This window comes from Listeria goaensis (assembly GCF_900186125.1).
Taxonomy (GTDB): Bacteria; Bacillota; Bacilli; order Lactobacillales; family Listeriaceae; genus Listeria; species Listeria goaensis.
Genome location: NZ_FYBQ01000017.1, coordinates 1 through 45,069, shown reverse-complemented (window position 1 = coordinate 45,069; position 45,069 = coordinate 1). Strand labels below are relative to the sequence as shown.

The 45,069-nt window shown below is 36.7% G+C and carries 45 protein-coding genes; 38 read left to right on the top strand and 7 right to left on the bottom strand.

The features are described from left to right. The 15 genes from CFT42_RS14060 to CFT42_RS13990 form a co-directional block, all read left to right on the top strand. Window positions 1-1,937: hypothetical protein (locus CFT42_RS14060; protein WP_208611163.1), on the top strand; the 1,937-nt coding region annotated here is incomplete at its 5' end. Beyond that, window positions 1,937-4,528 (top strand): type IV secretory system conjugative DNA transfer family protein, encoded by a 2,592-nt coding sequence (locus tag CFT42_RS14055; protein WP_088816464.1) that lies wholly within the window; start codon window positions 1,937-1,939, stop codon window positions 4,526-4,528. The genes CFT42_RS14060 and CFT42_RS14055, both read left to right, overlap by 1 nt. A 1-nt stretch (window position 4,529) precedes the next feature. Then, window positions 4,530-6,431, top strand: a complete 1,902-nt coding sequence (locus CFT42_RS14050) for a pLS20_p028 family conjugation system transmembrane protein (RefSeq protein WP_088816463.1) — start codon at window positions 4,530-4,532, stop codon at window positions 6,429-6,431. Between the two features lie 15 nt (window positions 6,432-6,446). Continuing rightward, complete coding sequence (locus CFT42_RS14045) at window positions 6,447-6,764, top strand: DUF5592 family protein (protein WP_088816462.1); 318 nt, start codon at window positions 6,447-6,449, stop codon at window positions 6,762-6,764. Further along, the gene (locus CFT42_RS14040; RefSeq protein WP_088816461.1) at window positions 6,761-9,322 is read left to right on the top strand and encodes a VirB4 family type IV secretion system protein; all 2,562 of its coding nucleotides are present in this window, start codon (window positions 6,761-6,763) and stop codon (window positions 9,320-9,322) included. Before CFT42_RS14045 ends, CFT42_RS14040 begins: the two co-directional genes overlap by 4 nt. Before the next feature lies 1 nt (window position 9,323). Then, on the top strand, window positions 9,324-10,346 hold the full coding sequence (locus CFT42_RS14035; RefSeq protein WP_244169981.1) for a peptidoglycan DD-metalloendopeptidase family protein: 1,023 nt from the start codon (window positions 9,324-9,326) through the stop codon (window positions 10,344-10,346). A gap of 14 nt (window positions 10,347-10,360) precedes the next feature. Beyond that, the gene (locus CFT42_RS14030; protein WP_088816460.1) at window positions 10,361-10,948 is read left to right on the top strand and encodes a hypothetical protein; all 588 of its coding nucleotides are present in this window, start codon (window positions 10,361-10,363) and stop codon (window positions 10,946-10,948) included. Then, window positions 10,949-12,085: a DUF3991 domain-containing protein gene (locus CFT42_RS14025; protein ID WP_088816459.1), complete on the top strand. Its 1,137-nt coding sequence runs from the start codon at window positions 10,949-10,951 to the stop codon at window positions 12,083-12,085. 5 nt (window positions 12,086-12,090) lie between these two features. Continuing rightward, on the top strand, window positions 12,091-13,053 hold the full coding sequence (locus CFT42_RS14020; RefSeq protein WP_088816458.1) for a hypothetical protein: 963 nt from the start codon (window positions 12,091-12,093) through the stop codon (window positions 13,051-13,053). Window positions 13,054-13,446: 393 nt separating this feature from the next. Then, complete coding sequence (locus CFT42_RS14015; RefSeq protein WP_088816457.1) at window positions 13,447-13,737, top strand: hypothetical protein; 291 nt, start codon at window positions 13,447-13,449, stop codon at window positions 13,735-13,737. Continuing rightward, entirely contained in the window at window positions 13,730-14,050 is a 321-nt protein-coding gene (locus CFT42_RS14010) for a hypothetical protein (protein ID WP_088816456.1), read from the top strand. Before CFT42_RS14015 ends, CFT42_RS14010 begins: the two co-directional genes overlap by 8 nt. Next, complete coding sequence (locus tag CFT42_RS14005; protein ID WP_088816455.1) at window positions 14,047-14,397, top strand: hypothetical protein; 351 nt, start codon at window positions 14,047-14,049, stop codon at window positions 14,395-14,397. The genes CFT42_RS14010 and CFT42_RS14005 overlap by 4 nt, the downstream gene beginning before the upstream one ends. A gap of 13 nt (window positions 14,398-14,410) precedes the next feature. After that, window positions 14,411-16,105, top strand: a complete 1,695-nt coding sequence (gene mobP2, locus CFT42_RS14000; protein ID WP_088816454.1) for a MobP2 family relaxase — start codon at window positions 14,411-14,413, stop codon at window positions 16,103-16,105. A gap of 18 nt (window positions 16,106-16,123) precedes the next feature. Next, the gene (locus CFT42_RS13995; RefSeq protein WP_088816453.1) at window positions 16,124-16,342 is read left to right on the top strand and encodes a hypothetical protein; all 219 of its coding nucleotides are present in this window, start codon (window positions 16,124-16,126) and stop codon (window positions 16,340-16,342) included. Further along, the gene (locus CFT42_RS13990; protein ID WP_088816452.1) at window positions 16,323-17,180 is read left to right on the top strand and encodes a hypothetical protein; all 858 of its coding nucleotides are present in this window, start codon (window positions 16,323-16,325) and stop codon (window positions 17,178-17,180) included. The genes CFT42_RS13995 and CFT42_RS13990 overlap by 20 nt, the downstream gene beginning before the upstream one ends. A 334-nt stretch (window positions 17,181-17,514) precedes the next feature. On the opposite strand, the gene CFT42_RS13980 is transcribed toward CFT42_RS13990, so the two are convergent. After that, window positions 17,515-17,793, bottom strand: coding sequence for a MerR family transcriptional regulator (locus tag CFT42_RS13980; RefSeq protein WP_088816450.1), 279 nt, complete (start codon window positions 17,791-17,793; stop codon window positions 17,515-17,517). 90 nt (window positions 17,794-17,883) lie between these two features. Here CFT42_RS13980 and ssb point away from each other — a divergent pair, with 90 nt between their 5' ends. The 3 genes from ssb (at window position 17,884) to CFT42_RS13965 (ending at window position 19,635) form a co-directional block, all read left to right on the top strand. After that, a complete protein-coding gene (ssb, locus tag CFT42_RS13975) occupies window positions 17,884-18,333 on the top strand; it encodes a single-stranded DNA-binding protein (RefSeq protein WP_088816449.1) in 450 nt (149 codons plus the stop codon). A gap of 95 nt (window positions 18,334-18,428) precedes the next feature. Then, entirely contained in the window at window positions 18,429-18,650 is a 222-nt protein-coding gene (locus CFT42_RS13970) for a hypothetical protein (protein ID WP_088816448.1), read from the top strand. Beyond that, window positions 18,640-19,635, top strand: coding sequence for an ArdC-like ssDNA-binding domain-containing protein (locus tag CFT42_RS13965; RefSeq protein ID WP_088816447.1), 996 nt, complete (start codon window positions 18,640-18,642; stop codon window positions 19,633-19,635). The genes CFT42_RS13970 and CFT42_RS13965 overlap by 11 nt, the downstream gene beginning before the upstream one ends. A gap of 202 nt (window positions 19,636-19,837) precedes the next feature. On the opposite strand, the gene CFT42_RS13960 is transcribed toward CFT42_RS13965, so the two are convergent. After that, window positions 19,838-20,077 (bottom strand): hypothetical protein, encoded by a 240-nt coding sequence (locus CFT42_RS13960; protein WP_244169980.1) that lies wholly within the window; start codon window positions 20,075-20,077, stop codon window positions 19,838-19,840. Window positions 20,078-20,523: 446 nt separating this feature from the next. Here CFT42_RS13960 and CFT42_RS13950 point away from each other — a divergent pair, with 446 nt between their 5' ends. From CFT42_RS13950 to CFT42_RS13940, 3 genes are read left to right on the top strand one after another with little or no spacing between them, the layout of a single operon-like run. Beyond that, window positions 20,524-20,817, top strand: coding sequence for a hypothetical protein (locus CFT42_RS13950; protein WP_088816445.1), 294 nt, complete (start codon window positions 20,524-20,526; stop codon window positions 20,815-20,817). Next, window positions 20,818-21,288: a hypothetical protein gene (locus tag CFT42_RS13945; RefSeq protein ID WP_088816444.1), complete on the top strand. Its 471-nt coding sequence runs from the start codon at window positions 20,818-20,820 to the stop codon at window positions 21,286-21,288. 44 nt (window positions 21,289-21,332) lie between these two features. After that, a complete protein-coding gene (locus tag CFT42_RS13940; protein WP_088816443.1) occupies window positions 21,333-21,611 on the top strand; it encodes a hypothetical protein in 279 nt (92 codons plus the stop codon). Between the two features lie 430 nt (window positions 21,612-22,041). Here the strand turns inward: CFT42_RS13940 and CFT42_RS15135 are convergent, their stop codons facing one another. Beyond that, on the bottom strand, window positions 22,042-22,101 hold the full coding sequence (locus CFT42_RS15135) for a hypothetical protein (RefSeq protein ID WP_425268599.1): 60 nt from the start codon (window positions 22,099-22,101) through the stop codon (window positions 22,042-22,044). Window positions 22,102-22,439: 338 nt separating this feature from the next. On the opposite strand from CFT42_RS15135, the gene CFT42_RS13935 reads away from it, so the two are divergent. Next, window positions 22,440-24,137 carry an AAA family ATPase gene (locus tag CFT42_RS13935; RefSeq protein WP_088816442.1) on the top strand — a complete coding sequence of 566 codons (1,698 nt, stop codon included), beginning with the start codon at window positions 22,440-22,442 and terminating at the stop codon, window positions 24,135-24,137. A 23-nt stretch (window positions 24,138-24,160) separates the two neighbouring features. Continuing rightward, window positions 24,161-25,033 (top strand): DNA adenine methylase, encoded by an 873-nt coding sequence (locus CFT42_RS13930; RefSeq protein ID WP_088816441.1) that lies wholly within the window; start codon window positions 24,161-24,163, stop codon window positions 25,031-25,033. 340 nt (window positions 25,034-25,373) lie between these two features. Here CFT42_RS13930 and CFT42_RS13925 read toward each other — a convergent pair whose 3' ends face one another. Beyond that, a complete protein-coding gene (locus tag CFT42_RS13925; RefSeq protein WP_088816440.1) occupies window positions 25,374-25,823 on the bottom strand; it encodes a DUF1433 domain-containing protein in 450 nt (149 codons plus the stop codon). A 57-nt stretch (window positions 25,824-25,880) separates the two neighbouring features. Between CFT42_RS13925 and CFT42_RS13920 the strand changes: the two genes are divergently transcribed. Beyond that, window positions 25,881-27,305 carry a hypothetical protein gene (locus CFT42_RS13920; protein WP_088816439.1) on the top strand — a complete coding sequence of 475 codons (1,425 nt, stop codon included), beginning with the start codon at window positions 25,881-25,883 and terminating at the stop codon, window positions 27,303-27,305. 6 nt (window positions 27,306-27,311) lie between these two features. Then, the gene (locus tag CFT42_RS13915; RefSeq protein WP_088816438.1) at window positions 27,312-27,749 is read left to right on the top strand and encodes a hypothetical protein; all 438 of its coding nucleotides are present in this window, start codon (window positions 27,312-27,314) and stop codon (window positions 27,747-27,749) included. A 261-nt stretch (window positions 27,750-28,010) separates the two neighbouring features. On the opposite strand, the gene CFT42_RS13910 is transcribed toward CFT42_RS13915, so the two are convergent. Then, on the bottom strand, window positions 28,011-28,352 hold the full coding sequence (locus tag CFT42_RS13910; protein ID WP_088816437.1) for a hypothetical protein: 342 nt from the start codon (window positions 28,350-28,352) through the stop codon (window positions 28,011-28,013). Between the two features lie 20 nt (window positions 28,353-28,372). Beyond that, on the bottom strand, window positions 28,373-29,239 hold the full coding sequence (locus CFT42_RS13905; RefSeq protein WP_088816436.1) for a ParA family protein: 867 nt from the start codon (window positions 29,237-29,239) through the stop codon (window positions 28,373-28,375). Window positions 29,240-29,902: 663 nt separating this feature from the next. On the opposite strand from CFT42_RS13905, the gene CFT42_RS13900 reads away from it, so the two are divergent. Further along, window positions 29,903-31,552 carry a primase C-terminal domain-containing protein gene (locus tag CFT42_RS13900; RefSeq protein WP_088816435.1) on the top strand — a complete coding sequence of 550 codons (1,650 nt, stop codon included), beginning with the start codon at window positions 29,903-29,905 and terminating at the stop codon, window positions 31,550-31,552. 285 nt (window positions 31,553-31,837) lie between these two features. Next, complete coding sequence (locus CFT42_RS13895) at window positions 31,838-32,785, top strand: hypothetical protein (RefSeq protein ID WP_088816434.1); 948 nt, start codon at window positions 31,838-31,840, stop codon at window positions 32,783-32,785. Window positions 32,786-33,151: 366 nt separating this feature from the next. Here CFT42_RS13895 and CFT42_RS13890 read toward each other — a convergent pair whose 3' ends face one another. Then, window positions 33,152-34,063: a helix-turn-helix domain-containing protein gene (locus CFT42_RS13890; RefSeq protein WP_159458182.1), complete on the bottom strand. Its 912-nt coding sequence runs from the start codon at window positions 34,061-34,063 to the stop codon at window positions 33,152-33,154. Window positions 34,064-34,813: 750 nt separating this feature from the next. Here CFT42_RS13890 and CFT42_RS13885 point away from each other — a divergent pair. From CFT42_RS13885 to CFT42_RS13835, 11 genes are all read left to right on the top strand, one after another. Next, on the top strand, window positions 34,814-35,215 hold the full coding sequence (locus tag CFT42_RS13885; protein ID WP_088816432.1) for a hypothetical protein: 402 nt from the start codon (window positions 34,814-34,816) through the stop codon (window positions 35,213-35,215). 559 nt (window positions 35,216-35,774) lie between these two features. Beyond that, window positions 35,775-35,990: a hypothetical protein gene (locus CFT42_RS13880; RefSeq protein WP_088816431.1), complete on the top strand. Its 216-nt coding sequence runs from the start codon at window positions 35,775-35,777 to the stop codon at window positions 35,988-35,990. Window positions 35,991-35,992: 2 nt separating this feature from the next. Beyond that, window positions 35,993-37,060, top strand: a complete 1,068-nt coding sequence (locus tag CFT42_RS13875) for a hypothetical protein (protein ID WP_088816430.1) — start codon at window positions 35,993-35,995, stop codon at window positions 37,058-37,060. Between the two features lie 149 nt (window positions 37,061-37,209). Further along, window positions 37,210-39,651 carry a VaFE repeat-containing surface-anchored protein gene (locus CFT42_RS13870; protein ID WP_088816429.1) on the top strand — a complete coding sequence of 814 codons (2,442 nt, stop codon included), beginning with the start codon at window positions 37,210-37,212 and terminating at the stop codon, window positions 39,649-39,651. A 68-nt stretch (window positions 39,652-39,719) separates the two neighbouring features. Then, window positions 39,720-40,058, top strand: a complete 339-nt coding sequence (locus CFT42_RS13865) for a hypothetical protein (RefSeq protein WP_088816428.1) — start codon at window positions 39,720-39,722, stop codon at window positions 40,056-40,058. A gap of 22 nt (window positions 40,059-40,080) precedes the next feature. Next, window positions 40,081-40,887, top strand: a complete 807-nt coding sequence (locus CFT42_RS13860) for a hypothetical protein (RefSeq protein ID WP_088816427.1) — start codon at window positions 40,081-40,083, stop codon at window positions 40,885-40,887. Between the two features lie 154 nt (window positions 40,888-41,041). Continuing rightward, a complete protein-coding gene (locus tag CFT42_RS13855; RefSeq protein WP_088816426.1) occupies window positions 41,042-41,515 on the top strand; it encodes a hypothetical protein in 474 nt (157 codons plus the stop codon). Window positions 41,516-41,605: 90 nt separating this feature from the next. Further along, the gene (locus CFT42_RS13850; protein WP_088816425.1) at window positions 41,606-41,842 is read left to right on the top strand and encodes a hypothetical protein; all 237 of its coding nucleotides are present in this window, start codon (window positions 41,606-41,608) and stop codon (window positions 41,840-41,842) included. After that, on the top strand, window positions 41,817-42,188 hold the full coding sequence (locus tag CFT42_RS13845) for a TrbC/VirB2 family protein (protein ID WP_088816424.1): 372 nt from the start codon (window positions 41,817-41,819) through the stop codon (window positions 42,186-42,188). The genes CFT42_RS13850 and CFT42_RS13845 overlap by 26 nt, the downstream gene beginning before the upstream one ends. A 1-nt stretch (window position 42,189) precedes the next feature. Further along, window positions 42,190-43,491 (top strand): hypothetical protein, encoded by a 1,302-nt coding sequence (locus tag CFT42_RS13840; RefSeq protein ID WP_159458181.1) that lies wholly within the window; start codon window positions 42,190-42,192, stop codon window positions 43,489-43,491. Between the two features lie 179 nt (window positions 43,492-43,670). Further along, window positions 43,671-44,921 carry an immunoglobulin-like domain-containing protein gene (locus tag CFT42_RS13835; protein WP_159458180.1) on the top strand — a complete coding sequence of 417 codons (1,251 nt, stop codon included), beginning with the start codon at window positions 43,671-43,673 and terminating at the stop codon, window positions 44,919-44,921. Window positions 44,922-45,069: the final 148 nt, after the last annotated feature.

Genomic DNA, 45,069 nt, shown 5'->3' with positions numbered 1-45,069 from the left:
TAAGGGTCTTTTTCTTATCCTCAAAAGGAGGAAATACAATGAGTGTTCCAATATCCGCTATAGAGGCGGTAAGTTCAGAGACTAATCAATTTAAACAATTATTGACGCAAGAAGTCGAAGAGCAAGGTGGCAACAAGCAAGTCGAGCAAGATGAAATTCTGCAACTTATTCATCAAGAATTAAAGGATATGCATGAAACAGTCAAGAAGTTTGTTGCCGATTACGGGCAACATTCTACTTTGGAAAAGCCACCAGTTGCAACTTTATCCAGTCAATTTAAAGAAATGCTAGATGCCTTCAAAGAAAAATTGTTAAATTTCTTTCATAAAATGGACCAAAAATTTGCTTTTGAAAAACCGATTCAGGCTAGTCAAGGGGCTCAAGAAGCCATAGAGACATTTCAGCAGGCGCACGAATCAGATATGAAAAAAATTGCAACAGAGTTGGAAAAACCCTATGTTCGTCAAGAACTTGCACAACAACAAAACGAGATACAAAAACAAGTTCATTCAAGTTTGCAAGAAGGTCATATTGAAGAACAAAAGTTAAAAGTGCTTCTTGATCAACACTTTGAAAAAACGGAGCAAGTTCTTTTGGACTATTTAGAACGATTAAGTGCTGCCACGCAAGGAGGAAAACTCCCTACAAATGAAATCGTTCAGCAACAGCGAATGAATTTGAAAGAAAAAACTAATAACATCCTACAAAAATTTAAAAAAAACCTAACACAATCTGTCCAGCGAACTGTACAGCCTATACAGGAAAAAGTAACGGAAGTGAAGGAAATGATACAAAGCAAAGGGAGTCAGTCTTTGATTTCACTCGGAAATAAGCTTACAGGTTATGGATTACAGCTTGAACCTGTTAAGGAAAAGGTACAGGCCATGCCTTCCCAATCAATTTACGACGAGCCAATACTGAATAACGATAAAGAATCTTCTATCCCGGTATTTTTCAGTGCCTATCCAGAGTCACTAATTAACAATCAACCACTTTCAGAAGCCATTCAAACATATGATGCAACTCATACAGCGTATGCTTCTCTTGAGGCAAGATTAGAAGCTTGCAAAGAGTGGGTGAATACACAATCAGGCCATTCCTTTGAGCAAGATCAAACACTTATTTTGCAAATTGGTTTTCTTGTGGAAGCGATGAATCAACCAGAAAAACAGCAGCAATCCTTTTTGGAAGAGGAGAGAAAACAACTGGAAGCGGTTAAAACTACTCCTATTGAAGAGAGGAACATCAATCAAGGAAAGGAAGAGAATATGATGGAAAGAGAACTCACAGAGACGGAACGCCAAACTTTTAAAAAGGAATATTTATCTTATTTAAATGGCCATCCTCTTTCAGAAGAGATTAAAACGTTTGATCGCAAATTTGGGATCAATCAGGGTTTACAAGTCAGGATGGATACGATAGAAGAAGCGAGGCTTTTTGGTGGTGCAAACCAAGAGATACTAGATGAAAAGAGTCAAGCTTTTGCACACGCATTTCGGCATCTGAAAGAAGAAGAAAAAGAGAGTTTATTGACACAAGAATATTTTCATAAAATATCTGAACCAGAAAAGGAGTTAGAAAAGGCTATAGAAGAAGAAAAAGAAGCCGTGAAGAGAGCCTATCAGTCTTTTGTAGTCAATCAGTATAATGGGGAACACGGAGATGTGCCTCATTCGATTCAAAACTACGAAGAAAAAAGGGGACTAGATGCGGCTATGGATATTCGTCAGGAAGCGTTACGTGATTTGATGAGAGAGGATACACATCATGTAAACGTTTTAGAATATGCAGAAGAAGTATCCCGTCATATTCAAGATGTTCAACATGCTGGGCGAGAAGCTATTCAATCTTTTAAAGAACGCGAACAGGATGGACAGATGGAAAGGGGAACAGAAAGAGAAATGGAGACACATGAACGGATGAAAGGAATACAATAATGGGCATCCGAAAAAAAAGATTTAAGGATTCTCGAAAACATACACCTGATGAATGGCGCGATAATCGAAACGCAGCCTATCGTAGTAAATTAACTCTTTTAGCCAAACCAAAAGGTTTGGCTCTCTTTGGAGTTATCATCTATCTGCTCCAAATCTATGCATTGAATGTCATAATCGGTATTGTTTTGCTTTTTAAAGAGCAACTTCAGGTATTTTTGCATAGTGGTGAATCAGCGAATCAAGCTTCCTTCCTTCAAACGCTGATTCAACCCATTATTTTGACTTTTCCAACCCTTTTTCTTTTTTGCTTAGTCTTTTTTCTTTTCACGACAGCGTATTTGTGTTTAAAAGTTCACCGGTCTTTTCGAGCGCTAGAAGATATACAAAATACGAACGCAAATAAATGGCAAGATACAGAAGGGTTGTTACAACAATACCGAATTATGTGGGCAGACCCTGATATTCCTTTTGATGGTATCGGAGGGATTCCCATTGCTCATATTCGTCCATCTGTGCTTGAAAAATTTGGCCTATCAAGACCGAATTACTTAGATGATGCAAATCTTCAGTTAAACAATCAAGAGTCATTAGATGAACAACTTGCCCTCACAGAGTTAGAGGTGAAAGAAATTCAGCAACAGTCTAAATTTTTACGTCATGAACTACCAGAGAATGAAAAGGAATATGCCATTCTCTTAGCAGATGAAAATACAAATGCCATTAACTTAGGGATTACGCGAGCTGGTAAAGGCGTTTTCTTTGTAAATCCGACTATAGATGCCTTTAGTCGCTCGCGAGTTGTCAAGAATAAAGCAAGTTTTTTCATTGCAGATACCAAAGGAATTGCGTTGCGCGAGAATTTTTCTATGCTGAAAGAAAGAGGCTATGATGTCCTGGTTATGAATGTTGCGAATCCATTTTACTCGAACTCTTTTAGTCCTTTATTTACAGCAGTCCGTTATTATGAAGAATATTTATTTAAAAGTGAATCTTTATCTGATGCGCATCGACTTCGGAAATTGGATTTTGCCACTCAAGATATTGCATCATTGGCCAGTATACTTTATATTCGTCCACGGGCAGGAGACAAATTCTTTGTGGATAATGCACGTGCCTTGTTTAGAGCTTGTACAATCGCCCTAATGGATCATTGTTTACGAACAGAACAAAAAGAAAAAATCTGCCTCTATGCGATTTCAAAAACCATGTCTCATCTAATGGGGATTACCATAAACCGGAAAATGCATCCTTATCTGATGCAGTATGTGACAAGTCAGAGACCTGTGGACGATTTATATGCGGACTATAAAGGGAAAAGCGCCCTAGATGTATACTTTGGAGAAATGGACCAAGACCATCCAGCATCGGATGCCTATGGGGCCATTCGTTTAGTAGGAGATGCCAAACAAACAATAGCTGGGATTGCGTCTGAGCTGATTATTGCGCTAGATCCGTTTGTTCGAAGTGGAAATGCACGCTTGACAGCAGATAACGCTTTTGATTTTAAAAAAATGGGATTTGGTGAAAAACCACAAGCGATATTTCTTGTTTTTCCAGATTCTGACTCCAGTAATGAAGAACTGGCTTCGTTATTTTTGGAAACAGCTTATCGAGAGTTAGTAAGAGAAGCCGATGCATCAGCAAATGGTGCTTGTGATCGTCTGGTCATTTTTTTGTTGGATGAATTTGGCAACTTGATGAAGATTCCTGGTATGAGTCAAAAAATGAGTGCGGTTCTCTCGCGTAATATTCGTTTTTTCCTCATACTTCAAAATTTAGGGCAACTTGATATTTATGAAAAGCATGAAAAATCAACAATGTTAAGTAATGCTGGAATCACCTTTTATATTAAGAGTAATGATAAAGAAACGAATGAAGAAATTGTGGATCGTTTGAAAAAACGTACCGTAGCTAGTTTTAGTCGTAACGGAGAAGAACTTAGTCTCAAAAAAACAGTCAGTGAATCTGCCAAAGATGTAGATATGATGAGTCGTAACTCATTAGAACAGCTTCAATTTGGTGAAAATGTAATTTTACGTGTTTCTCGAACCACTGATTTAGAAGAGAGAGCGATTACACAGTATCCTATATTAAATCAAGGTCCAGACAGAATGGTTCCAAGTTTTTGGTATCTTCCACATCAAGTTGTTCCGTGGGAAGAAATTCCAATTGATAATCATCATGTAGAACTAACCTTGAAAGGATACGCCATTGAATTGGGGCCTTTGCAAATGTATGACACAGAAGAAGAGAAAAGTAATCAAGCTGAAATAGACCAGAACAAACAGGAAGAAACTATCAAATTTAACTTTAAGAAAGCCGTTCAAAAAACGTATAAAGCGAATCAAAATTATTATCGAAATTGTGTGGAAGTATGGAAAGAAACCACATATGTAGAACAAATACAACAGACCTTGTTTACGAAGGAAAAAATGGCGTTGGATCCAGATAATTTAGCTGATGGAGAGAATCGATTACTGCGAGGAACAGTATCAGAATTTACACAATGGTTAGAGATGGAAGATCAGCTTCGTTCTGTTCAAGAAGTTGGCCGCATATTGGAGTTAGAAGGATGGAAGGAGGTAACATAAAATGAAATGGTTTTCTCGGAAACATAAGCTCATCTTTTTTGGAGGTCTTTTCTTGTTAGGATTAAGTCTATTTCTCATTTATGGGCAAGAGATGCAAGCTTCAGCTGCCAATTATGGCTTATTTGAAGATACAAATGATGACGTAAAAAAAATCTTACTTTTATATGATGATTATCTAACACAAGGAAATATCATGCTATTCGTTTTGAGATGGTTGGGCTGGATGCTGATTCTATTGCTTGAAAGGGGCGTGACACTCTTCAGCCAAGCAACCTTAGACATCCTGAATATCGGGAATTTTGCTGAATCAGATGCTTTCCAAGGCATTATGACCAAACTTCATAGTCTTGAGAATTTCTTGTTACTACTGGCTTTACTTAGCTTGTTCTTTTTAATGATGGTCGGAAAAAAGGTAGAACTAACACAAGCAGCAACGAATCTGATGTTAAGTATGTTGATTGTTATAGCCTTGCCAGTTTTCGTAACTACAATGTTAGGTGTGGCGCAAGATATCTCGAAGGGGCTAAGTCGTGGGGACCAAGGGCTTAATATAGGTCAGAAAACAGTGATTGATAATACGGCTGATTTGACAGTTTTTGCGGAAAACAACTGGATTGACCCAGATAAGATTAAAAAGAAAACAGATTTAACCAATATTAAATACGTGCGAATTACCCAACAAATTACTAAGCCAGAAGAATTTGGTGGAGAGGGTGTACTTGGGTACAACTTAGATTATGTGGATGGGAAAGAAGTAGCCGCCAAATTTGACCCAGATGTTGGATTTGGTAAGCGTTGGGCACAGGATTTAATAGGAGAAGGTTACTATAGATGGCACGTTAATTTTGTGACGGTTATCGTCACGTTGTTAGCCCTAAATTTTGCCTTTCTTTTATCGGGTATTCGTATGGGACGGATGATGATAGAACTTGCTTTTAATCAAGGATTTGCTAACTATTTAGCCTTTGCGGATTTTCGAACCATGTCTCGTTTGAAACAAGTTTTGTTTAATATTGTCGGTATTTTATGTACAATCGTCGCCATGTTTTCTGCTTTTAGTATTTTCTCTGCGTTTACCAATTTCATTGTCGAAGAACAATTGACTGGAACGTCCTATTTGTTAGCCTTAATTGGAGCGATATGGTTTGTCATCGATGGCCCTATTATGGTTCAAAAAGTTCTCGGTGTCGATGCAGGAATACAATCAGCGTGGGGGATTGTTGGTGGAGCAATGGGAGTCAAAGCTGCCGCAGGCGTTGCAAAAAGCGCTGGTGGTGTTGCAGCATCAGCTGTGGATCTTGGTGCGCGTGCTGCGGGATATTCAGGAGGAGCTTTAGCTGGATTAATGGCGAATACAGGCGAACAGTTAGCGGCGGGAATTAACCAAGGAAATGATTCAAAAGAGTCTAAAAATCCAACAGGGTCTGACGCAACAGGGATTAACGAAGGTCAAAAAGATACAAATCATCAAGGTGAAGAGAATTCAGATGGGTTAAGCGAAGGTTCAACATCATCAGAAAGTAATACTCCAGGAAACAATGTTAGTGAAAAAGAAAATCCTAACGAGACAGAAGGTTTGAATCAATCGAATAAGACCCAAGGATCTACCAATGAGAATTCATCACCAGAAACTTCATTATCTGAAAAAGGTATAAATGAAGGGTCGGATACTGCTAATCAGGTTTCAAGTTCTGAAAAAGCAACAGGTATTAATGACACACAACCAAGCAGTCAGGAATCATCAGAAAATGTATCCCATGTTACTCCTTCAGAATCAGTATCGCCGCGGCCATCTAACCAAAGGCCAACTTTAAGTGGAAAAATCGGACATAAAGTCAAAGAATCCAAAGTGGGCCAGGCTACACAGAATGGCTACAATCGGACAAGGCGGCCTAAAAAGTAAAGGAGGAAAGTAAGTATGAATGAAAGTTTTGATATTCAAAAGTCGATTAGTACAAAAACGAAATGGAAAGGGATGATAGACTTTTCAGATTTACTACTCATCTTTTTCTATTTTATGATTTTATCTCGTATGCGATACGTTTTTCCTGAAGGATGGAGTATCTTTGTGATTATAGTGAATGTAGGCATTATGGTGTTTTGGATTTGGCGATCTAAAAGTAATGATAAGTTAAAACAAGCCCAAACGATGTTTCGAGTGATATTTAAACGTGGTGTAACGTACCATGCGATTGATGTAGAAGGAAATGCAGTGGGAGAAAGGAGACTACCATGACCGATTCACTTGTATTTGATGACCGTCATCTTCAATTAGAAAAACAAGAAAAAGAATTAGAACGTAAATTAAAAATAACGAGAAAGCAGCGTAAGGCAGAAAAAAAACAAAAGAAAAAGCTACCTAAAACCATTGTGGATGTCATGCCCCTTCGTTATTTGAAGTCGGAAAATTGTATTGTATTGCGTGATGGAGTGACTGATTATTTGCAGATAACGGGTATTAAAATCGATGATTTAACCCCAAATGATCAAGTCTATGCTATCCAACAATTTCATCATTTTCTCAAACAGTATGATGATTCGTTTAAACTCATTTATCAGACCTTTCCAGCTGAAACAGACCAACCTCTTCGTTTTCTAAATAGTCGTATTCGGAAAAATACAACGGCTTCTTTTCAGCCTTTTTTAGAACATAGACGTTGGGAATTAGAAGAAGCGGCGCGCTCGATTTTACATCAGGAATTCTACTTTCAACTATTTGCAGAAGATGAGGAAGAGTTACTAAAATTGCGCAATCGATTGCTAAATGTGCGAGAGTCTTATTTTAAAATTACAGCTATTCCATTTGAGAAAAAAATGAAAATCCTATTTAAGTTGAATAATTTGAACACAGCTGTATTAACTGAAGTGCCACCAATGACATTTTATCCTAATGAACCCCCTAAAAAGGGTTATGACTCATCGTTTTTACATTATATCCAGCCACGAGGGGGATTTCACCCAGAACATCGTTATGCAATTAAAGGTGATGGATATGATACATGTGTTCACATCGTGGAGTACAAAAGAGATGCTCGTCCTTTTTGGGGTAAAAATCTATTTACTCGTCCAAATGTGATCACCACGCAGGATACGCGAACATTACCCAGAGATAAAGTGTTAACTTTTATTAACGATAGCTCAGCAGAACAAGAAAATCGCTATGAACACGCTAAAAATAAAACGGATCAAAAGATGGCAGCGAAAGAATATTGGTCTTTAGATCACTTGGCAGATGAAGTTGTAGATACGCAGGAAACGGTAAAGGAGCTGCATACACGTCTTTATGTCTATGCTCCTACAAAGGTGCAACTAGAAGAAGAGGTAGCCTTAGTTCTTGGAGAGCTAACGACACATGGTTTTAGAGGCATGATTCAACTGAGTGAAATGGAAGAAGATTATATAGCACTTTTTACCAACTTTAAAACGCAGTATCAACAAATTCCGCGTCATGGACAAGAAATAAAGAGTAGAAGTTTAGCTGGTAGTTATGCATTCGATTTTTCATTTTTAATTGACCACGATGGCCTTTATTGTGGAAATACAACTAGTGGGGGAGCGATGATTTTTAGTCACACGTATAAAGATCAGGATCGGTTATCAAATAACATGATTATTTGTGGCATGTCTGGTTCAGGGAAATCAACCTCACTTAAAAAATTAGCATTGTCCAGAGTCATCTTAGGAGATCAAGTCTTTATCTTTCCGGTTTCCACTGAATTTAATCGATTGTGCGAAGCGCTAGGTGGAGTATCTGCTAATATCGCAAAGCATGCGACCAATATTCTTCAGGTGTTTGCGACTTGTGTAGATGAGGAGACATTAGAAACGCAGTTTGAAGAATCTTTTGATGCACACATGAGTAAAGTAACGCTTATCTATCGTTTCTTAATGGATGAAAAAATTCCACATTTGGAACGAGAGTTGAATACTCAATTACGTCATTTTTATCACTATTGGTGTAATCAAATGAATGTTCCATTTAAGGAATTAACACAACTTCCTTCATCTTCCTATCCTATATTAGAAGATTTTGTCCACTATTTGGAGGGTGTTTTATATGAAGATACTGCTAAAAAAGAAGTTCGGCAACAGTATGATGATGAGGAAGCTTCTACACTAAAAACATTGTTGAAGAATGTCAGGGCCATTATTCAAAATGATCCTTTATTTAATCAACACACGCAAACCAATGATTTTGAAAATGCGCCTATTGTTGTCTTTAATATTGAAACTATGTTGAAAAATAGTGCTGGAAAGCTGAATGCACAGCTCTTCAACTGTTTAAATGTATTTTGGGATATTATGATTCGGAAAGGACAAGAAGAAAAGGCACGACACGACAAAGGGGAGGCCAAAGAAGGCGATTATATTTTCCGTCATTTGATATTAGATGAATTCCATAACTGGATTCGTTCAGCGTATCCTGAGCAACTAGATTTGTTAGATCGATTTAGTCGAGAAGATAGGAAATATTTTGGGGCTCTGATTTTAGCGTCTCAACATTTTCATGATATGTTGCCCAAGGCAAGCGGAAAAGCAGCGCAAGAGCGTGTGGATACAGCAATGAACAATATTTTTGAATCAGCGACTTATAAATTGTTCATGAGACAAAGCGCTACATCCGTTCAAGAAATTCGAAAATGGTACGGGGATGAATTCAGTGAAAGTGAGCTGTTACAAATTCCACATTTGAAGAAAGGGCATACCATTATGAATATTACAGGAAAGCAAAACATACATTTCAAATGGGATTTACCACAAAGTGAAGAAATCCTTTTCAGTGGTGGTCGGTAAGATGAAAAAATGGCTTTATGTGAGTATAGCTGTTGTTGGCATTAGCTTGTTTTTATTTATGATTGTAGCATCAATTTTTTCTGGTATTATCGGGGCAAAAAGTGCTAGTGATCAACAAACAAATTATGCAGGATGTTCAGTTGTTGAAACAGGAAAATTGACGGAACAATCTTTAAATCAATTCTTAAAGAAGCGAGGCGTTTTTCATGGCACCGCTTCTTTCTTTTTGAAGTATGGCGAACAATATAATGTAGATCCTGCTTTAGCTGTGGCGATTGCGATGCATGAAACAGGTAATGGTTCCTCCAGAATGGTGCGGGAAATGAATAATCCCGGAGGACTGATGGGAGATAGTAACGGTTTTCAGTTTTCCACGCTAGAAAAGGGCATTGAAGCCATGATTCGTAATCTCTCGGAAAACTATACAAGTCAAGGGTTAACGACACCAGAAACGATTCAACCTAAATATGCTCCAATTGGTGCCGCCAATGACGGAACAGGATTAAACAAAGCTTGGTTAAATGGAGTGAATGGTTTTTTAAAACAATTAGGTGGTCAAAGTAGCTGTTCAAAAGAGACTGTTGTGGGGACAGGAACTTATATTGTGCCTGTGAAAAATCCTCATATATCGAGTGGTTATGTGGATCGAATTAATCCTGTTACCGGAGCACCAGAGCATCATAAAGGTCTTGACTTTGCACAACCAATTGGCGATGACATTTTTGCGGCGGCTGATGGAAAGGTAGTGGTTGCGATGCAACCAGCAAAATCTGGTTCTGGTTTTGGGGGTTATGGATTTGTCACAGTAATAGAGCATGCCAAGAGCCGTGAATGGACATTGTATGGTCATCAGTCACAAATTTTTGTTCAAGTGGGCCAAGAAGTTAAACAAGGCCAAGTGATTGGGAAAGTGGGCAGCACTGGTCAATCAACAGGTCCACATCTCCACTTTGAAGTTAGAAAAGAAATGATGGGAGGACAACTAGATCCTGCTAAAGTGTTAGGTTTACAAACCAATTCGTAAAGGAGAGGAAAGCATTGAAAGGACATAAAAAACTCATTGTGATCATATTGATTGGAACTGTGTTGTGCCTAGGATATGGTATTTTTCATATCTATTATGACAGGCAAGTTTCACCTAAAACGATGGAAAAGAAATCTAAAGAAAAAACAACTTCCTCAAAAGCAAAGAATGAACCCATAACTTCAGACGAACCAGATAATTATTCTATTGATAAGTTACAAAATCAACTTCAAACTTTTGTGCAGCTCTATTATAATCCTGCTTATGCCAAACATAGTCCTAAAAATATAGAGGATTATGTAACACCAAGATTATTAAATACTATTCAAAGCAATCGAAAAGAAAAAGACAAGGGAGAAACATATGAAGACCCAGATTATGCGATTCACTTATCAGAGTTAACCTTTTATGTTCCTTTAGAAAAAATAACGGAAACAACCGATACCCTACGTGTTTTGACATCATTTGAGTCCTCGATACGGAGTAACGGATCTCCAGAAGTGAATCGACCTATTCTTGTAGAATTAACGGCTATTTACACAGATTGTTGGCGTGTGGATCATGTAGAAGATAAAAGTCAATTAACGGATGGAGGTAATTAAATGACAGCGATTCAATCGAAACCAAGGAAACGATTTTTTAATCAGGCGGACAAAGATTATGCTAGATCTGTGAATATATTGAGTTACTTGGAAGCATGCGGCGAATCATTTGAAGAAATTTCGAATAGTACTTACCAGCACTCAGAGCATGGTAGTTTAAGATATAACGCTCGGAAAAATGTACTTAAGTGGTTTAGTCGAAATGAAGAAAAAGCAGCATGGAATTGTATAGATGCTGCTATGATGCTTTATCAGTATTCATTTTCGCAAGCAGTTCATGATATTTTACAAAAATCACAATACATTCCTGAAAATGGGATTCAAAGACGGTTACAGGATAAACCTAGAGACTTTGATTATCAGCGAGATGTGAAAGAAACCAAAGATGCTAAATCGGCATTTAAGTATTTAACTGAAGAACGAAAGCTTCATCCCAATTTAATTCAATACTGCATCAAAGAAGGACTCATTGCAGGAGATAGTCGCCGAAATATAGTATTTAAATGGAGGGATATGAATCAGATAAGGCACCAAGGAAAGATAGTTGGTGCTAGTTTACGTGGTACAAGGATTATCCCTGAGGAAAAGCGAAAACGACCAGAAGATACTTTTTTTAAAGGGAAGTTATCAGGTTGTGAGGCGAATGCTGGATTCTTTATGGACATCGGGATTCCCAAGAGATTAGTCGTGGGCGAAGCAGCGATTGACGTGCTAAGTTATATTTCTAGGAAAATGCATGATGGCCAAAAAAATGAACTACTTCATACACGTTTTGCAAGTATGGAGGGTCTAAGTCGAGATACAATTATGAGGCAGTATGCAGCTGTCCATCACATTCAAAAAAAATGTGGGCAAGATATTATCCCAACCATTAAACTCATTGTTGATAATGATCAACCTGGCCAAGATTTTGTTCATGATTTTATGAATTACGCGGAGTGCCTCACCGTCAAGGAGACCGAACGACTGTCAGATCTTGTAAGTATCGATGAAATTCCCCGAATAGAACTGAGTGGGGGAAAGATAGTGAAGGATCAAAACGATTATCTAATCTATCAACTCCAAACCCAGAAAGAAAAAGAGAAGGGGCATCACGCTTCTGTAGAAGCTTCCCAAGTAGCACAAAGGGGTAGGTGAGTAAGATGTATAAGTTAAGGTTTTGGCAACGAGAAGATGGTTTATCAGAAAAAGAGCGAAAGGAACGTAAGAAATATAATAAGAAAGGCGAACGAAAGTTTAAATTCTTACAGGCGAAAATTGTTCGTTTTTATTATATTGCCTTTGCTTTGACGGTTATAATCTTGGTATCAACGGTAAGTATGATTCTAGTGAATGCTGGAAAACTCGATATAGAAGATAGTGGAAGTGGGTCAGAGAATCAACAAAAAATGGCAGGAACTACTTTGTTTTTGGCAGATAGAACGTATCATCCGAATACACACCAAGCAGAATTTTTATTTCAAGTAACGAGAGAACCCTTATATCAAAAGCAACCTATTGAACTCCTAGTAACTGAAAAAAAGACCAAAAAAGAACTGCCTAGTGAATGGCTCGAACTGAATGAAGAATATATGTTGGTCGTTGTATCTGATATACCAGATAACTGGAAAGAATTAGTGTTTGATATGGGAGAACATGAGCTTTATGTGGATGAGCGAGCTGAAGTTAAAACAGATTATCTATTAACAGAAAGGAGCCAAGATATTATCCAAAAAGGAGAGTTTATGCAAATTACTTTTGCATTTTCTCAAGATAAAACACGCCAAACAAGTGGCAAGCCTAACCAATCAGAGGAAGATTATTTGCGTTATTATGCGACACGACAGATGACTTCAGCTGATGATTACATGTACCATTACCGTCAAGAGATTAAGAAGATGAAACAGGATATTGCTCATATGGATACGCAAATAAAGGAATTAAAAGAAGATCAAAAATATCAGACCGAGAAGCAACAAGAACAATCGAATCAAGACATTACAAGTATTCAACATGAACAGGATAGGCTACAAGAAAAAGTGTCTGACACAAAACTTGGCATCCAACAATTAGAGCGACGAAAAGAGAAATTGCAAAATTGGTTAACGGATCACCCAGCGGAATAATAGCTATTTGGTATGGCGAATGACTGGCACAGGGAAGGCAAATGAACGGCTTTTCTTGTAGATGGTCGGCAAAAAGCTGGCAAAATGATGTGTTGAATAATAAATCGTTCTTATCCGTTGTTATTTGAAAGTAAAGTTTGTGAAAAAAGTTAAATTTTTTCTAAAAAAGAACTGGCAAATGGCTGGCAATCGCTACTTTTTTGGCTTCGTCTTGAAGCTAGGCACTGCCTAGCTTCCCAACGGTTTTGACTTCATTTTCCCTTAACCTGCTGAGGAATGGGATGGTTTCACACATCCCTTCCGAAGCTGTTAGGAGACGGTTCAATACCGGCACCTAACAGAGAAGCACAAGTCTCTGTTACATTCTATTAGAAGGAAAGGAGTATATCATGTATGAAAGACGTTCAAGCAACACAATCGATTACAATTAGAGGCATGAGTTCATCAAGTGTTCACTTTCTTAATCAACAAGCAAAACGATTAGGGATGAGTCGTAACCAATTTCTACGGAAGCAGTTAGAACAAATGGCTTTGCATCCCAATCAAGAAGTCACGAACCGAATCGAGATGCTCGTCAGAGAGGCACAGAAGAAATTCACTTTTAATACAAAGGTCCGAGAATGCGTCTATGACTATTTTCCAGAATTACAGATCGTGCATGGAAGGAGGGAGAGAGGTGACTAAGCAACTTAAGATTAATCAAGTGCCGAAGCCCTTCCTTCAGTTAATAGATTTACATGTAGCCAAGGTAAACAAACAAGACGAGGCCCAAGGAACACTAACCAGAGAAGCATATATCCGAGAGTACTTAGAAAATCTTGCTCAGGTTCCAGCCGTCACACAGAAAGAACTGGAGGCGGAAGTGGTTATTCGCCGTCTACTTGATTTCATCGATAGGAATAATCATGAATGGTTAGAATTACTATCTTTATTAGACGAAGATTGGGAGCAAACCCTAAAAGATAAATGGAGTAAGAGGGAGGCAACGGAGGAATGAACAAACAAAAGATAACGGTTCGTATTCATCCTGAAACGTACGCGATCATTCAAGAAGATGCACAAACAAATGGTGCTTGCATTGATCAAGCATTTCAGGATATGCAAACATGGAAAAAAAGAGAAGTAGATTTAGTCGAACAAGTGAAAGCTCTACAAAAAGAAAAAAAACTTTTATTCGAACTAGTAAATAAAATGAATATCTTATTAGACATTCAAAATACATTAGTGGCCAATTTAGATGTTACTGATTTTATCGCGCATGATGTATCTCCTACTGAGGTCGTGGAAGCAGCTCGACTGAAACAAGAGGGGCGTATCTCGGCTCTCCGGAATTATACATCCTAAGTGAGGTGATAAGATGGTTGTCGATTTAGGGGTCTTACACGATACAGATTTTGTTATCGGAAAAGAGGTGGCAAGTTTTATACGATATATGGACGATGAAGTGAAAACCAAAGCAAATAGTGATACTCCTTTGTTTGGAGGTTATATGGATTATATGGATAATCCATTAAAATCAAGTGGTTTATTCGACTCTCGATGTCGGTATCTAACTGTACAGGAGCGCAGGGACGTGGTGAACCATTTCCAAACAGCGCATACCCAACAATCAATCATGTGGAGAGATTTATTTTCCTTTCGAAATGAATGGCTAGAAGAGATTGGACTTCTACATGAAAAGACAGGTGAGATAGATGAACTCCGACTGATGCATGCAGTAAAAGCCGCAATGGATACGTTGGTACGAGCAGAAAAGTTGCAGAATTACAAATGGGTAGGCGCGATGCATCATAACACGGAACACCTTCATTTCCATGTTGCTGGAGTAGAGCTAACACCTTCACGCGAGTGGAAATGGCATCAGGTTTATCAGAAAGACGACAAGGGACGTTATTTATATGATGAACAGCATCGAAAAATTCCCACGGGAGAGAAGGTTTATCAACCTACAGGAGTAAGGCAGAAATCATCTTTAATCGAGATGAAGCGTACGTTTGTTCATCAACTCGTCCAGTCAGCGGAACAATTAAAAGTCATTGATCGCTTAGCACGTGAGGAAATTGCAAAAGCGTTGCGTTCAGAGAAGGCTTTAACACACGCGAACTTGGCGGAACGCACGTTACTTCGTGATTTATATCTGAAATTACCTAAAGATAAGCGGTTGTGGAATATGAAGAATGCCCGAAAACATTTCTTTGGTCATGAAGTCCGTGCCTATATTCATGCTAAACTAGACGATTCTTTACAAGTGCCTTTTCAAGACTGGAAAGGACGCGTCAAGCATCTTGGTGATTTGTACGAACGAACATATAATAAAGTGGAAATCGAGGGAGCGGGGGCTTATGATCCAGAACAAACCAAGTATTTCCAGAATTCCCTGGAAGATTTATATCAACGAGCTGGCAATGCTGTGTTGAGTCAATTGCGAGAAGTTGATAAAGAAAGAGCGCAAGAAGGAATTAATCGCAAAGCATTTGTCGAACGGTATATGACAGATAAAGATGAAGCTCCAGTAGAAATACCATTATGGACTGAGAAGGAGGAAATAGAGGATATCGATTGGTTTCAATTGGGGCTACATTCAGATGCGGACCTTTCTCAAAAAGGCCCCTCAGATAATCCTTATACACAAGAAGATGTGGATAGGGTTTTATCAGGTTTGATCTATACGCCCATTAAAGAAAGTGGTGATACCAAACCTATGGCCATCGCCGACCTTTCTCAAAAAGACCACTCCAATTCCTTTAAAGTGGTTAACGTTTATTGGGAAAATAAAAAAATAAGGGTGATGGCAGCAAGTGAACTTGAACGCAAAGTGGTTCAACAGAAATTTGAAAAAGAGGTACTACGTGGAAATTATAACCTGGCAACGCCAAAAAGCTATACGAGTCAAGCTAAATTCATAGCTGAGCGCCAGAGAGCATATCGGATACGTCAAACTTTACGTGGGATTGATCGCCAATTGAGACACGCATCAGACAGATGGCAAAGAGAATTTGACTATGATCGGTTCGAACAACAATTGATACAAGAAAGCTTGCGTAAACAATAAGAGGAGGTTCTTATCACAATGGAAAAAGTGAAATTAGACTATGTTTTAGAAAGTGGATTACCGGTATATTCACAAAAACCTGAAGATTATTTTTCGAAAGATGAGCTAGGAGACAAATTCTTTGCAGCTCAATTAAAAGGGTTTCTCATTCTACAGACGGAAGATAACCTAGAACAATTTTATCAAGGACTTTATGTCACAGAAAAGAGGGCTAAACATGGGGAAATTAACAGGTAATGCATCCAATATTGAAATGCACCAATTACTGACTGCTATATTAGAGAATGCTTTTCCTGGACAGACACATCCGATTGAGAAGCTTTGCCAATTTTATGTTGAATTTCATCGGAAGGAAGGTACAAAGGATGGCGACTATCAAGCTGATTATAAAAAAATACGCATCAATAATTTATCTCGTGAAGCCAATCAAATTTTGATAACAGCCTTGCATGATTTAGCACATCATATTGAAATGACCTTCTTCGGCGAAACGGCACATAAGGAGAGATTTTATAGTTACTACCATAATTTACTCGTAACAGCTATGGGTATGAAACTTTTAAATCTCTTTGACATTCGGAACATGGAAGAGAAACAATTGGAAAAGCTTCAGAAGAATCATGGCTTGTTGGGCTATTGGAAAATACCTCAGTTTACTTATAAAAAGGGGCAATTTTATATTGATGTAAGCCGTGGGTGGTCCAATCGAGAAACGTTAAAATGCTGGGGATATCGTTATTTGCCACTAGAAGAAATATGGCGAGCTGAATTTCATGAAAGCGTGGTATGGCATGAAAAAGCGGAATTAGTTGAAAGCGGGGTTCTGGAAAAAAATATCATGGTATACCCAGCGAATCAATTTGAATTTAGTGCCATGTATTATCTCGTCATTCGTAATGCTTTTGACCATAGACAAGTACTCACTCAATTAGGATATCGTTACGGCCGATGGAACGTTGGGAAACGGAATTGGATTAAGAAGATTCCAGCTCATCAGTTAGAGTGTGAGTTGGAAAAGGTAGCCGGACTTATGGGCGTGAAGGTAAATGTGTTAAAAGAAATGCCATCTAGTTAATAACTTATATAATTTGCAAAATGCATATAAAAATGATATATTGTAAGTAATAAAATAGAGGGAGAAGAAAACCGATGAATCGAAAAGAAAAAAGTATACTTGCCTTTCAGCGATTGACACAACAACCATGGTTTCCATTTCTGATTACCTTATTATTGATTATTGGGGGAATCAAATTTTTGTTTTTTTCAGCGGGTGGATCATTAATCAATTTAGTTGTATACGGTGGGAGCATTCTCATCATAATTGTTCTATTCCGTAAAAGTTTTTATTTCTTACTTGCATTAGGATTTTTCATCTTAGTCATGTACTTTATATGGTAACACAAAAAAGTTTAAGAATCTGGCCAACCCCGTGGGTTTTTACGATTGGCGATAATGGTGGGGTGAAGGGCCAATATGTCATTTTTCCAATACAATTTATGGTTAGGGCGATTAATCACAGGGATTAATTGCTTTTTTTTCACGTAATTTTCAATTGTGATTCGGCTAACATCGATTAATTGTGCTGCTTCTGCGGTGTTGACGAGTTGCGTTGACAGGTAGTGATAAGCCTCCTTCTTTTCTTCTTCCGTTAAAGTCTGGTTATGGATTAATTTAAACACGGTGTCCATGGCAAACCTCCTAATAATGGGATAATCTAAGTATAACATCTTTATATAACATGTAAAATATAAAATTTAAAGAAGCTAGGAGAGATAAATATGATTAATCGAGTTGTTTTAGTAGGAAGGTTAACTAAAGATCCTAACTTGAGATATACACCCAATGGGATAGCGGTAGCGAGTTTTACAATAGCGGTGAATCGTCTCTTTACAAATCAACAAGGCGAACGAGAAGCGGATTTCATTCAATGTATAGTTTGGCGGAAAGCGGCCGAGAATGTGGCAAACTTTCTTCAAAAAGGGAACCTTGCGGGTATTGATGGTCGACTTCAGACAAGACAATATAAGAATAAAAATGGACACCGGATATTTGTAACAGAAGTACATTCCGAAACGGTTCATTTCTTAGAAAGGCGTGGTAATAAGGCGAACAAGTATCTAACAACCCCTTATGAACAAGGAGGTGGTTTGCAAGACACTCAAATACCAGCCGATTTATCTAATCAGGTGTCTGATAGCTATCTATCAGATGATGACCTTCCATTTTAATTCGACAGGAAGTAACATAGGTAAAAAGAGAAGATGCTTCGGTATCTTCTTTTTTGATGCTGAAAATAAAACGAAACATAGGAGGAAATGAAACAATGGAATATGGTTTATTGCAAAACTTATCAAAAAATCCCTTACAGGCTACATTTTGGTTGACTGGAAAATATGGAGAGACAGTGGTTGAAATTCAGATTGATAGAGATGAATATGCATTCTTAGAGCAAATAGAAAAGGTGGAAGTAGGACAAGCATTTTTTGCTTTAGATCTTGCAAACAAAAGGATTGTATGGGAAGGAGGGGATTTTGATGGGCTATAAACGAAAAACAAAGGAAGAATTACAGCAAGAAGTCAAAATTTTGATGGGTCAAATGGATACGGCGATTCAAGACTATGCAGCCGATCCAGCAAAAGTGAAAGAGCTCTTACAATTTATGAGTACGTTTTATAAATATTCAGCTAAGAATCAATTTCTCATTCAATCCCAATATCCTGGTGCAACATGTGTGGCTTCGTATAAACAATTTAAAGACAGAGGGTTCCATGTTCAAAAAGGAGAAATGGGCATTCGAATTTATCGACCAAACATGCTGACGCTTTTTCAAGTGCCAGGACAGGAATGGAAACCGATGAGTCAAGCCACTGTAGCAGAGAAAAAACAAATTCTAAGGAAAGAATTTAAGACAAAAACGGTGCAGCACTTTAAACTAACTAGTGTATTTGATATTTCCCAAACCAATGCAAAACCAGAAGATGTCCCAGATTTATTGCCGAATAAGCCGGAGAAATTTGATACAGTGGAGAATATTGAAATAATCAATAAAGCGCTGAGAGAAATAAGTGAGGAGGAAGGAATTTTCGTATACTCCTATGAAGAAGCGGCTCAGTTGAATCTAAAATTGGGAGCGTCTAAGGGTGCCCATATTCAAACTGAAAACGGAACGGAGCTGATTGTTGTTCGAGCAGATCCATCTACAACAGAATACACGCATACGTTGATTCACGAATTAGCCCATGCTCACATGCATCACGGAATCAAACAAGACCATCTCACGACAGCAGAAAAAGAATATCAAGCTGAAATGGCTGCCTATGTAGTAAGTGAACATCTTGGTATTGATACGTGGGATTTCTCAGAAGCTTATATAGCAAACTGGACGAAGAATGGGACTCATCTTGAAAATGCACAATTGCTTTTAAAAGAAGTAGGTGAGTTTGGTCATCAATTTATTCCTAAATTGGAAGAACAAAGGGAGAGTATCTTAGAAAGAATAGAAGAGCAGGATAAAGAGAGAAGTCGCTAGTCTGTCTCTTTCTTTGAGAAAGGTGATTTTAGAAAGGGGCATTCCAGAACGGCGGTGGCGGTTGGAGTGGAGGGGAATGGTTGAGAGAAGTACGCATTGCCAAACAGGGGGTTGGTTTGGCGATGTGGGCTGATAGAAACCAAAAAAGCACCTGCTTATGATCTTTAATAAGGACCATAGACAGATGCTTTTTCGTTATGATTCAGTTTTTTTTACGGGCGGCTTGCCAGCTACCCATGCTTATTTTATAGGCTTCGACATCATCACGAAAATATAAACGAATGACATGCCTTTCGGAATCTCGAAATTCAAAAGCAGGCTTTAAAAAACCATTTTTAACGGATTGTTGAAAAGCTTTTGTGGACTGTTCAGTGATTTTACGTGCAGCGTTGGTGGTTAGTAAATGTTGATAACCATATTCAATAAATTCTTCCTTATCCATGTATAAGTTCACCTCAATCATACTATAGCATGTATTTGAAGGCGTTAACATGGTATTAGTGATATGTAATGAAATTGTAATAGAGAAGTTAAATAATAAGCATATACATTCCACTAGTGTGATGTTATAATTAAGATATAAAGTAAAGGAGGGAACAACATACTGATAGAAGTGATTTCAAAACAGCTTCAAGACTTCGAATTGATAAAGAAAAAAGCCAGGTTATAAAGTGGAAAAATCCTAGAAAGGGAGGTCATTTGAATGATCGAAAATTTACTACCCATTTTAGCCATGTTACTGTTTTCAGCCTATGCGATACCGCGAGTATGGCGAAGTAGTCAACCAAAGAAAAAAGCCCTACAGAGCGGCCACTCTGTAAAGCTCTATAAACCAACAGCAACTAAATTATACCAAACCTCACATTATGAAGCAAGGAGGCCGTCAAGATGACGTATGAGGAACTTCCAAACTATTGCTTCATTAACTATAATCATCAAGTTAAATTAGTTTTTAAAGATTGCACACAGCTGTATGATCCGTTTACACCAGGTGATATGCATGAGCTTAATGCCAAGTTACAGGTGAACGAGTTAGAAGCTGAAATGATGTGCTTGGCCGTCACCTTTACTGGATTTAGCTATCTACGGAGACATATGATCCAATGTGAACGAATCGCTGAAAGCATGTTGCGGCAAATACAGAAAAGCCAAACACTATTCGCACAGAAAGGAGCCGTTTGAATGAAGTATGAAATTAATGGGGTATTGGCCATCAAAGACCAGAAAGGTTGTAATGTCACATTAGAGAGGATGCATGATGGGAAGTTAAGAAAAGAATTAGCGCCACTATTGAATGAATTTCATGCAGTTCTAGTAACAAAAGAAACGGAATCGCCTTATTATAGTTTTCGTACCTATGTGCCGGATCCACTGCATCTCTATTTAAATAGGAAGAAAAGCCTGGTTCGCATATTGGAAAGTTATGCTTGTTACCCGTTATTACTGTCTTATTCCGAACGAAATACAGAAACGAATCATATGACAGATATAGATTTGGCAACACCTAGCGATGGAGTTTGGTATTCTTTGAATCAAGAAACAGGTCAGGAGGAAATGAGCGACAAGGAGAATCCGCATTTGATTAAAGAACTACTCTATAACTATTCATATTCGATTCCCTATCACAAGCCCGTTTCTATCGCTATAAATTAATGAAAATATAGGGGGGAGGATTCCCCCTGAAAGGAATTTTACTCATGGAAAAACAAATGTTTACAAACCAAATGAAATTAGAAGATATCAAAGATGAAGCGACTCTTAAAGCGTTTATAGAATTGATTGCACTAATTATTATGAAACAAACGATTCCGTTTTTGTTTATCTACTTTACACTGCTAACGTTAGTATTGTTGTGGACCAATAAGGTGACGATTTTTATCGTGATTGTAGCTACGTTATTAATTATTCTTCATTTGATGATGATTGTTATTACGCTCATTCAAGTTAGACGTAAGAAAAAAGAGCTGTTTTTATAAATACAAAAGTTTTATTGGGCATTAAAGTTGGCCTTTCTTATGAGTCATAAAATTCATATTGGCTGAATAACTGCAAACGTCATAAGCCAAAGAGCTGTTTTGACATTATCAAGTATCCCTGTGTTTCAAATGAACAACTTCCAAAGAAGGGCCGTATTTTTATTTGAAGTGGTTGCTACAAGGCAATTTGAGCTAGATCTAGCAGGGGATTGTGTTATTCATTTAAGCTCAAATCTAATTTAGATCAAAAAAACTTGATTATTTTATTTGTTTTAGTTATACTTCCTTATATAAGGAAGAAATTTTAACTAAAAAATAAGAGCCATGCGCGAACATGACTCTCCAGCAAACACCATTTAAGATGGTGAACACAGCCTATAATCAAGTATAAAGCCACTCAATCTAGCCGGTTCAAAGCTTATGAGTGGCTTTATTTTTTGTCATTTTTACTGTCAAGAATGCTGACGATTAATATTGCAAAAGCAATCATCAATGTCAGTGTTTCAAAAACAGTCACATGCTTATCCTTTCCGGGTAACGCTTGTGAATAACATAAGCACCACCAACTTTCTATCGGAAGAACCGATGAAGCAGGCTGGAACACCACCATAAACTTGTTTGCCAGACCCATTATATCACAAGGGAAATAAGAAAACCAAAAGCGCTTCATATGCGCAGAAAAAATATGGTATACTAAAAATGTGTGTAAGCTGATTTTCCAGAGATTGGTTTTTTGTATGGCAAAATTCTAAGCACAATTGTCTATTTTATTATAAAGATGTTGTAATTGGTATTATAATTAAAATATAAAATGGTGAGGGTTACATAATGGACTATATTATTACAGAAGTACATATTAAATGTTTTAGAAAGCTTACTAATCTGGAATTTAGATTAGGGGGGAAAATAAATGTTATATCTGGTCATAATGGTGTGGGCAAGTCCAGTTTGTTGTCATTAATAGCTTCAGCTTCTGGAACAAGGGACAAAAGAAATGATAGGCGATCATTTCAACCAACATTTGAGGAATACTTTGAGATAGATAATGATGAGAATTATTCAACATATCAATTGAGTATAGGATATAGAAATGCGGTAATTGACTATCCTTTTTTTAAAAGAGTTGGATTTAAAGATGATTCAAAGGCTGGAAGAGGAATAAGACTTCTACCAAGAACTGCCGTAAGACCTGGTTCAAACATAAAAGTTACGGATGCAAACACAGAATTGAAAAAAAAGTTAAATATTTCTGATTCAGCTAGAGTACCTGTTCCAACAATCTATTTAAGTCTAGCACGTTTATACCCACCAGGTGAGTCAAGTGTAAAAACATCTCAAGTTAATAAAAATGCGAATATTTATCAAAAAAAGTACTACGAAAAATATAAAGAGTGGTATAATGCAGTTCTACCGAATTCAATATCATCTGAAACAGATGATATTTCCATAATGAAAAAGGAACGCACTGGAAATACTACACTTTATATGAGTTTGGTAGATAGTAATGCCAAAACGCAATCGGTAGGTCAAGATAATTTAGGAAATATAATATCTGCATTAGTCGATTTTTATTCGTTATCTCTAAGTGATCATTATTCAGGAGGATTTCTTTTTATTGATGAAATCGAAGCTGCTCTTCATCCAAGTGCGCTGATAAAATTATTTACTTTATTAGATAAATTAGCTTCTGAATTACAGTTGCAAATATTTCTAACAAGCCATTCCTTAACAGTCCTTAAAGAGATAATTAATAAACAAACCATGAATCCAGATTTATATCAACTAGTCTATTTAAAGGGGATTAGAGATCCTAACGTAACAAAATATATAGATTACGAAACGTTGAAGTCAGATTTATTTAATGAAGTACAAAGTATTCAACCTAAAATCATAATTTATTGTGAAGATGAGCTTACCGAGAAACTGTTTGAACTTATTGTTAAGGTTGCTGTGCAAAAAGACCTTATCAAATTACCAGAACATAAGATATTTTCCCTTTCATTAGGGAAAGATCAATTGGTAAAATTGCCTTCGTTTGATCCTTACTTTAACAGTGTACTAATAATTTTAGATGGTGATGCTAAGTCTAAATCTCCTATTAAAATAGAAGAATGGGTACAAAATAACGAAATTGAAAAGAGCCTGACTCCTAAGAAACTTGGGCATAACATAATCTCGCTACCTGGTTTTATGTCACCTGAAGGTTTTTTGTATAAGATTATATATATGTACTGTAAGGACTATATAAAACATCAAAATTTTTGGCGGTCACTTGATAGTGATCCTGATTTATCGAATTATACTAGTGACCGTGTAGAGGAAATGTTCATTATAGATGATGAAACTGTTAATTTGGATAAATTGAGACCTCAATCAAAGGATATGATGAAATTTTGCAGCAAGTCTAGAATTTTAGAGGATTACTTTAGTGATGATGAACATGTTGAGGAGTTAATTCAGTGCACTGATAAATTGAAAAAGGCTATAAACAATATTTCAAAATCGATAAAATCAAGACGGCTATAACTTACGTGTGAGGTGATAATTATATGCCAGTAACTAAGTCTCCTTTAAGATATCCAGGAGGTAAAACTCAACTATCCCAATTTGTTAGAAATTTAATAGAAGTAAATGAAATTTCTAATACTACTTATATAGAACCATTTGCTGGCGGAGCTGGTGTTGCTCTAGAATTGTTGTTTAATAATACAGTGGAACATATAGTGATAAATGATTATGATAAATCTATTTACTCCATATGGCATGCAATTCTCAATCAAACTGATGATATTATCCGTCTTATAGAAGATACGCCTGTTACTATTAATGAATGGCATAATCAGCATAAAATTTATTTAGAATCAAAGAAATATATGAACTCACTAGAAGGTGGGTTTGCAACACTATATTTAAATCGTACAAACGTTAGTGGGATAATAAATGGTGGTCCAATGGGTGGAAAGAATCAGAATGGAAAATACAAGTTGGATTGTAGATTTAATAAAAAAAACCTAATAGAAAAAGTCGTAAATATTGCCAATTATAAAGATAAAATTACAATATTTAGGAAAGATGCTAATAATCTAGTAGATATAATTCTAAATAGGTACAATCCGGAAAATTGTTTCATTTTTTTTGATCCACCGTATTTTGAACAAGGCAAAAATCTATATTTGTCCTTTATTCAGAAAAGCGACCATAAAAGAATGAAAGATAGTATCACTAAGTTAAATGATTATTATTGGATGACCACGTACGATAAAAATCTCCATATAGCTGATATATATTCTGATATTAAAAAGAAATACGAATATAATCTAAATTATTCTGCAAACCAAAAAAAAGTTGCAAGAGAGTATCTTTTTGCCAGTAATAAGACCAAAGTAGAATCATTTGGTAAGGTCGAATTGTTTCGTATTTAAGCATAATGTATAATTAGGTCGAATATATTTCACAAATTTGTTCCGACTGGTGGGCGTCTCTTTCAGACGCATAAACATTCAGTTGACATAACCTATCTTAGCGGAAGTAGTGTAAATAAAAAGCGGTCTTATCACGAGATAAGACCGCTTTTTTGTGTGCGTTTGGACGGGTTTAGGCTGAATAAAAGCGCTACTTTTTATACATTGGCTACAAATGGATGTTTTCATTTTGACAAAAAAGTTCTTTTTGACCAGTTTGGTGTATAAAATCCTGTATAGAAGAAGTTGATGTAACAAGCGTACTTTGTGAAAATATAGTGGCCGATTTAGATAATCCCAATCAGTCATTTGAACTATAATTTAGGTTTCGAAGAGAAGTTCCTGGATATAATTCAACTGAAGTATTTTGTTGTACAGGGGCTTCTTTTTCTTTTAATTCATGTTCAGTAATTCCCATTTTCTTATCTAAGCTGCCGTTGGGGTTAAAACCAAAAACATCGGTAGTGTTATTATAGCTAAGAGTATAGTAAAAAGAAAAATTTTTACTATTAACATAGCCATCCACATTTATATCTCCTAAAGGTGTGATTGATACCTTGGTAAATGTTATTTTGTTAACAAAATGATTATAATCTACAGCATGTATTTGCTTTGTCATAGTAGGTTCCATTTCTTTAGCAAATTGTTCAGCTTTGTCTTGATCAGACATTTCCCCATCCCCTTTACTGCATCCAACTAATACAACTAGTAAAAAACATGCTATAATAATGATGTATGTTTTTTTGTACACAAGCCATGCTCCTTTTTTAAAAAATTATACCATAGATAACAGAAAGGATGAAATATAATGGTGTTGACTGATAGGACTGCGAAGGATCTTGCACAAAGCGCTTATCGAATTCAAAACTTTGAAAAAGAGACTACCCGGATAAAGACGCAGAGTGGTGAAACGTATTACATTCTTGACCAGATGAATAAAAATGGTGTGAATGCACTTACTTTGGGATCAAAAGAAGACTATAAAAATTTACAGGCTGGCCACCCTGAAAAAATTAACCAGGCTATTGTAACTTTTCGAGGATCTGAACCTTTGTCACTTGATCAAATTCTTCAACATACTGGTAATGAAGGATTGAATAACGCTGGAAAAACAGCTGGTGGGGCTGTTGTATTTGGAAATGAGGTTAAGTATGATTGGGTGGATAATGATTTAAATTACTTAATTCGGAAACAACCATTTGATGACGGACAAGAAAATGGCTTTACCATTGCTTCCAATTATGTAACACGTTTACATACTTCTATATTTAAAAATGCTCAATTCGATGTTGTAGGCCATTCCTACGGAGGATCTCAAGCGCAGTACGTCCTTACTACACATCCGGAAATCGTGAACCATGCGTATAGCTTAGAAGGTCCCAATATTTATCCTTGCTTGTCTAAAGAACAACAAAAGTTGGTGAAATCTGGACAATTAAATACGAAGTTAACCCATTATTTGAACATGACGGATGGCCTTGCTCGGTTAAACCGGGATGAATTTGCTTTTGGAATCAATAAAATCGTTTACGATAAAAATGCCAACTTTGAGTTAAAGCACCAGGATGCGAAAGCTTATTTAAAAGCACATCCTATAAAAGGGCTGCTGCAGGGAAATATGATGAAAATCAGTACCTATGAACAATTAAATGCTATGTTAAAGGCCGTTAATCCCAGTTTGTCGTACATGATGTTGTTTACATTTGCTGATCATAACCTAGATCGTTATCAATTTGAAAAAAACGGTTCGGTTAAGTTACTTTCAGATCAGTCCTTTAGTATCGAAAATTTGGAACAGATGAAAGATTATCTTGTCACATCTGGTGTAGGGCAATATTCAGCGCCTTTATTACTGATTCGGGGAGAAATTTTATTAAATTCGGCTAAGCGATGTGAAAGTCGCTGTGACCAGATTATTCGACAACTTGAACAAAAGATTCAAGAAATACCAGAAACTACTCATGTAATCACACGAGAGGCGAAATCATACTTTGAACGATTAATGGGCTATGGTGATTTCTCTGAATTACATATTGGGCATGTAGATGCCTTCCATTCCGAATTGGAAATAGAACCTGGCCGATTTTATAAACAAAATGAGATAGAAACAGCAGAAGAAGCGGTTTTATGGATGAAAGAAAAAACTGGTAATTATGTGGATCAGATTCGAAGGCTTGCTCATGAATTTTTAAAGTTAGATGAAGAATTGGCCCAAAAGATGGATTTGAGGTGATGACAGATGGATTCTATGAAAAATAAACCGGATTTAACGCAATTATCCCCGTTTCAGGCTATTCAAACAGCACGAGCTAATCATATGCCCCTTCCACCAGAATTAAACATGCAGTTGCGACAAGCCAGAGAAGAAGAGCAGCTTTACTATCTGAAAAAGCGCATGTTTCAATATTACCCGTCTGTGCTACAAGACTATGAGCGTCAAGTGAAGCTTGATGTGGAGAGATGTTTTAATGAGTGGCAGGATGAAATCGAGCAGTGCACGAAAGAAGTCAGTGAAAACAGCAAAGGGAAAGCGAGTGAACAGCTGGGTTTAGAAGGAAAGAATATTGTTCAGAAACCCCATTTAAGAAACGATGTTGAAAAAGCGCATGAGAGCGTTGCATTTAATGAAGAGATTGTTTTACAAGTTCCATCACATCCTTTATTGCCGTTGATATAGGTACTCTTTGAATAATGGAAAAGCAAAGAGCCTTGGAAATGAATCCAAGGCTCTTCTTGTAAGCTGTTTGTGAATTACTGCAAGTTGTCTTATTTCCGTAAGACAGGACTAGAATAGCGTGTTTGTTTGAAAAAAGCAAGTGAAATTTGGACAAGTATACTCGGTAATGCGAGGTTGGCGATTGAAGAAATCAGCAAAACAATCACTTCTTTCGGGAAAATATAGAAATATAGATATAAATAAATATAGATATTTCTATATTTATTCTGTCATTGCTTTAAATTTTCTCCTTTGTTCTGGTGTGAGTTCATTATTTACATAAGTATCAATCAAAAGATCTATAACCTCATAATCAAATTTTGTTTTTGTGATGTTTTTAAGAGCTTGCAGCTCTTCTTTTGTTTGGAAAGAAGTTTTTATAGTACCTTCTTGATTTTTAAATTTTAGACTTTTTTTTGTTGTTGAAGACCGTTGCTTTATATTTGATTCAGAAGTAGGTTCATTTGATAGCTTACTTTGATCATTGTATGCCTGTGTAGGTTGAAAGTTCCCAGGAACCCTTTTTGCTGTATTTAGTAAGCCTCGACCTTTATGTGTAGACATATAACTTCACCTTCTTAACTTTATTGATTTTCAAAATAATTTATTCTTTCTAATAGTTCATCACTAACTTTATTATATAAAGAAATAACTTTTTCATCATGGCGATCTTTTTCAGTAATGCCATTTACATCAAACCTTTTTATCCTTTCCATTTGAGGAATAATTGTTTGAAATAAGTTATCTTCACCAAAGGTATCTTTTGCTACTTGCATTACATATTGATCAACAGTGCCGTTGTTTTTATGTATTACAGGTAGTACACCAACTACTTCTAATCCTAGATTATATTCTTGATTTAAATTGTTAAGCTCTTGAACATAGCTTTCTGCCCCACTTAAAGAGCGTTCATGAGTCTGGAGAGAAATCACAACATAGTCTGAACAAATTACTGCATTTCTAGTTACTGCTTTTGACATAGGTGGAACATCAATCAAGATGATATCATATTTGGATTCTAATGGTAGAAATAAGTCCTTTAGATAGTAATCTTCTTCTTCTTTTGTGAGAGTATTTTTATACAAAAATTTAGGGAAGTCTTCGAAATCAATATATGAAGGTAGCAAAAATAAATTCTCCATTATTTGAACTTCAAGACCTTCAATTTTCTTTTCTGAAATACCAGTCATTAATGTTTTTTCAATTGTAACAATTTCATCAGGATATAAACCCGACTTTGTTAAAAGTAAACTTTTGGTAGCGTTACTTTGTGGATCTAAATCCAATACAAGTGTTTTTAATCCTTTTTTTGCAAGTTCATAAGCAAGTAAAACAGTATTTGTTGTCTTCCCAGCCCCTCCTTTGTAATTTCCAATAGTCAAGACAAGCGATTTTTTTCTGTTTTTTAGAGAATTTATTATTTCGTTTCGGTTCTTTTTAGAGAGTGACATATAATTTCCTCCTAAATTTCTATATATAGTTATATCTAAATATCTATATTACTATATTAGTATAACTCTTCCATTGATAAATATCAAGTATCTAATAAATATATAAAAATAAAAACAATTGGCTTAAAATCAACTGTTTAACAAGTATTTAATATAGATAAATAGAAATATAGATAAATAAATATTAGTAAATATCTATATTTTTATAGATAAATAGAAATATAGATATTTACTAATATAGTAATATCTATAAAGATTAAAGTCGTTTCAAGTGAGGGGTTTACAAAAAAATAAACTTGCTGTATGTTAATAAATAGGCAGCAAGTTAAATAAAAAAGGAATCGTTAATTTATACTTTGTATTGGCGTACAAAGTATAAATTCAATTACACAAAACAACTTGTGTAATCCTAGCAACCATTCCCAAATGCGATATAATTTTTTTGAATAAATTTGATAAAAAAATTATAACACATTTAGGTTTATTTGACAATGGCTAAAAACGTTGATGCAAAGCCATTTGAAAAACTTTTTTTCGCTAGGGGAACGATGAGTTTCTTCCTATGCGGATATTGTCCAGTCTTGAACAGGACACGACACTTCCGAAAGGGAAGTAGCCGTGTCCTTTTTGTTGTGTAAAAAAAAGAAGGGAGCCAGGTATGGTATGTCTTACTCCAGTGAAGTCATTGATTTATATACCTATTCATCCGTGATTCATACGGTCGTTCACGAAGGCATCACAGCTTTTTCGAAAAAAAACAGCCGTGGTGTATTAGCTGTTCAACAACATTATGCAGCACAAGAAGCAGCGAGTGCTCATCGCAAAGGCGTTCAGTTTGTCGTGCGTCAAAAAGAAGATTTGCAACGTCGACAAGGCGTGCGTGGATTTATTGTGACAAGTCAAGAAGCGCTGATTCAAGAAGTGAACCAGTTTACACACTGGACGCCCAACGTTTATCGATGGGGGACTTACACAGATAAAGCACGTAAATTTGTGAAAGGCCATGCTGAAGAGAACTTACAACAAATCAATACCTATGTCATTGATGTGGATACTCTGCAAGTGGATGTGGCTCAAATGATTATGGCATCGATGAAAATCTTGAATCAAACGCCGACGCTCATCCTTCAGACCACACATGGTTTCCAGATGTATTTTGTCTTAAAAAATCCAGTCTTCATTAGCAACTCCCACAATTTTAAGAGCCTACGTGTGGCCAAAAAAGTGGCGCAAAATCTGAAGCATGCGTTTGCGGCGGAACTTCCACATGTTGATCGTGGTTGCAATGACTTCGGTTTCTTTAGAGCGCCAAACTTGTATAATGTCGTTTTTGAAAGTTTAAGTCATACATTCGACTATGCCAATCTCATGTCATGGTCAAAGATATACAGTGACAAGCATGACCGTTCTCACTTGCAGATTGTTCAAAAGCCTGAAAACATATTGAAAGCAACAAACCAAAAATGGTTTACAAAATTGATTCAACTCACGAATATCCGTGGTCGCCAAGGACAATATGGCCGAAATAACGCGCTTTTCACCTTGGGACTGGCATGCTATTCATCTGAAATGAGCTACGAAGAAGCCTTTGATTTACTCGATGAATTCAATACCAACCTGAAACAACCGGTCTCCTTGCGCGAAATGGAAAAAACGTTAAAAAGCGCGTATTCTGGAAAATACCAGGGCGCGAATTTAGAATTTATCCAAGGTTTACTAGAAACGTACGATTCGGGAGACGAAATGGAGCATTCTGCGGCATTTATCTTTCATAAGCAAGGTAGTCGTGTATTTCGGAAGCATAGAAAAGCGCGAGAAAACAGAACCTATTCTCATTTCGAAGAATGGGAAGCAGATTTAGAAGAATACATCTCAAATCAAATTTTACATGGCCAAACGTTTTTAGAAAAATCACAGCGTGAATTGGCGGAAGAAACCAAAATCCCTTTGGCCACGTTAAAAAAAATATTAAAGGCGTCCAAACGGATTATCCACAAAGTGGAAGGGAAGGGACGTTATGCGGTGACGTTGATATCCACGAATGCGATTGTGGTAGAACAAGCGATTCGTCATGCTATGAACAAAACACGCCAGGAAAAAGAAAAGTATAGGACCTTTTTGGCCACTTTCACAGAAAGCGTGTCATTTATTTTAGAAAAATTAGACGCAAAAACCTCACAATCAGAAGCTCATAACGGCATTTTGAGAGGATTGCCAGAAAGGGGTAGTGACGGTCAAGAAGTGTGGAACTTGCTGAAGAACACGTATGAAACAAGACGAAAAGCCAATCTAGGCACGATGGGCACAGGCTAAAAGTTAATGGGTTCGATTGCCAATTACTTAATTCTAGTTACGTCACCTTTTTGTTACGGGTGTATCTGAAATAATTATAATCTAGTCTATTTTTGATATAGGGCTCTGGGGGAGAGGTATGCGATGGATAGGTGGTAGTTGGCACAGGGAACTTATGGGTAGTTTAGGGTATGAAGCGCATATGCACCCTATAGATAGTTTGTTTTGGTGGTCATTTTTGCATTTTTTTAAGATTCGGGTACAATAGATTGCGTGAACGAACGAGACAAAACGGAGGGAAAATGATTGAATACGCGAGAATTGAAAAAACAAAAACGCACGGTGATGTTGGCGTTGGCACAAGCCTATGAAGAACACGATGCGTTGCAGATGTCACATGCGGCAGGGACTTATTTACAATGTGCGGACTGTCAAAAAATTATGGAGTTAACGGCAGAGTCGCATCGTTTAGAACAAGAGGCTTTAGGTGGTCTAAGCGAAGAAAAGCAAGTGGTTGTCCAGACTAAAAAAGATGTGAATGAATGGGAACGAGTTCATGATTTTATCGAGCATTTTACCATCCAACAATATGCGTATTTCCGAAAATCAGGCATGATGGAGAAAGATATTCAACTCCAGTTAGATATTTCACCCGATATTTTTCGTTATTGGAAAGCAAAAAATAGGATCCAAACATACCAAACGAAGATTTATCGAGTTTTTGATCAGAACAATCTAATATATTTCTATCGAGCTATAAGACAAAAGGATTTAGACTATTTACTTAAAAAAGATGAGATTAAAGCATCTAAAGTGGACGAACTTGAAGAAGAATTATGGTCTAGTGTGTACATCCCTTTAAGTGATGGTGATTATACCACTTTAGAAAAATTGGTGGAGCAAACACCTGTTGGACATCTTACAACTTTAGAGCCTGTTATGGCTAATACTCATATTCCACAAGTTTGTTATCCAAAAGGGTCGTATGAAGTGCTTGAATTCACAGGAGATAACGTGGGAATAATCCAACTATTTCTCAAAAATAAAGAAACTACTGTCATAGCGAATCGACCAGGAAAACCAATCCAAGTACATCAAAAAGGAAAGCCACAGATGTCAATCAAAAAAGGAGACTATGTAGTCCGGTCACCCAATCGAGATTGGCAGGTATATACTAAAAAACAATTTTTCCAATTATTTGATGTGAATCAGACGTTAAGTTTTGTTGAACAGAATGGAAAGGAGAAAGCGTAATAGTTTTAGTAAAAAAAGAGTAGATTTGTATACAAAAAAATTAAAAAAAAGCATGAAATCTGTCATTTAGGGCAAAAATCGCAGTTTCTGGGGTATTATATGTTTTAGCTGTTTATTTTATGTTAAACTATTAACAAGTTAGTTATAAACGCAATGAAAGGGGTTACAGTGTAGATAACTAATCTTAAAAAGGGACAACATATAAACAAAAAAACGCATTTTTCAAGATGTGCTGGATAATAGTTTGTTTGTTTCTCAAAAGATGGAGATGAATTACCATGAAAGGCAAGCAATTTTACGGGCATGTGTATCTAGGTGGCGGCGAAATTATTACTTTTGACACAAAAGAGTTGATATAATTAAATATCAACTCTTTTTTTGTATTAATATCTGCCAATCAGACATATTATCATTCAGTATGCTGTTTTTTCCCTTAGTTACTTCATGATTTTGTAACCCTTGAAAACTCTCGGTGGCAAGTCTTCGTCCTAGAGCTTCATTTCCTGTGACAAATTCAATTTCTGCCTTACGATACATGGCATCATAATAAAGAACTCGATCTCTATTAGGCAATTTTTCACTTATTTCCAGGGCCGCATCAACATATTGACCGCCTTCATGAAGATGATTATTTTCTTTTAAGCCAAAGACTGCATTTAAGTAAAGACGAGCAAGATGACCTTGTGTATCTGGATAAAATGGCGCTAAACGTTTGAAGGAATTAGCTAACCGATTAACCTGAAAATGAATATCAGAAGAATCAGGGAGTGAGAATATTATGCTCGATAAGGCTAAGGAATCCCAGTAGTAAAGTTCATCTTTGTTTTTTAGTGATAACCAAAGTGGTTTCACATACAGAAAGGTTTCTGCGCGGTCATCTGTTTTTGAGAATTGATACAGGCCTTGTAAACTCTTAAATAAATTTTCAATTTCTAAATCATGATGGGTTTTCAAGTATTCAGAACTAAACTCAAAAAAGGAATGAAAACCTTCTTCATTCAAGGTACTTTGAACATTTTTGAAAAGTTGAAGAATTTTCCGGCGTTCTGAAACTTTAAAGTCTTCATGAATCATCATGAAATCGCCGACTTCCATAAATAATCTATTTACAATTTGAAAAAAATTTTCTAGCGAAGGAATGGTTTTTCCTGCTTCAATGCGACTATACGTGGCACGAGGGATATCGCCAGCAACTTCTTTTTGTGTAAGTTGCTTATTTTCACGTATTTTTCTAATTGTATCGCCAAGTCCATCCAAATTATGAATGTTTTGTGACACTTTTATCAACTCCTTAGTTAGGAAATGTATAAAATACACATTATATTTTATAATGTCTCACTAATGAGACATTGGCAAAAAAATAGAATGGCTTAAACGCTCACTTTTTAATATACAAAAAAGTTGGTTATGTGCAAAAGGTCTCACCAATGAGACATTCTAGAGAATTGCTAGGAAAAATATAAATATGTGCTACAATGTATGTGTAGGATATAAAAAACACAAAAAACTTACGTTGAATACGGGAGGTAGGACTAAATGTTCTTAATTTTTAGCTTTTTGGGTACACGTACTCAAGGCCATGTATTAATTGGTTAGACATTTATACTTAGAATCTAATATTTATTTGACATTGATTTCACAATAGGGTAAACTCATATGCGAATTCAGTGACAAATAATATACAAATAGGCGAAGCACACAGGTCAATTAACTTGGCGGAAAATTGACGATGTGCTAGGAAGGTAGCCCCTTCCTCACCTGTACTCTTAATCCGACTTAAGAGACGGCGCCTCACCAAAGGCTATTGTATCATTTTATTGATGGTTTCGCCACAAGAAATGAGAATGATTTCTGATGTTATCAATTGAGGTAATGCTACAGAAATATTCCACTTTTTTGAGGAATGTAAACGTCAAAAATAATGCAATAACCCTTGGCGAGCGTCTTCTACTAATGTAGGAGGCGCTTTTTTTGTTCGCTGAATTCATTTGAGCTGTTTACATACTAAAAACTGGGAGGAAGATTTAGGTGAAAACAAAAATTTCAGATAAACGCAGGATGAAATCAATCAATGAGCCCATGGAACATCGATTTATCAAAAGTAAAATGAAAAAAAGAAAACCAACCTTGCAGCGTTTAACACAAAAACAGTTAGAAGAGATACAAATAGCAGTTTTTATCAAAACTTTTAGTGGTGAAAAATACCTTTATCTGTGGGATCGACTTTCTGCGAATGGTATTCCTAACGCTGTAGATCTCAATACCTTACAACCAATAGCCTTAAAAGATATATATTATGATATTCGACACGTGCGAATCGCTGATACGACAAGTGAGAAACATCAAATTATCGCAAGGCGAAAACAAGCTGATGCCGACTTGTTAGTTATGAAAGGGATGCGACATTATGTGATGGTTCCTCAACACTAACTCTTTTCCACGCCAATGAAAAAGAAACAACGTGCTCGGACATTTGTCGAGTAGGTCACCTTAACCTTTTTCAGATTTGTTCTTTCAAAAACTGCATAGTGATTTCCTAATTCGGAACTTTCCCGTTAAACGGGTTCATACGAATTAGCTCGCTTATGTATCAGCACTAGCTAAGTGAGGAAGCGGTTTGAAGGGGATTCCGAAACCTTCGTGCTCTCAGGTTGCCGGACTAGCCATAAACGGAACGTGATTGGATTTCATTGGATTTTGCGACGACATGCACTAGCATCGAGCAAGACAAACCACAATGGAATAGCTGGTCAAGGGTTGGGACGTTTCTGAAGCCTCAAACGTCCAAGTATTATAGTAATCAGTACGGTGAAAGAAATAGGTGAAAATGGGTCTTATCTCCAACTAAAGCCGTGATCGCCTATTTCTTTGACCGTATTGCCAATTCTTTTTCATTGGCGTGGGAAAGAGATTAATTGTATTGATTTAACACAAGAAGTAAAAGTGGATTTATAGTATACTAAATATAAGTAAAGGAAAGGTGAATGAAATGCAGACCATTTTAGAAACAGAACAAAATAAAGTGGTGCAAACACTTCGTAATGAAAAATGGCTATTGATTGAATTGATTTATGGCTACTGTCTTTTTGAAACGGATTCTTCCTTAACGAAAAGTGACTTGGCTGAATATAGTCTCGATCAATTAGAATTTATTGAACAAGCGATTGAAAACAGAACTGCGGTGAAATTAGAAAGGGGAGCATAAACGTGACAAAGAAAAAATGGATCATAGGGATAGGAATTTGTGCACTGCTTATTAGCGGCGGAGTTGGACTCACTCAATATCAAACTCACGCAAAAGCAGAAGAAAAACAGCAAGCTGTGCAAAAAGCAGAGGCGCAATTAGCGCAACAAGTAGAAGCTTATAAAAAAGAAGGAGCTTCATTTTATCTTAACGATAAAAAAGAATTGTTAGCGAAAGATGTGACTGTAAAAGACGTTCAAGCGCTGAAAAGTAAATTACAAAAGCTGGAAGGGAAAGAAATGACAGTCACAACCGCAGAGAAATTAAATACAGCGACAGTAGATACTGCGGATGCGGAAAAAATGATTGCTTTACGTGATCAAGTCAAAAAATTACTTGATCCAAAAGGTGTATTAACAGAAAATGCAAATGTAGCAGATGTTAAGAAACAAGCTAATGAGCTTAAAGACGTGAAGCCTGTTTTTTATGCAGAGCAGAATAAGTGGATTCAACAAGCGAAACAGCAACACGATCAATTAGAAAAAGCTCAAAATGCGGTGGATGCACTCTTTACAGATGCGACAAGAAAGACCATTAAAGAGAGTATCACGCGATCACAGTTTCAAACAGCTTTAAGTGAAAAAAATAAAGTGAAACAATCTAAAGCAAAACAAGCACTCATTGCTGATTTAAATCGTGTCGAAAATTACTTAGTCACAAATGAAAAGCAAAATGAGCAAGCTAATCAGTCAAATCAAGCAAAACAAAAAGCAACAGAAACACAAGAATCACAAGCTAGTTCATCTCAGAATTCAACATCGAGTTCGAAATCTTACAAACAAGGAAGTTCATCAACATCAGAATCATCTCGTTCAGGTAGTAAATCAAATTCTTCAAGTCCGACCCAAAAATCAACTTCAGGAAATACAAGCGGTTCTTCTGGTCATTCATCAAATTCAGCGTCAAATGGAAGTTCTTCTTCACAATCTAGTGATGAATTAACTCCTGGTGACAGTTGGGATGTTGAATGGTCAGATGGTGGATACATCGATGGAGAAGATGGAAATACTTGGGAAGGTGGTTCTTGGTAAAACAAATATAGTAATTAAAAAAGACACTTCAAAATGAGGTGTCTTTTTTAATTTCTCTAAGAAGAAAGGAAATTAATAATGAAAATTCGAGCACCAACTTTTACGTACTAGTACTTTAAAGAAAATAACAATAATTTTGGAGGGTGAAAATGAATAAATCACATAATAAGTGGCTGACATTGGTGTTAGTCGCTTTCGTATTTGTATCTACTATTTTATCTCCTGTACAACGTGTGTTTGCGCAAGGATTAGATCCAAGCCAAATTTTTAGTACAGATGGAGCAAAGAAAACAAATGAAGAAGAAACAGCACTTAAAAAAGGTATTACAAATAAGTTAAGGTCTACAAAAGTAGGAGCATCATCAAAAGTGGTGTATAAAGGTTCTGTCTCGTATGGAGGGAGTACAGTAGGTTATTTTGAAGTTGATGGTCAGCAAGCTTTTTGTATGGAACACCCTAAAAGTACGCCGCCGAGTGGAACAGCAAATGACGGTGGAGGTATTTATAGTAATCCTAAAATTGCATCTGCTTTATATAATGGTGTGACAGGTTCAGGGAATATTTTTGGTTCAGATTGGAGTCGTGGAACGGTTGTAACATCTTTGGTGTTAAGTGAACTATATCTTGGAACATATCAAGGTGGTAAAAATATTCCGGGTTATGATGAATTGAAAGCTAAAGCATTAGCAGAAGATTATCCGAGACCAAATGCAAGTCTATCTAAGACAACAGTTAATACAACAATAAGTGGCACAAATCAAAAAACTGAAACAATTAAATTAAATGGGGAGACAGCGAATAAGTTTTCTTTTACATTACCAAACCAAATCTCCTTCGTTAATGTTACAACTGGTGCGAAACAGACAGGTGGTAAAGTAACCATCAAAGGTGGAGATTCTTTCTATTTAACAGCGCCTTTAACGTATGGTACAGATTATTCTTCAGGAGCGATGACAGGATCACTGAAAGAGTATAGTCCTATTTTATATAAAATGACAAACTCGGCATACCAAACTCTAGGTAAAGGAATTTGGAGAGATCCTTCCTTTACTCTTGCCTTCAAAGCAAATTTTGAAGCTCAAACAGGTTCGATGAAGGTCATCAAAAAAGGCAATGATGGGAAATTACTAGCTGGCGTTGAATTTGAAATCAAAGATACAAATGGTAAATCTATCGCAAAAGGAACTTCAAACGCGAATGGCGAATGGAGCCAATCAAACTTAACGTTTGGGAACTATGTGCTAGTCGAAACCAACACGATTCCAGGATACCACTTGAATAATAAGACGTATCCCTTCACCATTGGCGCAAGTACACAAAATATCACGATTAATGTAGTAAATGAAGCACTAGTTCCTAAAATTCACACCACAGCAACCGATCAAGAAGACGGCGATAAGAGCCTAGAGCCATTGAAACAAGTCTCCATCCAAGACGATGTGGCTTACTCTGGTTTAACCACAGGTAAACAATACACGGTAACTGGTACTTTAATGGATAAAGAAACTGGCAAACCGGTTATGGTGGACGGAAAAGCCGTCAAAGCAAGAAAAATCTTTACCCCAACAACTGAAGCAGGAACAGCAAAAGTTGTATTCACATTTGATGCATCAGTTTTAGCAGGGAAGGAAGTAGTTGTATTTGAATCTCTTAGTCTTGATGGAAAAGAAGTGACTACACATGCAGATATTCAGGACGAAGGCCAAACCGTTGCATTTACAAAACCTAAAATTCAAACAACCGCAACAGATAAAGCGGACAATGATAAAGTGGTGGCACCAGAGAAAAAAGTTACAGTTACAGATATGGTGAAGTATACAGACCTTACACCAGGCAAAGAATATACCGTGACAGGTATTCTCATGAATAAACAAACCAGCAAGGAATTACTGATCAATGGCAAACCAGTCACAGCTACTAAAACCTTTACAGCAAAAACAGCGAACGGTACTGTTTCGCTCGATTTCACATTTGATGCTTCAGCCTTAAAAGGGCAAGAAGTCGTTGTATTTGAAAATGTGACACGTGATAATCAAGAAGTAGCTGTACATGCGGACTTAAAAGATGTTGGTCAAACCGTTCGCGTAGCAAGCCCAACAATTGGCACGATGGCCACTGATAAAGCGGATGGCGACAAAACGCTTGCGTACGATCAAAATGTAACGCTAGTGGATGAAGTGAAATATCAAGACTTAACACCTAACCAAACTTATGACATTCAAGGTACCATCATGGACAAAGCAACCGGAAAACCACTTATGATTGAAGGCAAAACTGTGGTGGCGAAAGGCTCATTCACAGCCAAAGAAGCGAACGGTTCAGCCAAAGTAGAATTTACGTTTAATACGAAAAATTTAGCTGGCAAGGATTTAGTCGTGTTTGAAGAGCTTTATAAGAACAAAGAATTAGTTGCGGACCACAAAGATTTAAACGACAAAGGTCAAACAGTGAAAGTTGCGAAACCAAATATCGTGACAAAAATCATGCCAAAAACAGGTGATGACAATATGGCACTTTACGTAGAATTTGGAGCCATTTTAGTCGCTTTAGCGAGCTTAGTTCTTGTAAGGCGAAAAACCAAACAAAACTAAATCAACGATAAAAGCGTCTTTTAAGAAAAGGCGCTTTTTATTATTGTGAAGAAGGGAGGAAAACAAGCGTGGAATATGGCTATCGCGTGAAATTTCATACACAAACGAAAGCTGTGACAGTCTTAATGATTTTGCCTTATCGGCTTGAAGAGTCATTATGCGCGGGCATTTTAGATGATTGGCTGGCCTTCAAAGTGAACAATGGAGAACGTATTCAATGTCAAATTTCAACGGGCAAACGAAAAGCGTATCGCCCATTACCAAAAGAAAAAATCATCGTGGATCGCGTTAGCGTTGTCACGAAAGTTGGCTTACAACGAGAGCGTCAATCGATTCCCATTGTTAGTTTAAACACATCTGATTTGCATTTTATCAGTAAAAAACGCTTATCAACCATAAAATCATAAAAATAGAAAAGTGAGGAAAATCATGGAAACAAAACATAAATGGAAACAAAAAGTATTAACAGGAGCTCTTGCGACAAGCTTACTTGTCTTACCCTTAGCAGGTTGTGGACAAGCAACTTCTGATTCAAAGGCTAATGCTTCTGAAGCACCAAAAACTGAACAAGTCAAATCAGAAACCGAACATTCGTTTAAAAATGTCAACTATAGCGCTGAACGCTATTTAAGTTATATCTATGAAAGAAAAAGCACCGAAATGAAAGACTTATTAGGGATTGATCGGGAACAGTTCGAAGCGCAACAGCTCCAGTTTTTTGAAGAGAGCGCCGGGAGTGTGACCCCGATTGATAACCCCTTAATGATTCAATATGAGGGCTTTTATGAAGTGTATCCTCCTGAAAAAATCAAAGAAGATTATGCTCAAGCGATGGTCGCTTATTTTGAACAAATTCAAGACGGTTATTCCATTGAGAAATTCGAAAAAACCGATAATGGCGCTGAAGTGACTGTGAAAGTCAAAGGCATTGCCTTGAACGCCTTAGCTGGTCAAGCAAATACCTATTTAGATAGCTTAGTGGGTTTTGATCAACATATGGCGCTTAGTCAATATCCATCGGATTTGACAGAAAAAGCCAATGCGGTCTTGCAATTCTGGGCGATGGGTCAGTTGTATCAACACGGCAACAAAGCCCCAATGCTAGAAGAGCCAACGGAATACACCCTTTTCTTTGAAAAGGACCATGATGGCAACTATAAACCAGGCGATGACGCGATGAAAGAAGTTTACAGTGGCAGCAAGAAAAACACTTACGAAGACGGTAAGGAGATTTAAATGAGTGCGGTTCAACTCCTTAATGACTTCATTCTTTTTTTGCTTTTATGTACATTATGCTTTTGGTTGGCAGTTTGGTTTTAGTCGTGATTCTTATCGTTTTACTTATTCGGAAAATAAGGAAGAAAAGGCTAAATAAAAAGGAGGTAGAGAAGTGAAAAGAATCTTGAAAATAGTGCCGCAAGTTGAATTTTGGTCGAGAATTATGGTTTATATAGGCGGCTTTTTGGGTCTTTATTTGTTCTATCCACCCCTAGTCAAAAATTTTTATACCTATTTAACAACCCATGGCTTTCATGATCCATCATTGAAAGAGACACTTTTTATCATTCCACAAACAGTTATCACAATCCTAGCCTTTTTTGCTTTTTTTCAGATATTGTTCTTGATTCAGAAAATGAGCTTGAGAAATGGAATAGCTGTAGCCACACGTAAGCTTTTAGCCAACGTAGGAAATTTTGGTTTTATAATTGGTTGCCTGTATGCTTTAACTTTAAATATGCAGCAACAAGTTTATATCATTTGGTTATGGTTTCTGCCCGTTCTATTTTGTACGTTCTTAAATAAAATTTCACCAGAAATACAGAAAATAATAGAAAAAAAGCTATGGAATAAACGCAATACCTAAAAATTTTAGGTCAATTAATGAAGAGAAAAAGGAATCATCTTTTTTATATGGCTAATTATGAATTGTTCCACAGAGAAAGGAGGTGAGATCATGATAAGCAAATCTGAGAAAAGCCAAGTAAGTTCCCTTTACAACTTATACTGTGAGGCTTATGGACGTGATGTAAATAATGAAATTCATCTATTAAAACAGAAAGCTTTACAAGAAAATGGCATTACGAAAGAATCACAGAAACTATTAAAAAAAATGATTGAAATGCGAAAAGAATTAAAACAAAATGGAAGGGAAGTGTCAACATTCGATGAAAGCAAAAATACAGTGGAATAAGAGCAAGAATTTGTTGCTAGAAAAGCCTTTCGTATTCAAAATGACGATGGTTTTTTTTAGTGTCATGTTTATCTTACTTATGCCCCAATCTGTTTACGCTGCAAAATCCGTAGGAGATATTACTTCATCTGTAAATACGGCAGGTGAAGGGATGTATGATTTTTTAACGAGTATAGCCTTCTGGGTAGGAACAGCCATGGTGGGATTAGGTTTCTTTATCCTTAAGTTTAAATGGATTGATCGAGAAGGAAAAGGTGGAAAAATCATCATAAATACTATATTTGGGATTGGTGGTCTATTCGCCTCACCACAAATTATTCAATTCGTGATTGACTTGGTGAAATAATATGACTACGTGGTGGATACGTATTGTGGAAGTCCATACACCCCAATCGGAACCAAATTTCTTCATAGGGCAAGAAATGTCATTTTGTGATTTTTATTATAAAATTTCCTCTTTAAATACAGAAATCAAGTTAAAAATACGCTATGAACTCAATCAAACGACCCAAAATGGCGTGAATATCTTGGCTAAATTAACATGGGATAGCAAGCAGAATCTGGATGTTTTGAGCATGATGGCCAATACACTAGAAAAAGCTGTACAACAAAAGTTATATGATAAAAAAGCCAAAAGGAAGCTGTTAGAAGCTTTAGAGGAAGAAATCAATCGTGGAATCGTGGGGCAAACACAACTAGAAACAGATAATCCTTTACCGTATCCACCCACGATAGAAAAAAAAGAACAAGAAGCTAAAATAGTTAAAAATCGTGGTACGAATCCAGAAAAAAAATCAAAATCTAAAGAACCACATTTTAAGATCCAAACATTTTTAGCGCCTATTCAAAAAAATTTCATAGAATTCTTTAAAAAGCGGAGAGAAAAACAGTCACCACGAAAAAAAAATAGAATCCAGAGCACATATCATAGTTGTAAAGAATGGCTGAAAAAACGAAGAAAAAGATATTTACGTTTGCTTTTTGGGGTTAGCATTAGTGTCGTGCTATTGATAGGGAGTGGTTATGCCGCGCATCACCATATCAAATCCGAAAAACCCTCCGCTCAAACACTCCTAAAACAAGGGAAGTATCAAAACATGGCCAAACAATATCCTCAAAGCTTTTGGAAGTGGGAACAGGAGCAAGTTGTTGCTGTTCATACGGAAACGCTAGAAAAGGTTTATCGCGATTTTCCTAATACTACGATTGAACTGGATTTAGCTTTTTTGAAAAAGGAGTATGCCCAAGTTATTCAACTATATGAAACCGAACCTAAAAAGATTCGGCTAAATGCAACAAGATATTCTTTCGCGGCATTCAGTTATATACAAGTAGATGACCTCGCTAAAGCAGAAGAAGTGGCAGCTAAAAGTCAAAATGATACGGTATCTGAACATTTGGCTTTAGCATATTTAAAAGAAGGTCAAATTGAAAAAGCCGAACAATGGAATATAGAAATTCAAAGTGACAAGGTGAGTCAAAAAATAAAAGATTATCAATTGTTAAACACGACCCTTCAAGAAATCAATCAGCATCTAAAAAAACCAGGATTGAGTGAGTCAATTAGGAAACAGTTGATAGCCAATCAAAAGGCCATCCAACAAGAAATTCAGAAAATTAAAGACGGAAAGGATGAAATCTCTTCATGACAGGTAAAGTCAATAAAAAATTACTAGTAGGACTTGTTTCCTTAGGACTTGTAGGCGGTGCTGGAGTAGGTTCATATTGGCTGTTTACACAACCAAATACAGAAACACTCCCCGCAAATTCTACCTCAAAAAATAAGGAAGAAACAACTAAGCCAACTAAAAAGCAATGGGAGAGTTATTTGGACAAGTCTCCTAAGACTGAAACAGAATCAAAAGATGTACTGGGTTCTATTTTATCCCAAGGCAATGATAACGACTCTTTCACAGATTCAACAAACGAAACATCCCAAAGAGAAAGTACTGCACAAATGATTGCTTTTCGTGCGATTGATGCCTTGCCTACCGAAACTAATCAAAATAGTAAGGTGTTATCAACGACATCCGAAAAAGAGTCAATGCAAAAATCAGAGGAAGAAGAAACGCCTACGTACACTCCAGTGATACCAAATCCAGAGCCAATTCCAAATAATCCTGAACCTTCACCTGTAGATGAAGTGCCACAGATTATAACGGATAATCAAGTCATTCATGTAGGAACAATTTTTAATCCTTATCAATATGCCACAGCGATAGACTCGGAAGACGGGGATATTACCAATCGACTGGAAGTCATTTTTAATAATGTGAATCCAAATCAAGTTGGGAATTACACCGTTACTTATCGTGTAATAGATCAGGCGGAAAATCAAGTCGAAATCACTATCACCATTACTGTCACCAACGATGCACCTATCATTCAAGCAAATGATCAAACTATCTCACTAGGGAAACCATTTGATGTCAGACAGGATGTAACGGCAACTGATACAGAAGACGGGGATATGACATCTGCGATTCGTGTCCTTGAAAACACGGTGGATACGCAGGTAGAAGGCGAGTATATTGTCACGTATCAGGTGACAGATTCTCAAGGTGTCTCGACTGAGAAAACAATTCATATTCAAGTGGAGAATGATGCGCCTGTCATCGATGCAAATGATCAAACCATCACCGTTGGAGAATCTTTTGATCCCTTAGAACAAGTCACAGCTCATGATATTCAAGATGGGAACTTAACCCAAGCTATTGTGATTCAAGAAAACAATGTTAATACACAGAAATCTGGGGTTTATACGGTTGTGTATGAAGTGACGGATAATAATGGAAAGACAACGGTACGCACAATTACAGTAACAGTTCAGGAGCCCAATCATGCACCAATGATTGAAATGGAAACTGAAGAGATTACGCTTAACCTCGGTGATACACCAGATTGGTTAGTAGGAGTGCAGGCTTTTGATGAAGAGGAAGGAGATCTTACTAATTTGTTAGAAGTGGATGCCAGTCAGGTAGATTTAACTCAACCAGGTGATTATACAGTTATTTATCAGGTGACAGACCAAGAAGGGCTGACAACGCTTAAGAAGGTAATGGTACATGTAGTTGAATAATAGGAGGTAGAAAAAGACGCGTAAGGGTCTTTTTCTTATCCTCAAAAGGAGGAAATACAATGAGTGTTCCAATATCCGCTATAGAGGCGGTAAGTTCAGAGACTAATCAATTTAAACAATTATTGACGCAAGAAGTCGAAGAGCAAGG

What these genes read in the sequence shown, in the direction of transcription:
- CFT42_RS14055 (WP_088816464.1), top strand. Translation starts at nt 1,937, where the DNA reads ATGGGCATCCGAAAAAAAAGATTTAAGGATTCTCGAAAACATACACCT.
- CFT42_RS14050 (WP_088816463.1), top strand. Translation starts at nt 4,530, where the DNA reads ATGAAATGGTTTTCTCGGAAACATAAGCTCATCTTTTTTGGAGGTCTT.
- CFT42_RS14045 (WP_088816462.1), top strand. Translation starts at nt 6,447, where the DNA reads ATGAATGAAAGTTTTGATATTCAAAAGTCGATTAGTACAAAAACGAAA.
- CFT42_RS14040 (WP_088816461.1), top strand. Translation starts at nt 6,761, where the DNA reads ATGACCGATTCACTTGTATTTGATGACCGTCATCTTCAATTAGAAAAA.
- CFT42_RS14035 (WP_244169981.1), top strand. Translation starts at nt 9,324, where the DNA reads ATGAAAAAATGGCTTTATGTGAGTATAGCTGTTGTTGGCATTAGCTTG.
- CFT42_RS14025 (WP_088816459.1), top strand. Translation starts at nt 10,949, where the DNA reads ATGACAGCGATTCAATCGAAACCAAGGAAACGATTTTTTAATCAGGCG.
- CFT42_RS14020 (WP_088816458.1), top strand. Translation starts at nt 12,091, where the DNA reads ATGTATAAGTTAAGGTTTTGGCAACGAGAAGATGGTTTATCAGAAAAA.
- CFT42_RS14015 (WP_088816457.1), top strand. Translation starts at nt 13,447, where the DNA reads ATGAAAGACGTTCAAGCAACACAATCGATTACAATTAGAGGCATGAGT.
- CFT42_RS14005 (WP_088816455.1), top strand. Translation starts at nt 14,047, where the DNA reads ATGAACAAACAAAAGATAACGGTTCGTATTCATCCTGAAACGTACGCG.
- mobP2 (WP_088816454.1), top strand. Translation starts at nt 14,411, where the DNA reads ATGGTTGTCGATTTAGGGGTCTTACACGATACAGATTTTGTTATCGGA.
- CFT42_RS13995 (WP_088816453.1), top strand. Translation starts at nt 16,124, where the DNA reads ATGGAAAAAGTGAAATTAGACTATGTTTTAGAAAGTGGATTACCGGTA.
- CFT42_RS13990 (WP_088816452.1), top strand. Translation starts at nt 16,323, where the DNA reads ATGGGGAAATTAACAGGTAATGCATCCAATATTGAAATGCACCAATTA.
- CFT42_RS13980 (WP_088816450.1), bottom strand. Translation starts at nt 17,793, where the DNA reads ATGGACACCGTGTTTAAATTAATCCATAACCAGACTTTAACGGAAGAA.
- ssb (WP_088816449.1), top strand. Translation starts at nt 17,884, where the DNA reads ATGATTAATCGAGTTGTTTTAGTAGGAAGGTTAACTAAAGATCCTAAC.
- CFT42_RS13970 (WP_088816448.1), top strand. Translation starts at nt 18,429, where the DNA reads ATGGAATATGGTTTATTGCAAAACTTATCAAAAAATCCCTTACAGGCT.
- CFT42_RS13965 (WP_088816447.1), top strand. Translation starts at nt 18,640, where the DNA reads ATGGGCTATAAACGAAAAACAAAGGAAGAATTACAGCAAGAAGTCAAA.
- CFT42_RS13960 (WP_244169980.1), bottom strand. Translation starts at nt 20,077, where the DNA reads ATGGATAAGGAAGAATTTATTGAATATGGTTATCAACATTTACTAACC.
- CFT42_RS13950 (WP_088816445.1), top strand. Translation starts at nt 20,524, where the DNA reads ATGACGTATGAGGAACTTCCAAACTATTGCTTCATTAACTATAATCAT.
- CFT42_RS13945 (WP_088816444.1), top strand. Translation starts at nt 20,818, where the DNA reads ATGAAGTATGAAATTAATGGGGTATTGGCCATCAAAGACCAGAAAGGT.
- CFT42_RS13940 (WP_088816443.1), top strand. Translation starts at nt 21,333, where the DNA reads ATGGAAAAACAAATGTTTACAAACCAAATGAAATTAGAAGATATCAAA.
- CFT42_RS13935 (WP_088816442.1), top strand. Translation starts at nt 22,440, where the DNA reads ATGGACTATATTATTACAGAAGTACATATTAAATGTTTTAGAAAGCTT.
- CFT42_RS13930 (WP_088816441.1), top strand. Translation starts at nt 24,161, where the DNA reads ATGCCAGTAACTAAGTCTCCTTTAAGATATCCAGGAGGTAAAACTCAA.
- CFT42_RS13920 (WP_088816439.1), top strand. Translation starts at nt 25,881, where the DNA reads ATGGTGTTGACTGATAGGACTGCGAAGGATCTTGCACAAAGCGCTTAT.
- CFT42_RS13915 (WP_088816438.1), top strand. Translation starts at nt 27,312, where the DNA reads ATGGATTCTATGAAAAATAAACCGGATTTAACGCAATTATCCCCGTTT.
- CFT42_RS13910 (WP_088816437.1), bottom strand. Translation starts at nt 28,352, where the DNA reads ATGTCTACACATAAAGGTCGAGGCTTACTAAATACAGCAAAAAGGGTT.
- CFT42_RS13905 (WP_088816436.1), bottom strand. Translation starts at nt 29,239, where the DNA reads ATGTCACTCTCTAAAAAGAACCGAAACGAAATAATAAATTCTCTAAAA.
- CFT42_RS13900 (WP_088816435.1), top strand. Translation starts at nt 29,903, where the DNA reads ATGTCTTACTCCAGTGAAGTCATTGATTTATATACCTATTCATCCGTG.
- CFT42_RS13880 (WP_088816431.1), top strand. Translation starts at nt 35,775, where the DNA reads ATGCAGACCATTTTAGAAACAGAACAAAATAAAGTGGTGCAAACACTT.
- CFT42_RS13870 (WP_088816429.1), top strand. Translation starts at nt 37,210, where the DNA reads ATGAATAAATCACATAATAAGTGGCTGACATTGGTGTTAGTCGCTTTC.
- CFT42_RS13860 (WP_088816427.1), top strand. Translation starts at nt 40,081, where the DNA reads ATGGAAACAAAACATAAATGGAAACAAAAAGTATTAACAGGAGCTCTT.
- CFT42_RS13850 (WP_088816425.1), top strand. Translation starts at nt 41,606, where the DNA reads ATGATAAGCAAATCTGAGAAAAGCCAAGTAAGTTCCCTTTACAACTTA.
- CFT42_RS13845 (WP_088816424.1), top strand. Translation starts at nt 41,817, where the DNA reads ATGAAAGCAAAAATACAGTGGAATAAGAGCAAGAATTTGTTGCTAGAA.
- CFT42_RS13840 (WP_159458181.1), top strand. Translation starts at nt 42,190, where the DNA reads ATGACTACGTGGTGGATACGTATTGTGGAAGTCCATACACCCCAATCG.